This is a genomic window from Blastococcus aurantiacus (assembly GCF_900102425.1).
In the GTDB taxonomy this organism is placed as follows: Bacteria; Actinomycetota; Actinomycetes; order Mycobacteriales; family Geodermatophilaceae; genus Blastococcus; species Blastococcus aurantiacus.
Genome location: NZ_FNBT01000006.1, coordinates 1 through 57,214 on the forward strand (window position 1 = coordinate 1; position 57,214 = coordinate 57,214).

Below are 57,214 nucleotides of genomic sequence, written 5' to 3' on the forward strand. Positions count from 1 at the left end.
GAGATCTCCACGATCGTCGCCCAGATCTCCGACCGGCAGACCACCATCGCCAGCGCCGTGGAGGAGCAGACCGCCACGACCAACGAGATGAGCCGTTCGGTGCAGGAGGCCGCGGGCGGCACGACGCAGATCGCGGAGAACATCACCGGCGTCTCCACCGCCGCCGACTCGACCACCCAGGCGCTGACCCAGACCCGCACCGCCGTGGACGAGCTCTCCCGGATGGCCGCCGACCTGCGCACCACCGTCGGCCGCTTCACCTACTGATCCGCGGCACCCGTCCCCCTCGCGGGGACGGGTGCCGATAACGAACCGGACGGCCGTGGCCGGGCAGTGCGATTCACCTTGAGTCCCCGCCCTCCGCGCCGAGAACCCAACGGGGCGACTGCGCCCCGATGCGAAGCAGAGAGAAGGACACCCCGTGGACGGTCTGGACGACATCGTCGAGGAGTTCCTGGTCGAGAGCCACGAGAACCTCGACCAGCTGGACTCCGACCTGGTCGCGCTCGAGCAGGAGCCCAATTCCCGCGAGCGGCTCTCCAGCATCTTCCGGACCATCCACACGATCAAGGGCACCAGCGGCTTCCTGGCCTTCAACCGGCTGGAGGAGGTCACGCACGTCGGCGAGAACATGCTGTCGCGGCTGCGCGACGGCGAGCTGGCGCTGACGCCGCACCGCACCAACGTGCTGCTGCAGATGGTCGACACCGTCCGCGCGCTGCTCACCTCGATCGAGGCCAACGGCGGAGAGGGCACCGTCGACGTGTCCGCCGCCGTCGCCGCCGTCACCGCGGCGATGGAGGACTCCCCGGCCGCGGCGCCCGAGCCCGTGGCCGTCCCGGCTGCCGCCGAGGCCCCGGCGAAGGCTCCCGCCAAGGCCGCGGTCGCGAAGGCTCCGGCCAAGGCCGCGGTCGCCAAGGCTCCGGCCAAGGCCCCCGCCAAGGCTCCCGCCAAGCGCGCATCCCGCGCCAAGTCCGTCGCCGTCCCGGCGCCGGCACCCGTGCCCGCCGACGAGTTCATCGAGGACGTGACCCCCGCCGTGCCCGACATCCTGTCCGAGGAGCCGTCCGCGGCTGTCGAGGCCCCCGCCACCGGAGAGCAGCCCGAGGTCGACGCCCCGGCTGCCGAGGGTGCCGGCGGCCAGCCGCGCCGCGCCGTCGCCGACAGCACCATCCGCGTCGACGTCGACCTGCTCGACGAGCTCATGCTGCTCGTCGGTGAGCTGGTGCTCACCCGCAACCAGATCGTGCAGAACGTCGCCCGTCAGACCGACACGGACCTGATCCGCGCCTCCCAGCGGCTCAACCTCATCGCCAGCGAGCTGCAGGAGGGCGTCATGAAGACGCGCATGCAGCCGATCGACCACATCTGGTCCAAGCTGCCGCGCGTCGTCCGGGACCTGGGCCAGCAGCTGAAGAAGACCATCCGCCTGGACATGGAGGGCCGGGAGACCGAGCTCGACAAGACCCTGCTCGAGGCGGTCAAGGACCCGTTGACGCACCTCGTGCGCAACTCCGTCGACCACGGCATCGAGGCCCCCGATGCGCGCAAGAAGGCCGGCAAGCCGGCCGAGGGCGTGCTGACCCTGCGCGCGCGGCACGAGAGCGGCCAGGTCGTGGTCGAGGTCGCCGACGACGGCGCGGGCATCGACCCCGCCAAGCTGGGCGCCAAGGCGGTCGAGCGCGGGCTGATCACGCCCGACGCCCTGGCCCGGATGAGCCCGACCGACGTCCTCCAGCTGATCTTCCTGCCCGGCTTCTCCACCGCCGCGGCGGTCACCAACGTCTCCGGCCGCGGCGTCGGCATGGACGTGGTGAAGACCAACATCGAGTCCATCGGCGGCACGATCGAGGTCGAGTCCGACCCCGGCATCGGCACCGTCTGCCGGCTCCGTATCCCGCTGACCCTGGCCATCGTCCCGGCGCTGACCGTCGAGTGCGCCAGCGACCGCTACGCCATCCCGCAGATCAGCCTGCAGGAGCTGGTCAGCCTGGACGCGGAGAAGGCCGCCAACGCCGTCGAGGAGGTCGGCGGCGCGCAGGTCTACCGGCTGCGCGGCGAGCTGCTCCCCCTCGTCCGGCTCACCGATGTCCTCGGCCTGACCTCCGAGCGGCACGACGGGCACGTGGTCATCGCCGTGCTCCGCTCCGAGGGCCGTCGCTTCGGCCTGGTGGTCGACCGGGTCATCAACACCGAGGAGATCGTGGTCAAGGCCGTCGGCGGTCAGCTCAAGCAGATCGGGCTGTACTCCGGCGCCACCGTCCTCGGGGACGGCACCGTCGCGCTCATCCTGGACGTGCAGGCCCTCGCCCGCCGCGCACTGCGGACCGAGACCGCCGAGCGCCAGGAGTCGCGCGCCTCCGTGAGTTCCGCGGCGGCCGCCGAGACCGAGCGCCAGCGGATGCTGCTGGCCTCCATCGGCGGGGGACGCCGCGTGGCCATCCCCCTGGACACCGTCACCCGGCTCGAGCAGGTGCGCACCGACGCGGTGGAGAAGGTCGGCAACCGCGAGGTGGTCCAGTACCGCGGCGCCATCCTGCCGATCGTCCGGCTCGACCGGCACCTGGGCGCCTACGGCGAGACCGACCGCGAGGTCCTCGAGGTCATCGTCTACGCCGACCACGGCCGCAGCGTCGCGATCGTCGTCGAGGAGATCCTCGACATCGTCGACGGCGAGGCGGCGGTGCGCAGCGACATCGACGACCTGGGCCTGCTCGGCTCGGCCGTCCTGGGTGACCGGGTCACCGAGCTGCTCGACGTCCGCGCCGCCATCCTCGCCGCGGACCCGGCGTTCTACTCCGCCCCCGCCGCCAACGCCTCGACGCCCTCCGGCGTCCACGGCTCCTACCTGGAGGTCTGACGTGACCAGCGTGACCGACTACGCGGCCAGCGACGCGATGGCTTCGGCCACCAGCGGCCAGCTGGCCACCTTCCGCCTCGACGGCGACCTGTACGGCGTCGAGGTGGAGCACGTCCAGGAGGTGCTGCGCAGCCAGCAGCTCACCCGCGTGCCCCTGGCCCCGAGCGCGGTGGCCGGCCTGATCAACCTCCGCGGCCAGGTGGTCACCGCCATCGAGCTGCGCGAGCGGCTCGGCCGCCCGGCCCGCCCCGAGGGCACCGACGCCGTGGTCATCGTCGTCCGGTTGGACGGTGAGGCGGTGAGCCTGCTCGTGGACTCCATCGCCGACGTCGTCGACGTGGACGCCGCCGACTTCGAGGCGCCGCCGGACACCCTGGAGGGACAGTCCCGCGACCTCATCCGCGGCGCCTACAAGCTCGACGGCCAGCTCCTGCTGGCCCTGGACGTGCACAAGGCGGTCAGTGCCTGAAGAAGGACCCCGTTCCTCTCACCACTCGCACGCTCGCGGTGAGCCTCCGAACGGGCCCACGACCACGCTCCGTAGTGAGCCGATAGCACAGAACACCTGAACACGCGGCCGTCATCCCGGCAGGCTCCTGCCATGGGGTGACGGCCGCGTGGCGTTCCGGAGCCGGAGCCGCCAGCATGGGGAGTCCGATCCCCTGCCTCCGGAGGCTCTGCCGTGCCGTACACGCTGGTCAGTGCCGCCACGCTCGGGTTCGACCTCGTCCGGCTGCCCGCGGGGCGCGCCGTCGCAGGGGTCCTGCTGACGGCCCTGCAGTCCGACGACGCCGCGCTCGCCCGGTTGGCGGGCACCCATCCCGCCCGTGGCCTGGAGCGCGACGAGCGTCTCGTCCTGGCCGTCCGCTCCCGGCGGGCGCGCGAGATGGCCGTCGCCGTTCCGCACGTGCGCACCGCCGCTGCCGGCGCCCGGGCCGCCGGGGACCGCGCCGCCGTCCTGGTGGAGCAGCTCGAGCAGGGCACCATCGGGGACGCACCCACCCTCGAGCGCCTGGTGCGCGAGGACGTGCTCGGCGGCGAGCACCCGTCCGGCGGACTCCTCGGCCTCGATCTGCTGGCCGAGGCCGCGGACGTGCTGGCCGACGCCGCCATCGGCTACTGGGCCGCCGGCGTGCTCCCCCCGCTGGTGCGACGCGAGCTCACCGCCTCCTACGACGGCGTGGCCGACAGCACTCCCCCGGCCGGGCCGGAGAGCCTGGACCTCGGGGCCGCCGGTGCCGATCTCGCCGGTTTCCTCGACGGGCTGCGCGGGCTCGACGACGCCGGCCGGGCGCGCTGGCGCGCAGCGGTCGACGAGGGCCGGGCCGAACGGCGGCCCTGGGCCGCGGCCATGCACGAGGCCTCCTGGGCGGCGCACGTGTCGGGCCGCACCCGTGTCCTCGCCACCGCGCAGCTGCACGCCGTCCAGGCCTTCCTCGACGCCGGCTTCGACCGGCACGACGGAGCGGCCGGCGTCTGGAACGCCGTGGCCGGCTGCGTGCAGGGGATCGCCATGGGCGACCTGCTCGACGAGGGCGCACTGACCGTCCTCCGCGCGCCTCTCACCCGCTCCGCCTGACCGCCCGCCGGCGTCGCCGGCGGGGCGGCCCCACCGCCGCGGACGGCGGAACGTGCAGGTCGGAGGCGTGCCAGGAAATGGTACCTGGTCACCCTCTCCGCGGTGTCGACAAAGCACCGAAATGCTATTTCGACCGCCATTCCTGCGGTGACCCGGGAATTGCGTAACGGTTATCCCCGCCCCCTTCCTGAAACGGCTGGGGCAGCCGATGCTTCTGGTGCGGACGGGACGACGGGGAAGCCCCGGACACCGTTCCGCTGGACGCGACCGATCCCGCTCAAGAAGGCGTGAATCGGTGCCGATACTGCAGTGAACAGCCTGTCGGGCTGCATTCCGGCAGGAACCAGGAGGACGCACGTGAACCCGATCCGGGTGTTGGTGGTCGACGACTCGGTCGTCGTCCGCAAGATCGTGACCGACGTGCTGTCCGAGGACCGCGACATCGAGGTCGTGGGGACCGCCGTCAACGGCAAGGTGGCGCTGAGCAAGCTCGAGCAGCTCAAGCCCGACCTCATCACGATGGACATCGAGATGCCGGAGATGAACGGCATCGAGGCGGTCCGTGCGATCCGCACGAACCGCAACCGCGTCCCCATCATCATGTTCAGCACGCTCACCGAGCGCGGCGCCACGGCGACCCTGGACGCCCTCTCCTCCGGCGCGAACGACTACGTCACCAAGCCGGCCAACGTCGGCAGCGTCGCGCAGTCGATGGAGAGCGTCCGCGAGCAGCTCATCCCGAAGATCAAGGCGCTCACCGGCCGCCCGGTCACCACCGGCCCCGTCCGGTCGGTCGCACCGGTCGCCCCGCCGCGCCCCCCGGCGCCGCGCAGCGCCCCCGGCAAGAAGCCCGCGGTGCTCGTGATCGGCTCGTCGACCGGCGGCCCGGAGGCGCTGTCCAAGCTGCTGCCGCAGCTGCCGGCGTCGCTGCCGGTGCCGATCCTGCTGGTCCAGCACATGCCCCCGGTGTTCACCCGCCAGTTCGCCCAGCGCCTCGACCGGCTCTGCGCGCTGCGCGTGGTCGAGGCCACCGACGGTGTCCCGCTGCAGCCCGGCACCGTGCACCTGGCCCCCGGGGACCACCACCTCGTCGTGCGCCCCGGCCGGGGCACGCACACCACCGGCCTGCACCAGGGCCCGCCCGAGAACTTCTGCCGGCCGGCCGTCGACCCGCTCTTCCGCTCAGCCGTGACCGCCTACGACGGTGCGGTCCTCGGTGTGGTGCTCACCGGCATGGGTGCCGACGGCCGCAACGGGGCGGGCGAGATCCGCGCCGCCGGCGGCAGCGTGCTGGCCCAGGACCAGGCCACCTCGGTGGTGTGGGGCATGCCGGGCGCCGTCAGCCAGGCCGGCTTCGCCGACGAGATCCTCCCGCTCGACCGCGTGGCCGACGCCATCATGCGGCACCTCTCCGGTGTCGCGCCCACCCGCCTTCCGGCTGTCGCCGGTACGACCGCCCTCACCGGAGGCACGCGATGACCCTCACCACGACCAGCTTCGACTGGGTGCGCCAGCTGGTGCACCGCGAGAGCGCGATCGTGCTCCAGCCCGGCAAGGAGTACCTGGTGGAGGCGCGGCTCCTGCCGATCGCCCGCCAGGCCGGCCTCACCGACGTCTCCCAGTTCGTGGAGAGCGTGCGCACCCGGCCCAGCCCGGACAACACCCGGGCGATCGTCGAAGCCCTCACCACCAACGAGACGTCATGGTTCCGTGACGGCGATCCCTTCACGGCCCTCACCTCCACCGTGCTGCCGTCGCTGCTGGCCGCCCGCGGCCCGAGCGAGCGGCTGCAGATCTGGTCGGCTGCCTGCTCGAGCGGGCAGGAGGCGTACACGATCGGCATGCTGCTCGAGGACGCCCTGCCCAACGCCGCGTCCCGGGTCGCGATCACCGCCACCGACATCTCGCGGGAGATGGTCGAGCGCACCCGCGCCGGGCGCTTCAGCCAGCTCGAGGTCAACCGGGGTCTGCCCGCGCCGATGCTCGTGCGGCACTTCGTGCGGGCCGGCAACGAGTGGGAGGTCGCCCCGCAGCTGCGCCGGATGGTGACCGCCTCCGAGTGCAACCTCGCCGCTCCGCTGCCCCGCATGGGCCCGTTCGACGTGGTCTACCTGCGCAACGTCCTCATCTACTTCGACCTGCCCACGAAGCAGGCGATCCTCCGCCGGGTGCGCGACGTGATGCGCCCCGACGGCTGGCTCTTCCTCGGCGCGGCGGAGACCACGCTCGGGGTGGACGACTCCTGGGAGCGGGTCGTCGTCGGCCGCAGCTCCGCCTACCGCCCGCTGAAGGGGAAGTAATGCGTGCTCTGGTTATCGACGACTCCCGCGCCATGCGCCGGATCGTCACCGGAATCCTGGAGGGGCTCGGCTACGAGACCCAGCAGGCCGGCCACGGCCGTGAAGGCCTCGACGTCCTGGAGGGCGGCTGGGTGCCCGAGCTCGTCTGCGTGGACTGGAACATGCCGGTGATGGACGGGCTGCAGTTCGTCTCCGCCGTGCGTTCCAACCCCGCCTGGCGCGCGATGACGATCATGATGGTGACCTCGGAGAGCGAGCACACGCAGATCGTCCGCGCCCTGGCCGCCGGCGCCCACGAGTACGTCATCAAGCCGTTCACCGCCGACGCCATCCGCGACAAGCTCGCGCTGCTCGGTCTGCTCCCCCAGGAGGCCGTGCTGTGACGACCATCGACACCGGCGAGCGCCGCCGCGGCGCCGAGAGCCGCCCGGTCATCACCGAGCTGATCGACGGGGCCACCATCGAGTCGATCGCGCAGGACGCCTGGATCGCCCTGGTCGGCGAGGAGGAGGTGCTCGTCCCGCTGCCGGGGGAGCCCGTCACCGACCCGGTGTCCAGCTGGGTCGACGTCGTCGGCCCGTGGACCGGCAGCGTCGTCCTCACCACCGGGCGCCGCACCGCCGAGGAGCTCACCCGCGCACTGCTGCAGGAGCACTCCCCCGAGGTGCTCGAGGACGAGGACGTCGCCGACGCGTTCGGCGAGATCGCCAACGTGGTGGGCGGCAACGTCAAGGCCGCGCTGCCCGGCTCCTCCGGGTTGAGCCTGCCCGACGTGGGCGAGGCACCCGCTCCCCGCAACCCCGACGACGTCTGCCGCGTCGACCTGCTGTGGCGCGGCGAGACCGTCTCCATCTCCGTGCAGGGCGCGCTCCCGGCGCTCCCTGCCCACTGACCCCGCACCTACTGCCGGAAGAACGAGGTACAGCTGTGAAGATCCTGATCGCCGACGACAGCCGCGTCATGCGGCAGATCGTCATCCGCACCCTGCGCCAGGCGGGCTTCGACGACCACGAGATCGTCGAGGCCGAGGACGGCGCGGACGCGCTGGCCAAGGTGGGGTCGGAGAAGCCGGACCTGGTGCTGTCGGACTGGAACATGCCGAACATGACCGGCATCGAGTGCCTGCAGGCGCTCCGCTCGTCCGGGTCCAGCGTCCCGTTCGGGTTCGTGACCTCGGAGGGCTCGCCGGAGATGCGGGAGAAGGCGGCCAACGCCGGCGCGCTGTTCCTCATCGCCAAGCCGTTCAACGAGGACACGTTCCAGGAGGCGCTGAGCGGGGTGATCGCATGACCGCCGCCGGCACCGTGCCGCTGCCCGCGGCCAAGGACGTCCGCGACATGCTGACCGGCCTGGTGGGCAAGCCCGTGAACGTCACCCCGGGCGCCCCGGTCACGCCGGCTCCCGACCGCCCGGTCTCCGTAGCGGTGTACGTGGACCCGCACATGAACGTCAACGCCCTGTGCCTGATGGACCTGGGTGCGTCGGCCTACACCGGCGGTGCCCTGGCCCTGCTGCCTCCCGGCGGCTGCCAGGACGCCGTCGAGGAGGACGGCGAGCTGACCGGCATGCAGATCGAGGCGCTGCACGAGGTGGTCAACGTGCTCTCGGCGCTGTTCAACGCCGAGGGAGCGCCCCACTCCAAGCTGCACAAGCTCTACGCCCCGGGGGAGGATCTGCCCGGCGACCTGGCCGGCATGCTCGCCGCGTTCAACCGGGTCGACCTCGCGATCGAGATCCCCACCTACGGCAAGGGCGCGCTCAGCCTCGTCCTGCCGTAGAGCACCACCCGCAGACGCCCCGGGGCGGCGCCGGAACCCAGGTTCCCGCCGCCCCGGGCGCTGTGCGGGGTCAGGCGGACACCGGCTGGTGGGCGGCCAGCTCGCTCGGCAGGCAGGCCCACACGTGCTTGGTGCCCTCGTCGACGTACCAGCCGTGCGCCACCGACAGCCGCGCCACCAGGTGCAGTCCCATGCCGCCCTGAGCGGGATCACGGCCGACCGCCGGTGCCGGCATCGCCTCCGGGGCGCGGTCGCTCACGTCCAGCAGCCAGCCACCGGTCCCCGCGACCACGGTGGCGACCACCGGGGACTCGCCGTGCCGCAGCGCGTTCGAGGCCAGCTCGTCGAAGGCCATCACCAGCTGCTCGGCGGACTCGTCCTCGTCCGCGGGCGGGAAACCGGCGTGGCCGAGCCTGGCCCGCAGCCCGGCCCTGGCAGCGGGGAGCTCACCCAGCGCCCGGAGGTCCCAGCGCCACACCTCGCCGCGCCCGTCCGGCAGCGGTCTCATCGGCCATGACGGACGACGCCCCATGCCTCCCCCTCGATTGCCCTGTGCTGGACACCCCGCTGAGTGCCCCGAGCGCGGAAGGGGAAACCGCCGGCCCGGTGCGTCCGCCCACGGAGGCCGGGAAGGTGGCCACCACGGGTGAATTCCGGCCTCCCCCTGCTCTCGGTGTGCCGCCGGCCACGAGGCCATGCGGCACAGTGGGCCCGTGATCCCGGAGGAAGCGGCGCGCGTGCCGGCCGACCTGCTCGTGCAGGCCGTCGAGGGCATGCTGCGGCCGATGTTCGTCCTGGACGAGCAGTGGCGCTTCCGCTACGTCAACCCGGCCGGCGCCCAGGTGCTCGAGCGCACCGTCGCGGAGCTGGTCGGCCGGGACATCTGGGTCGAGTTCCCCGAGGCGATCGGCGGTCCGTTCGAGCGGCTCTACCGCGAGGTGCGCCGCACCGGCGGGAGCGGCTCCACGGAGGCCTGGTTCGGCCCCCTGCGCAGGTGGTTCCGGGCCGACGCGTTCCTGACCGGGGCCGGCTTGGTGGTCACCTACGACGACGTCACCGAGCAGCGGCGCGTGGCCGAGGAGCGCGCCGCCGCCGTCGACGCGCGCGAGGAGGCGGCCGCGGCCGCGGCCGCCTCCGCCTACGAGGCCGAGCTGGCCGGCCGGCACCTCATGCTCCTGGGCGACATCAACCTGGCGATGACCTCGACGTACGACACGGACGAGGCGGTGCAGCGCTTCGCGGAGCTGGTCGTGCCGCAGCTGGCCGACTGGTGCATCGTCAGCGTCGTCGACCCCGACGGGACGCGACGGGACGTCGGCCGCGCGCACCGCGACGCGGCGATGGTGCCGCACATGCACCGGTACGCCGACCTGCGCGTGGCCACCAACGACGCGACCGCGCCGGTGCCGGCGATGCTCCGCAACCCGCGGCCGGTCGTCATCCCCCGGCTCACCGACGAGATCGTCCGGTCGATGGTCCTGGTGGAGGAGGCCCGCGAGGCCCTGGCGCCGCTCGCGCCGTCCGCCGTCGCCGGGTTCCCGCTGGTCGCCCGTGGCGAGGTCATCGGTGGCTTCACCCTGGTGAACGGGGCCGACCGCGGCCCGCACACCGAGGCCGAGCTGCGGACGGCGGAGATCGCGTCCCGGCGGGCCGCGCTGGCGCTGGACAACGCCCGGCTCGTCGCCGCGCAGCAGCAGGTCGCCGAGCGGCTGCAGCTCAGCCTCCTCTCGCCCCCGGTGCAGCCGGACACCCTGGAGCTGGCGGTGCGCTATCGGCCGGCCACGCAGGGGATCGCCATCGGCGGTGACTGGTACGACGCCTTCCTGCAGCCCGACGGCGACACGGTGCTGGTCATCGGTGACGTCATGGGCCACGACATCGATGCCGCGGCCGCCATGGGCCAGGTCAAGACGCTGGTGCGGGGCATCGGCTACGACCGGGTGGACGCACCCGCCGAGCTGCTCCGCCGCGTCGACCACGCCGTGGTCGGCCTGGACGTGCCGGCGATGGCCACGGCGCTCGTGGCCCGGGTGGAGGTGGGGGTCGACACCGACGGCCGGCCCGCCCGCCGGCTGCGCTGGGCGACCGCGGGACACCCCGATCCGCTGCTCCTGCTGGAGGACGGCACGGTGCTCGACCTGACGGCGCCGGTTGGGCCGCCGGTGGGCATCGGCTGGCTGGGGCCCCGCACCGACGAGCTCTGCCCGCTGCCCGACGGCAGCACCCTGCTGCTGTTCACCGACGGGCTCTTCGAGCGGCGCCGGATGCTGCTGGACGAGGGGCGCGACCTGCTCCGCGACCTGGTCGGGCGGTCGGCCGGCCTGCCGTTGGACGCGCTGTGCACCCGCCTGCTGGCCGAGATGCTGGGCCCCGACGTCGAGGACGACGTCGCCGTCCTCGCCGTCCGGGTGCACCCGCTGGGCGCCGGACGCCCGGCCGCGGCCGGCCCCGAAGTGCTGCCGCCCGCGCTACCCGTGCCCTGAACGCCGGCACGGGGAATGCCGTTCATCAGTCGGGGTGGCGCAGCAGGTAGCGGCCGAAGTGCGGCACGGTGAACGCGATCTGCCCGCGCTCGGCGGAGTAGACGAGCCCCTTCTTGATCAGGGAGTCGCGGGCGGGGGAGAGGGACGCGGGCTTGCGCCCGAGGGAGACGGCGACCTCGGAGGTCGCGACGGCCGCGCCCTGCGGCCCGCCGAGCTCGGCCATCGCGTGCATGTACTCGCGCTCTGCGGGGGTGGCGCGGTCGTACCGGGAGCCGAAGAAGCCCACGGCCAGCTCGGTCTCGGCGACCGGCGCGGCCATGGCGACGTCCTCGGCGGTGATGGGGGAGGAGGCGGCGACGTCCCAGGTGACCTTGCCGTAGGCCTGCACGAAGTAGGGGTACCCGTCGGCGGCCTCGTAGAGCGCGTCCAGGGCGCCGGGGGCGAACTCCACCCCCTCCCGCTCGGCGGGGGCGATGAGCGCGCGGTCGGCGGCGTCGCGCTCCAGCCGGTCGATCCGCAGGTAGCGGAACAGCCGCTCGGAGTAGCTCTTCGACGCGGAGAGCACGGCGGGCAGGTGGGGGAGTCCCGCGCCGACGACGATCAGCGGCGCGCCCTGCTGGGAGAGCTCGTGGCAGGCGGCGCAGATGGCGGAGACGTCGTCGGGCTGCACGTCCTGCATCTCGTCGATGAACAGCGCGATCCCGCTGCCGATGTCGGCGGCCACCCCGGCGGCGTCGCTGAGCAGCTCGACCAGGTCGATCTCCATGTCGCCGGAGTCGGCCCGCCCGGTGGCCGCCGGGACGTCGATGCCCGGCTGCCAGCGGTCGCGGAGCTTCGCGTCGGCCGGCGCGACCCGCTGGGCGAACGCCTTCACCACGCCCAGCACCTCGGCCACCGACTCCTGGTCGCCGTGCCGCGGCCCCAGCTCGCGCAGCGCCATGTGCAGCGCGGAGGAGACCGGCCGGCGCAGCGACTGGTCCGGGCGGGCCTCGATCTTGCCGGTGCCCCAGCCCCGGGAGATGGCCGCCGAGCGCAGCTGGTTGAGCAGCACCGTCTTGCCGACGCCGCGCAGCCCGGTCAGCACCAGCGAGCGCTCGGGGCGCCCGTGCGCGATCCGCTCGAGCACGACGTCGAAGGCGGACAGCTCGGTGTCCCGGCCGGCCAGCTCGGGCGGGCGCTGACCGGCCCCGGGGGCGTAGGGGTTCCGCACCGGATCCATGTCGAGCACGGTATGCCGTCGTCTAGCCGCCGTCCTAGACATCGGTAGAACGGCCTAGCGCGTGTCGCGAGTGGCCAGCGGTAGGGCTGGGGCTGCCCCGACACCCAGGAGCGGACCTCGTCGGCCTGCCGCTCCAGCCGGGAGCGGAAGGGGCCGGCGAACGGGGCCTCGGTGGCGTCCAGCCGCACCGCGGATCCGTCCCGCAGGCGAAGAGTCACCGCGTGGCTGGTCGCTGCCGTCAGCCGTCCCACCTCGACCGAGGCGACGTGGCTGCGCTGCAGCCTGTGGTCCGACCATGGCGACGGCGAGCGCCAGGACCGGCGGCTCGTCGGAGCGCATGACGAAGACGAGGACGGCCGCGAAGAGGGCCGGGAACACCGCCGCCCACACGCGTGCCCACGCCGGCGCGCGCAGGAGCAGCCCGTGGTCGAGAGGGGTCACGGAAGGATCATGGCGCTGTCGTGGGTCGTCTGCCAGCGTCTAGCCGATGCGCTAGACACGGTCAGACGCCTCGATGTCCCCCAGTCGGGAGCGGCGGGGCGCTAGCGTCGGCGCCGTGATCAAGTTCGCGCTCAAGGTGGTCATCCTCGGAGCGGTCTTCTACGCGCTGACCTACTTCGACGTGCTTCCGGGCCTCGACATCGTCCCGAACCCCGACGGACCGCTGGGGGAGTACGGCACCTACCTGTGGATCGGACTCATCTTCGGCGTGGTCAACGCGATCGTGGGACCGGTCCTGCGGCTCCTGTCGTTGCCCTTCGTGGTGCTCACGCTGGGGTTGTTCCTGCTCGTGGTCAACGCCGCGCTGCTCGGCCTGACCGCCGCGATCACCGACCGGCTCACCATCGACGGCTTCGGCACCGCGGTCCTCGGTGGCCTGATCCTGGCGCTCGCCGGGTGGGCGGCCGACCAGGTGCTGGACCGCTGATCCCGCTCCCTGCCCGTCGCCGAGCCGGGGCCCTCCGGGCGCAGTAGCGTCGCGGCCATGCCGAGCACCACCGGCGTCGTCCCGGACACCCCGGCGCGCGCGCCGGACGGCGGCACCACGACCGGCTCCCTGACCGAGCTGGCCGCGCTGGAAGCCGCCCGCGACGAGAAGCGACGACTCCTGGAGGAGGCGGCACGCTCCGCGGTCGACGCCCTCGGGTCGGACGCCGACTACCCCGCGGGCTGCACCGCCGACGACGTCCCCGCGCTGCTGCGCCGGTACTACTGGAGCGAGCCGGCCGCCGAGGTGCTGGCCCGCGAGCCCCGCGAGCTGGCGGAGCTGGCGCTCGGCCACGTCGCCGCGGCCGGGACCCGCCCGACCGGCGGCGCGCTCGTCGACGTCGTCCGGTCGCGCGACGGCGTCGCCGTGGTCCGGCTGGTCACCGACGACATGCCCTACCTGGTCGACTCGGTCACCGCCGAGGTCGTACGGCAGGGCGTCGGCATCGCGCACGTCGTGCACCCCGTCCTGGTGGTGCGCCGCGACGTCCGCGGCCGGCTCCTCGCCTTCTGCGACAGCGCCGGGCCGGAGGGCTGCGGCGCGGACGCCCTCGCCGAGTCGTGGATGGCGGTCGTGCTCGACGGCCCGCTGGACGACGAGGCCGTCGCGGACCTCGTCGCCGGCCTGCGCACCGTGCTCGACGACGTCCGGGCCGTCCACGAGGACGGCCCGCGCCTGCGCGCCCGGCTGCTGGACCTCGCGGGCACGCTGGAGCAGCGGGCCGGCGACGTCGCACCGGCCCCGGGCGCCGATCCCGCCGACGACCCGGTCGAGGCGGCGGCGCTGCTGCGCTGGCTGGCCGACGGCAACGTCGTCCTGCTCGGCGCCCGTGACGTGGACCTGATCGCCGGCGAGGAGCCCGCGGGCTCCCGGCCCGTGCCCGGCAGCGGCCTGGGCGTGCTCCGCAGCGACACCGACCAGCGTGCCCCCTCGCCGCCCCCCGAGGCGGCGCAGGTGCCCGGCCGGCACCTGGTCACCGTGACCGAGGCCGACAGCCGCTCGTCGGTGCACCGCCGGGCCTGGCTCGACCTCGTCGTCCTCACCCTTCCCCGCGCCGACGGGAACGGGCACCGGCAGCACCGCTTCGTCGGGCTGTTCCCCTCGAGCGCCTACACCGCCAGCGTGCTGGACGTGCCGCTCGTGCGGCGGCGGGTCGCCGAGGTCATCGCCCGCTCCGGCGTCCCCGCCGACAGCCACACCGGCAAGGAGCTGCTCGAGGTCCTGGAGACCTATCCCCGGGACGAGCTGCTGCAGGTCGGCACCGACGAGCTGCTGCCGGTCGCCGACGCCGTCCTGCACCTGCAGGAGCGGCGCCAGACCCGGCTGTTCCTGCGCCAGGACCCGACCGGGCGGTTCTGGTCGGCCGTGGTCTACCTGCCGCGCGACCGGTACACGACCGAGGTGCGCACCCGCATGCAGCAGCTGCTGCTGGAGCGGCTGGGCGGCACGAGCATCGAGTACACCGCCCGGTCGACCGAGTCGGTGCTGGCGCGGTTGCACTTCGTCGTCCGACTGCCGGTGAGCCGCACGGGCCGGCCGGGGCCCACGGCGGTCGACGCCGAAGCGCTCCAGGCCGAGCTGGCGGCCGCCGCCCGTAGCTGGACCGACGACCTCGCCGACGCGCTGGTCGCCCGCCACGGCGCCGACGGCGAGCAGCTGTTCGCCCGCGTCGCGGACGCCTTCCCGGCCGCGTACCAGGACGACTTCCCGGCGGAGCGGGCCGTCGACGACCTCGCCCGGCTCGAGGGGCTGGCTCCCGGGCAGCTGGCGCTCCGGCTGTGGACGCCGCCGGGCGCCGGGCCCGGGGAGCGCCGGCTGACGGTCTACCGCGTGGGGGAGCGGCTGCTGCTGTCCGACGTGCTGCCGCTGCTGCAGCACATGGGCGTCTCGGTCGTCGACGAGCGGCCCTACGAGATCGACCGGATGGGTGGCGCACGGTCGTGGATCTACGACTTCGGCGTCGCCGTCCCCGCGGTGGACCTCCCGCTGCTCCGCTCGCTGCCCGAGCGGTTCACCGACGCCCTCGGCGCGGTGTGGCGCGGCGACGCCGAGGACGACGGCCTGGGTGCGCTGGTCATGCTGGCGGGGCTCAACTGGCGGCAGGTCGGCGTCGTCCGGGCCTACGTGCAGTGGCTGCGCCAGGCGGGGCTGCCGTTCAGCCAGGCCTACGTCGAGTCGACGCTGGCTGCCCATCCCGACGTCGTCTCGCGGCTGGTGGCCCTCTTCGAGGCGCGGTTCTCACCGCGCAGCACCGGTGACCGCGATGAGCGGCAGGCCGTGCTCACCGAGTCGCTGCGGAGGTCGATCGGCGAGGTCGAGTCGCTCGACGCCGACCGGGTGCTCTCCTCGCTCCTGGCCGCGATCACCGCCACCCAGCGCACGACGTACTACGCCATGTCCGCGCCGCCGCACCCCGTGCTGGCGCTCAAGCTCGACCCGGCGTCGGTGCCCGACCTCCCCGAGCCGCGCCCGGCCCGCGAGGTCTGGGTCAGCTCGCCGCGCGTGATGGGCATCCACCTGCGCTTCGGCGCCGTCGCCCGCGGCGGGCTGCGCTGGTCCGACCGCCGGGAGGACCTCCGCACCGAGGTCCTCGGCCTGGTCAAGGCGCAGATGGTCAAGAACACCGTCATCGTGCCGACCGGCGCCAAGGGCGGCTTCGTCGTCAAGCGGCCGCCCGCCGACCCCTCCCGCGAGGCCCAGCTCGCCGAGGGGCAGGCCTGCTACAAGATCTTCATCGGGGCGCTGCTCTCCCTCACCGACGATCTGGTCGACGGCGCCGTCGTCCCGGCCGGGCGCGTCGTGCGCCACGACGGCGACGACACCTACCTCGTGGTCGCCGCCGACAAGGGGACGGCGACCTTCTCCGACCTGGCCAACTCGATCTCGGTCGAGCGCGGCTACTGGCTGGGCGACGCGTTCGCCTCCGGCGGCTCGGTCGGCTACGACCACAAGGCCATGGGCATCACCGCCCGCGGTGCCTGGGAGTCGGTCACCCGGCACTTCCGCGAGCTCGACCTCGACGTGGCGCGGCAGGACTTCACCGTCGTCGGCGTCGGCGACATGTCCGGCGACGTGTTCGGCAACGGGATGCTGCTGTCCGAGCACATCCGGCTGGTCGCGGCCTTCGACCACCGGCACGTCTTCGTCGACCCGTCCCCTGACGCGGCGTCGTCCTTCGCCGAACGCCGGCGGCTGTTCGACCTGCCGCGCTCCTCGTGGGCGGACTACGACCCCGCGCTGATCAGCGCCGGGGGAGGGGTGTGGCCGCGGACGGCGAAGTCGGTGCCGGTCCCCGCCCAGATGCGGGAGGCGCTGGGCCTGGCCGAGGGGATCAGCGCGCTGAGCCCGGAGGAGCTGATCCGCGCAATCCTGCTGGCACCGGCCGACCTGCTGTTCAACGGCGGGATCGGCACCTACGTGAAGGCGGCAGGCGAGAGCGCCGCCGACGTGGGGGACAAGGCCAACGACGCGGTCCGGGTGGACGGCGGCCAGCTGCGGGTGCGGGTCGTCGGCGAGGGCGGCAACCTCGGGCTCACCCAGCGCGGCCGGATCGAGTACGCCCTGGCCGGCGGGCGGGTGAACACCGACGCCATCGACAACTCCGCGGGCGTCGACACCTCCGACCACGAGGTCAACATCAAGATCGCGCTGAACGCGGTGGTCGCCCGCGGGGCGCTGGACGCCGAGCACCGCGCCGCGCTGCTCGGCGAGATGACCGACGAGGTGGCCGCCGCCGTCCTCACGGACAACCACGCGCAGAACGCGACGCTGGCCGCCGAGACGGCCTCGGCGCGCAGCCTGCTCGATGCCCACCAGCGCTTCATGCGTGCCCTGGAGCGCTCCGGCCGGCTGCAGCGGGCGGTGGAGGCGCTGCCCGACGACCGGCAGCTGGCCGAGCGGCGCCGGGACGGCCAGGGGCTGACCGGACCCGAGCTCTCGGTGCTGCTCGCCTACGCCAAGCTGGACACCGACGCCGCCGTGCTGGGCTCGTCGCTGCCCGACGACCCGGCCCTGGACCGGCTGCTCGTCGACTACTTCCCCCGCGCCCTGCGCGAGCGCTTCCCCGAGGCGGTCGCCGCGCACCCGCTGCGCCGCGAGATCGTGGCGACCGCGCTGACCAACCGGGCGGTCAACGTCGCCGGGGTGACCGGGCTGTACCGGCTGTCGGAGGAGAGCGGCGTGCCCCCGGCGACGGTCGTGCGGGCGCACGCCGTCGCCCGCGCGGTCTTCGACGTCGACCGGATGTGGGACGCCGTCCGGCCGCTGGACAACCAGGTGACCGCCGCCGTCCAGGTGGAGCTGCGCGGCGAGGCGACCCGCCTGGCCGAGCGCGGCACGCGCTGGCTGCTGCGCCAGCGCGACGTGACCGTCGAACCACCCCTCCCGCTGGGGGCTGTGACGGAACGGTTCGGCCCCGCGGTCGCGGCCGTCCGCGCCGGGCTGCCCGGCTGGCTGCTGGGCGCGGAGGCAGACGCGTACACCGCGCGGGCCGGGCGACTGCGCGACGCCGGGGTGCCGGGAGAGCTGGCCGCCGAGGTCGCCGCCGCTCCGCTGATGCCCGCCGCGCTCGACCTCGCCGTCGTCGCCGAGCGGACCGGGGCGCCTGTGGAGCTGGCCGGTCGCGCTATGCAGTGCCTGTCCGAGCGGCTGGGCCTGGTGCCGCTGCGGGAGCTGATCACCGCGCTGCCGCGCGACCGGCGCTGGCCGTCGATGGCCCGCGCGTCGCTGCGGGACGACCTCGCCCTCGAGCAGGCCTCGCTCACCGAGGACGTGCTGGGACTGCGCAGCAGCGACGACGAGGACCCGCACGCGCTGGTCGCGACCTGGGCCGACAGCTGGGACGCAGCGCAGGGGCGGGCTGCCGCACAGCTCGCCGACATCGCCGGGGGCGACCGGCAGGAGCTGGCCGAGCTGCTGGTCGCCGTCCGCACCCTGCGTGGGTTGCGCCGGAGACGCGAGGCGCGCCGCGTGCCGCGCCCCGTCTGACGCCCTCTCGGACGGTCTAGCGCCGCCGCTAGAGAGTGATAGAGGGGGTCAGAGGGTGGTCCCGCGTGCGGACAGGGACCATGGGTGGTGATGAACACCGATCAGGACGGCCCCACCTTCGCCGAGCTAGGGCTCCGCCCTGAGCTCCTCCAGGCGCTCACCACCCTCGGCTACGAGGAGCCCACCCCCATCCAGCTCGAGGCCATCCCGCTGGTGATCGACGGGCGGGACCTGCTCGGCCAGGCGGCGACCGGCACCGGCAAGACCGCCGCCTTCTCGCTCCCGGTGCTGCAGCACCTCGAGGCGCACCGCAGCGGGCGGGCACCGGTCGCGCTCGTGCTGGTGCCGACCCGCGAGCTGGCGGTGCAGGTCTCCGAGGCGTTCCACCGCTACGGCAAGGACCTCGGCGCCCGCGTGCTGCCGGTGTACGGCGGCGCCCCGATCGTCCGGCAGCTCCGGTCGCTGGAGGCGGGGGTCGACGTCGTCGTCGCCACGCCCGGCCGGGCGCTGGACCTCCTGAACCGGGGGAGCCTGCGGCTCGACGAGGTGGCCACGGTCGTCCTCGACGAGGCCGACGAGATGCTCGACATGGGCTTCGCCGAGGACCTCGAGGCCATCCTCGACGCGACGCCCGAGCAGCGGCAGACGGTGCTCTTCTCCGCGACCATGCCGCGCCGCCTGGACGCGCTGGCCCGCCGCCACCTGCGCGACCCCGCCCGCATCACCATCGCGCGCGAGCAGGCCGCCGCCGGCTCGTCCCCGCGCGTGCGGCAGACCGCCTACGTCGTCCCACGGGCAGCCAAGCCGGCCGCCCTGGGCCGCATCCTCGACATCGAGGCGCCCACGGCCGCCATCGTCTTCTGCCGCACCCGGGAGGAGGTCGACACCCTCACCGAGACGCTCAACGGCCGCGGCTACCGCGCCGAGCCGCTGCACGGCGGGATGAGCCAGGAGCAGCGGGACAAGGTCATGGCCCGGCTCCGCTCGGGGACGGCGGACCTCCTGGTCGCCACCGACGTCGCCGCCCGCGGTCTGGACATCGAGCAGCTCACCCACGTCGTCAACTACGACGTCCCCTCGGCGCCGGAGTCCTACGTGCACCGCATCGGCCGGGTGGGCCGCGCCGGGCGCGAGGGGGTCGCCATCACCCTCGCCGAGCCGCGCGAGCACCGGCAGCTCAAGACCATCGAGAAGGTCGCCGGCGCGACGATCTCGGTGCAGACGGTGCCCACGGTGGCCGACCTGCGCGCCCGGCGGCTCGACCTGACCCGCGCGGCGCTGCGCGAGAGCCTGCTCGGTGACGAGCTGGACCGCTTCCGCGTCGTGGTCGAGACCCTGGCCGACGAGTTCGACCTCATGGAGGTGGCGCTGGCCGCGGTGAAGCTCGCGCACGAGGCGGCCGGGGGAGCCGACGACGACGAGGAGATCCCGCAGGTCGGCTTCCGCACCGACCGCGACGCCGGCCGCGGTCCTGCCGGTCCCCGTGGCGAGCGGCCGGCCCGCCGGACCCCGGGTGGGCCGACGGCGCGGTTGTTCGTCGGTCTGGGCCGCGAGGCGGGGATCCGCCCGGGCGACCTGGTCGGCGCGATCACCGGCGAGACCGGGCTGACCGGCCGCGACATCGGCGCGATCGAGATCCACCAGCGGTTCGCGTTGGTGGAGGTGCCCGAGCCCGCCGCGAACGAGGTCATCAGCTCGCTCAAGGCCACCATGATCAAGGGCCGCAAGGCGACCGTCCGCCGCGACAAGGCCTGAGCCGCAGGGGGGCCGGCACCGTCAGGTGCCGGCGGGGTCCGGCGGCACCGTCGGGGGCACGATGTTGGGCCCCGCCTCGGCCGGCCTGGGCCGGTCCTGGCGGTGCAGCCGGACGGCGACCAGCGCGACGTCGTCGTCCGGCCGGCCCTGGACCAGCCGCTCGATGAGCTCGTCGAGCAGCTCGTCCAGCGGCAGCCCGGAGAGCTCGGTGAGGGCGGTCCGCAGCCGGAGCAGGCCCTGGTCGAGATCGGCGTCGCGCCGTTCGACCAGGCCGTCGGTGTAGAGGAGCACGGTGGCACCGCGGTCGAGGGTGACCACCGACTCGTGCCGCGTCGTGGTCGGGTCCACGCCGAGCATGAGGTCGCCCACCCACGGGGCCAGCTCGGCGACGCTGCCGTCGGGGTTGATCACCAGCGGCGGCAGGTGCCCGGCGTTGGCCCAGCGCATCCGCGTGATCCCGCGCCCGACCTCCTCCGGGGTCTGCTCGAACCGGGCGACGGCGGCGGTGGCCAGCGTGCCCACGCGAAGGGTCGCCATCGACGCGTCCAGCCCGCGCAGCACCTCGACCGGCGGGGCGTCGCTGTAGGTGGCGATGCCGCGCAGCAGCGAGCGCAGCTGCCCCATCGCGGCCGCCGCCTCCGTGTCGTGGCCGACGACGTCGCCGATGACCAGCATCGTGGTGCCGCCAGGCTGCAGGAACGCGTCGTACCAGTCACCGCCGACGCGGGCCGCCTCGGCCGCCGGCAGGTAGCGGACGGCGATCTCCGCGTGGTCGGGTTCCGGCGGGTCGGTGAGCATGCTCCGCTGCAGCCCCTCGGCCAGCTGCTGCTGGGCGCTGAAGAGGCGGGCGTTGTCCAGGGCCAGGCCCGCCCGGTCGGCCACCTCCTGGGCGACCGTGACGTCGTCCGCGCTCGGGGCGTGACCGGGCGCGTAGAAGAGCGTCAGCAGGCCCACCGTCCGCCCGCGGGCGCGCAGCGGGAGGGCCACCTCCGTCTCGGGCGCGAGCAGGGCCAGCAGCTCCCGGGCCGGCCCCTCGGGCAGCACGGACAGGACGTCGTCGCCGCGGAAGGTCGCCGCCTCGCCGGTGTGCAGCGCGCGGGCCACCGGGGCGGTCATCGGCATCGCGTCGAGCCGGACCTCGCGGTAGCGCTCGAGGAGCGGGCGTGTGCTGGGATCGACGTGCCAACTACCGACGTCCCGCGGGGCCCCGTCGGCGCCGATGACGGTCATCACGCAGAAGTCGGCCAGCGCCGGGACGACGAGGCGGGGTAGCCGTGCGGTGGCGACGACGGTGTCCAGCGTGCCGGCCAGCTCGGCGCTGACCTGCGCCAGGATCGCCAGCTGGTAGGTCGAGCGCTCGGCCCGCTCCTGCGCCTTCCGGCGTTCGGTGACCTCCAGGAAGTAGACCGACAGCCCGTCGGGCGTCGGCCAGGCGCGCAGCTCGTACCAGCCGTCCAGCGGGGCGGGGTAGTACGCGTCGAAGGCCACCGGCTCGCCGGCGTCCACGGCCTTGCGGTAGCTCTCCTCGAAGACGCTCCCGATCGTGGCGGGGAAGACCTTCCAGAGGACCTTCCCCAGCAGCTCGTCGCGGCTCTGGCCGAGCAGCCGCTCCGCCTCGGCGTTCACGTGGGTGAACCGCCACTCCCGGTCCAGCGAGTAGAAGCCGGCGGGCATCGCCTCGAGCACGCGGGTGACCCGGGTCGAGGCCTCCCGCTCGCCGGTGGTGTCGTACGCCGCACCGATCAGGTGGTCGGTGCGCCCGTCGGGGCCGGGGAGATGGCGGCCGCGCGCGTGGATCCAGCGGGTCTCCCCGTCGGGCAGCACGATCCGGTACTCGACGTCGTACTCGCCCATGGTGTCGACGCTGGCCTGCAGCGCATCGGCGTGCCAGCGCTCGTCGTCGGGGTGCACCCGGGCGGTGAACGCGTCCAGCGACTGGTCGAACGTGGCCGGGTCGTAGCCGAACATCCGCTGCAGCTGCTCGTCCCACAGCAGCAGACCGGTGGCCGGCTCGAAGTCGAAGGTGCCGACCTCTCCGGCCTCCTTGGCCAGCTCCCAGCGCAGCCGCTCGGTCTCGTACTGGTGCTGCAGCGCGGTGAGTCGGCGGCGAAGGTCGGCGACCTGCCCGGCCGCATCGGGACGCGCCCCTGCCACCGAAGGATCGCCGTCCGCGGCGGTCGTCCGGTCGGGGGATGGATGCACGGAGAGCCCTTCTGCCCGGGTCCGCCCCGGGTCCGTCAGGCAAGGCCAGATTGTTCGAGCCGCACGCCGTCCGGAGAAGTTATGTCACGGCGGCGGCGCGGTGCAACCGACCCCTCCGGGTGTCGCCGTCAAACCGCAGGCACGACCAGCGTGAGGGCGGTGTCGCCGTCGTGTTCCACGTGCAACCCCGCCCGCCTCAGCAGTCGCCGCAGCCCCACGACGTCGTCCGGCTCCGCGGTGGTGGTGGCCAGCAGCCGGGCCAGCCGTCCCTTGTGGGCCTTGTTGAAGTGGCTGACGACCGCCCGCGTGCCGTCCGGCCGCTCGCTGAGCACCTGCACGGTGACCGCGCCGGGTACGGGCGCCAGCGCCGCGTACGAGCCGCTGCGGAGGTCGACGACCAGGCCGGGGAGCGCCGCGAGCACGGGGGAGAGCGCGGGTCGCCACACCGCCCGCAGCGTCGGCAGGCCGGGCAGCGCCGACCCGGCCGACAGACGGTAGGCGGGGATCCGGTCGGTCGCGGCGACCAGGCCGAACAGTGCGGACCCGACGGCGAGCCGCGCATCGGCCCGGGCCCGCCGGGCGCGGGTCAGCGAGCGCACGTCGAGCGCGTCGTAGAGCACACCGGTGTACCGCTCGATCGCCGGCAGGGTGGAAGCGGTCCAGAGGGCCGCGTTGCGGGCGATCTCGTCGTCCTGCTTCTCGGAGACGCCCAGCGCCGCGCGGGACGCCGGGACGTCGCCGGCGAGCTTCACCAGAGTCTCGACCAGCTCGGTGCGCACGCCGGTGAGCTCCGGAGCGGTCAGCGCGGCCAGGTCGAGCGGGTCGCGGTCCCCACCGGGGTGCTTGGTCTCCGACGGCGGCAGAAGGACGAGCACGGGAGGGAAGGCTACGTCCAGTAGAGGAGGTGGGCGCCGGGCAGCCGGGCGGCCACCGCGTCCTGGAACCAGCCGCGCAGCTCGGCCATCGTCTCCTTCGGGTAGACGTGCTTGACGGCGCCGAACTTGCCGCGCTTCGTCGTCCGCTGTCCCTCGTCCATCTCCAGCCGGCTGCGCGGGTACCACTCCGTCAGCGTCGCCTTGCTGCCCGGCGTGAAGCGATGGGTGATGCACTCCACGGTGAGGTCGGTGCCCGGCGGGAGGACGGCGGCGATGGCGTCCAGCAGGTCGCCGTACTCCTGCTGCCACCCGTCCACCGGCATGATGGGCGCGATGGTGACCCCGACCGGGTAGCCGGCGGCGGCCACCGCTCCGAGGGCGGCGAGGCGGCCGGGCACCGGGCTCGTGGCCGCCTCGAAGCGGCGGGCCACCGAGGCGGCGTTGACCGAGAAGCGCAGCCGGGTGCGGCCGCCGTGCGGCAGGTCGAGCAGCGAGGCGACGTCGTCGAACTTGGTGGTCGCCCGCAGCTGGACGGGGCCGGACCACTCGGCGGTGCCGAAGCGGGTGATCGCCCGCGCCAGCCCGCCGGTGAGGTGCTCCAGGGCGAGCGGGTCGGTGTAGCAGGAGGCCTCGAAGGTGGTGCCCTCGCCGCCGCGCTCGGCGGTGCCGGAGGTGACGGAGCCCCGGCCCACGTAGGCGTCGAGGCCGGTGAGGGCCTCGTCGAGGTCGGCATAGACCCGGGTGATCGGCGGCCCGGACAGCGAGCCGGCCAGGTAGCAGTACGAGCAATGCGCGGGGCAGCCTTGCGCCAGGTCGAACCGCCAGTCCGCCGACGGCGCGATGGGCTGCAGCCGGCGCAGCGACGCCGGGGGGACCACGAGCGCCATGGTGTTCTTCGCGAGCATGAACGCGGCACGGTCGCCGTCGCCCCGCAGGTTGGGCAGCCGGTCACCCTGCAGCAGCTCGACGTCCTCGACCCCGGCCTGCTCCAGCCGGCCCAGCACGTACTGCCCGTAGGGCCGCTCGGCGGCCGAGCGGGTGACCAGGACGCGCTTCGGTGTCCACAGGCGGGTGGGTGCGGGGGCGACGGCGGTGAGAGCGGCGGAGGGAGCGGCGACGGGAGGCATCACCTCGTACAACACCGGGCCGGCCCCGGGCGGTCCCGTCAGGGGGTGAGGTCGACCACCACGGGGGCGTGGTCGCTGGCACCCTTGCCCTTGCGCTCCTCGCGGTCGATGAACGCGCCGTCCACCCGGCCGGCGAAGGCGGGGGAGCCCAGCACGAAGTCGATCCGCATGCCCTCACGGCGCGGGAAGCGCAGCTGCGTGTAGTCCCAGTACGTGTAGACGCCGGGGCCCGGTGCCAGCGGCCGCACCACGTCGGCGAAGCCCGCGTCCACGACGCCCTGGAACGCGGCGCGCTCGGCCGGCGAGACGTGGGTGGAGTGCGTGAAGACCGACATGTCCCAGACGTCGTCGTCCTGGGGGGCGATGTTCCAGTCGCCGACCAGCGCGATGGGCGCCTCCGGCTCGGCGGCCAGCCAGCCACCGGCGGCGACCCGGAGGGCCTCCAGCCACTCGAGCTTGTACTGCAGGTGCGGATCGGCGAGCGTGCGGCCGTTGGGCACGTACAGGCTCCACACCCGGACGCCGCCGCACGTGGCGCCGAGGGCGCGCGCCTCCGGGGCCGGGTCCACACCCTCCTTCGACGACCACGACGGCATGCCCGGGAAGCCGGTCGTGACGTCGTCGAGCCCGACGCGGGACAGGATCGCGACGCCGTTCCACTGCGAGTGGCCCACGTGCGCGACCTCGTAGCCCAGGGGCGCGAAGACCATCTCCGGGAACTGGTCGTCCCGGCACTTGGTCTCCTGCAGCGCCAGCACGTCGACGCCGTGCCGCTCCAGGAAGGCGGCCACCCGGTCGGCCCGGGTGCGGATCGAGTTCACGTTCCAGGTCGCCAGCCGCATGGCTCCCGACCCTACGGAACGAGGACCCTCACACCTGGACGGGCGTCTCGCCCTTGGCCGCCATGCGGGCGCGCATTCGTTCGCGGCTCTCCACGAACTTCGTCGCCTGCGCGTCGAGGCCGGCCAGGAACTCCGCCAGCTGCTCCCGGGCCTGCTCGCCCTCCGGCCCGAGGTCGCTGCGGTCGAAGACCTTCCAGGTGCGCAGGATGGGCGCCACGACCTCGTCGTGGTGCAGCCGCAGGTCGTAGATGCCGGCCTTCGCGATGATCGTGGAGTTCTTGCGGAAGTTGGCCATGTTGGCCCCGGGCATCTCGAAGTGCATGACCTCGTGGGCCACGGCCTTCATCGTCTCGTCCGGATCGATGTCGAACGCCGCCGTCACCAGGTTCCGGTAGAAGATCATGTGCAGGTTCTCGTCGGTCGCGATGCGCGCCAACAGCTTGTCCGCGATCGGGTCGCCGGTGGCCCGGCCGGTGTTGCGGTGCGAGACCCGGGTCGCCAGCTCCTGGAAGGACACGTAGGCCACCGCCTCCAGGGGGCTCTTGTCCCCGGAGTCGTAGCCGGTGGTCATGTAGTCCATCCGCGCCCGCTCGAGCTCGACCGGGTCCACGCCGCGGGTGACGACGAGGTAGTCGCGCAGCGCGACGCCGTGCCGGCCCTCCTCGGCCGTCCAGCGGCCCACCCACTGGCCCCAGGCGCCGTCCCGGCCGAAGCGGGTCGCGATCTCCCGGTGGTAGCTGGGCAGGTTGTCCTCGGTGAGCAGGTTGACGAACATCGCGGCCTTGGCCGTCGCGTCCAGCCGCGACTGCTCGGGCGACCAGTCCTCGCCGCCCAGAAAGGCGAAGTTCCGCCCCTCGTCCCACGGCACGTAGTCGTGCGGGTGCCATTCCTTGGCCATCCGGATGTGCCGGTCCAGGTTCTGGGCCACCACCGGTTCCAGCTCGGTGAGGACGGCTGCCTGCGGGGACGTCTTCGCCATGGTGACCTCCAGGGTGGACTCGACCTACGCCGTCGTAACCTACGCGCCCGTAACCGCCGGGTCGCGTGCACGGTGAGTGCCCGTTCGGAGGCGTCCGCACGCACCCACCCTGGTCGTCGGCGTGTCGCCCGGACGGGGGTTCCCGGTGGGGGCGCCCCCGCAGCGCGACCCTGAACCGCCATCGGTGGGAGCATGGCGGGGTGACCTGGGCTCCGACCGCGCCGATCCGCCGGTGAGCGGCACGTCCGACGCGCCGGTCGAGCCGACTCCCGCGGCGCCCGGGTCCTCCTCCTCGCAGCGCTCGACCCGCCGGGCACCGCACCGCGCCGGGAGCTTCCGCAGTGCCCTCGGGTGGACGGTGCTCAACGCGCTCCTGCCCGGCACCGGCTTCCTGGCGACGGGGCGGCGCGTGCTCGGCGGCGTCGTCCTCGCGCTGTTCGTGGTCCTCGCGGCGACGGGCATCTGGCTGGCCACCGGCGGGCAGCGGTCAGCGCTCCGCGCGGCCGCGGACACCTCCTCGCTGCTGTGGATCGTCGTGGGCATCGGCGTCGGAACGGTGCTGTGGGCCGCGGTCGTGGTCGCCGGTCACCTGCTGCTGGTCCCCCGTGGCACCGGCCGCGGGCAACGCGCCGCGGGCGGCGTCGTGGTGGTGCTGCTGCTGGCGGCTGCCGTCCTCCCTGCTGCGTTGGCGGGCCGGTTCGCGCTCGAGGGGCGCGACCTCATCGCCGACGTCTTCCCCGACGACGGGCGTTCGGCGACGGTGGAGGACGACGACCCGGACCCGTTCGGCGACCAGGAGCGGGTCAACGTGCTGCTGCTCGGTGGGGACGGCGGCGAGGGACGCGAGGGCGTGCGCACCGACAGCGTCATCGTCGCGAGCATCGACACCGACACCGGTGACACGACGCTGTTCAGCCTGCCGCGCAACCTCGAGGACCTGCCCTTCCCCCCGAGCAGCCCGCTGGCCGAGCTCTACCCCGACGGCTTCGACGCCGGCAGCGAGAGCGAGAGCCTGCTCAACGCCGTCTACCGCAACGGCCCGGCCATGCACCCCGACGTCCTGGGGCCGACCGACAACCCCGGGGCCGACTTCCTCAAGCTCGGCGTGGGCGAGGCGCTCGGGCTGCGCCTGGACTACTACGTCCTCATCAACCTCGAGGGCTTCAGCCGGCTGGTCGACGCGCTCGGCGGCATCACGGTCAACGTCAACTACTGGGTGCCGATCGGCGGCGAGCCGACGCTGCGCATCCCGCCGGACGACTACATCGCCCCGGGGCCCGACCAGCGCCTGGACGGCTTCACTGCCCTGGAGTTCGCGCGCGGGCGCTACAACCTCACCGACTACGACCGCATGGACCGGCAGCGCTGCACGATCGACGCGATCGTCGACGCCGCCGACCCCATCACGATGCTGCGCAAGTACCAGGAGCTGGCCCGCACCACCCGGGACGTCGTCTTCACCGACATCCCGCGCTCGGCGCTGGACGACTTCGTCGACCTGGCGTTCCTGGTGAAGGACGCCGACATCCGCAGCGTCGTCTTCGACAACTCGGTGATCGACCCCGCTTACCCCGACTACGACCGGATCCGCGGCATCGTGTTCCTGGCGTTGAACCCGCCGGCGGAGACCGACGACACCGGGGACGAGGCCCCGGGCGGCACGGTTCCCGGGGACGACGCCGTCGCCGGAGGCCCGACGGACGCACCGGTGGGCGGCACGACCCCGCTGACGGACGAGGACCTGGCCGCGCTGGCCGCCCCGAGCGACGTGCGCGACGCCTGCGCCTACGACCGCGAGGCGGCCGCCCTCGCGCTCCTCGCGGGGAAGCCGCCGACAGCCGGCGACTGAGCCGCTCCCGCCGGACTCACATCGCGGCGATCTGGAGCAGGTTGCCGCAGGTGTCGTCGAGCACCGCGGTCGTGACCGGCCCCATCCGCGTGGGCGGCTGGGTGAAGCGGACGCCCAGGGCGGACAGCCGGTCGTACTCTGCCTGCACGTCGGTCACGCTGAAGGAGTTGTAGGGGATCCCGTCGGCGACGAGGCCCTGCTTGTAGGCCCGGGCCGCCGGGTGCTCGTCGGGCTCGAGGACCAGCTCGACGCCGTCGGGCTGCTCGGGGGAGACGACGGTCAGCCAGCGGTGCTCGCCCATCGGGACGTCGTTCTTCGCCGCGAAGCCCAGCACGTCGGTGTAGAACCGCAGCGCCTTCTCCTGGTCGTCGACGAACACGCTGGTCAGGGTGATGCGCACGGGTCCTCCTGGGGGTCGATGCGCCACCGGTCGGTGATGGCGCGCAGCGGTGCGGTGTCCAGGTCGTGGAACTTGTAGCGGCCCTCCCGCCGGGTCCGGACCAGGCCGGCGGCCTCGAGGACGTCGAGGTGCTGGGAGACGGCCTGCCGGCTGCTGGTCAGGCCGTGCCGCATGACCAGCCGGCTCACCAGCTCGAACAGCGTCTGGCCCGACCGCTCCTGCAGCTCGTCGAGGATCGCGCGCCTGGTCGGATCGGCGAGGGCCCGGAACACGTCGCCCACACCCGGAACCATAGGCAAGCAACTGCTTGCATGACAACCCCCGGGGCCCCGCTGGAAGCGGCGCGGGAGAATGACCGGCGTGCCCGCCGTCGACGTCCGCCCCGTGACCGTCGTCGACGACGGGCTCCGGGCCGAGCTGCTCGCCTGCTGGGTGGACGTCAGCAACGCCGGCGGCGCCGTCGGCTTCGTGCCGCCGGTGGTCGCCGGGGACGTCGCGCCGGTGCTGGAGCGCCTGCTGGAGGGCGTGACCTCCGGGCGGGACGTGCTGTGCGTGCTCACCGTGGACGGCGCGACGGCCGGCTTCGCGGCCCTGGTCGGGTCGTCGTCCCCGCTGCGCCGGCACTGGGGCACGGTCCTGCGGGTGCAGGTGCACCCGTCCCGCCAGGGCGCCGGGCTGGGCCGGGCCCTCATGGAGGGCGTACACCGCATCGCCGCGGACCGCGGCTGGGAGTTCGTCTACCTCACCGCCCGCGGGGGCACGGGGGTGGACGCGTTCTACCGCGGCCTGGGCTACACCGAGGTGGGGCGACTGCCCGGGGCGATCCGCGTCGCAGTCGGTGACGACCGGGACGAGATCCTGCTGGTCAAGAGGCTCTGATGCCCCGCACCTCGAGCCGGGCCCTGCTCTGGTAGACCGGGGGGCATGACCTCCGGCTCGCCCGACCGCTCCCCCCGGCGCTCGCCCGAACAGGACCGGGCGCGGCTGGTCGGCCTGTTCGTGCTCGGCGTCGCCGTCGTCCTGCTGCTGTCGTCGGTGACGTGGTTCAGCAGCGACCAGGCGGGCGTCGGGATCGCGCAGCTGCTCTGCGGTCTGGTGGTCGCGGGCGTCGGGGCCTTCCTCGTCCGCCGCGCGGACTCCCGCGGCTGAGTCTCAGCGCGCGCGGAGCCCCGCGCCGATCTCGACGGCGTGGTCGAGGAACTCCTGGACAACGCCGTCGTCGACCTGGCTCGCGTCGGTGAACTCGAGCGAGCGGACCTGGCGTCCGGTACCGGTCAGCCGTCCCGCTGGGTCGGGCAGCAGGACACCGCGCTCGAACACGAGCTGGACACGGTCGGCCATCGGGAAGATCGCGCACACGAAACCGGCCGCCGGGTCGCGGTAGTTGATCGAGTGCCAGCCGTCGCGGACCCGCTCGGTCAGGTCGGGCCGACCGTGCAGGACAGCCGCGCGCACGCGCCGCGCTGCCACCGCCACCTCAGGGGTGTGCTGGGCGAGCAGGGAGTCGACCTCGGCATCGTGCGGCACGGGCGCAGCATGCACCCGTCCACCGACGATCAGGGGTCCGAGCGCTCTCACCGTTGTGGTCAGACGTGACGGGGGCCACACTCGCCGCCGTGAAACTCGACAGGCAGGAACTGGTGCGCGTGCTGCGCACCGAGGGCGACAACGACACCGCCGACCGGGTCGAGGCGCAGCTGCCCGACCGGATCGACACGGAGCGGGACGCCGACGCGCTGGCCGGCGTCGGCCTCGACCGGACGCAGTTGATGGCCAAGCTGGCCGGCGGCGCGCTGGGCGGCACGATCGCCCCGTAGCGATCGCCGCCCGGCGGCTCAGCCGGTGAAGGGGCGCTCGCGCGCCAGCTCCTCCTTTGCCACCCCGCGGATGTGCACGGCGTCGGGGCCGTCGACGATCCGGAGGGTGCGGGCGCTGGCGTAGAAGCGCGCCAGGACGGTGTCGTCGCTGACGCCGGCCCCGCCGTGCACCTGGATGGCCCGGTCGATGACGGCGAGGGCCACCTTGGGCGCGGCCACCTTGATGGCCGAAATCTCGGTGCGGGCGCCCTTGGCCCCGTACCTGTCGATCAGGTCGGCGGTCTTGAGCACGTAGAGGCGCGCCTGGTCGATCTCGATGCGGGACAGCGCGATGGCCTCGCGGACGGTGCCCTGTTCGGCCAGCGGGCGGCCGAACGCCACCCGGCTCTTGCTCCGCTCGACCATCAGCGCCAGTGCCCGCTCGGCCATGCCGATGGCCCGCATGCAGTGGTGGATCCGGCCGGGGCCCAGCCGGGCCTGGGCGATCATGAAGCCGTCGCCCTCGCCGGAGAGGATGTTGCCCACCGGCACGCGGACGTCGGTGAACCGCAGCTCCGAGTGGCCGTGCTGGTCCTGGTACCCGAACACCGGCAGGTGGCGGACGATCTCCAGCCCGGGGGTGTCCCGGGGGACGAGAACCATCGACTGCTGGCGGTGCGGCGGGCCGTCCGGATCGGTCTTGCCCATGACGATGAAGATCTGGCAGCGCTCGTCGGCGGCGCCGGAGGTCCACCACTTGCGGCCGTTGATCACGTACTCGTCGCCGTCGCGCACGATCGAGGTCTGGATGTTGCGGGCGTCCGAGGACGCGACGTCGGGCTCGGTCATGGCGAAGCCCGACCGGATCTCGCCCTCGAGCAACGGGGCCAGCCAGCGCTGCTTGTGCTCCTCGGTGCCGAAGAGCATGAGCGTCTCCATGTTGCCCGTGTCGGGCGCGCCCACGTTCATGGCCTCGGGGGCGATGACCGGCGACCAGCCGGTGATCTCGGCGACCGAGGCGTACTCGAGGTTGGTCAGCCCGCCGACCTCGTGGTGGAAGAGGTTCCACAGGCCGCGCCTGCGGGCCTCGGCCTTGAGGTCCTCCAGGACCGGCGGATGCCCGTGGTCGCCGTGGCCGCGCTCGGCGCGCCACCGGTCGTACACGGGCTCGGCGGGGAAGACGTGCTCGCGCATGAAGTCCCAGGCGCGCGCGCAGACGTCCTCGGCCTTGGCGGAGAGGGCGAAGTCCATGCCCGGCACGGTAGACGCGGAAATGGCTCACGTCGCACCGGGCGTGACCCCGCAGATGCGAGCGGGCCGGGCCCCGGCGTCCTCGAGGGACGCCCGGACCCGGCCCGGTCTTGCGGGTTCGATCAGACGGTGCGGCGGGTGTCCACGTGGTCGCGGACCGGGCCCAGCGCGATGACCAGACCGACGATCGCGGTGAGGATGTGCAGCACGTTGTCGGCGGCGTTCAGGTTGAGGAAGTCCCAGTCCTTGCCGACGGCGATGAGGCCGTAGACGAACGCGGCGCCGTAGCCGACGGCCAGCAGCCAGCCGTAGGTACGGGCGCCCGCGAGCGTGCGGGACAGGGCCAGACCGGCGGCGCCGATCAGGATGTGCACGACGTTGTGCATCGGGTTGATCATGAAGCCGAGCAAGTTCTCGTCGGCGTGGTGCACGCCCGGGGCGGCCTCGTTGCCGAAGAAGTTGTCGAACCCGGTGATGAAGAAGCCGATGATGCCGATCAGCAGGTAGATGGCGCCGAAGGCCAGGCCGAGCAGCTCCGGCCAGGTCTTCCCGGCGCGTCCGGTCCCACTGCGGTCCGCGGATGCGGCCATTTGGTCCTCCTGAGAGTCGGTGCCGCCCGAGGGCGGCGGGAACCCTCCGGTACCCCGTCCCGACCTGCGGTAACGCAGGTCACCCGGTCGTGTGGCCGGATCGTGACCCGGCCCGGCTCACTCCCCGGTGCGGGACGTCGGTTTCGCACGGCGGACGACGAACGGGCCGATCGCCAGCAGGTCGACCGGAGCGGAGCCGAAGCACTCCAGCGCGTCCCGCGGGTCGTCCACCATCGGCCGGCCCGCGGTGTTGAGGCTGGTGTTGACGACGACCGGGATCCCGGTGCGCCGCTCGAAGGCCGAGATCATCCGGTGCACCAGGGGCTGCCTGTCGGGATCGATCGTCTGGATCCGCGCCGTCCCGTCGACGTGGGTGACCGTCGGGATGCGGTCGCGCCACTCCTCGGCGACGTCGTGCACGAAGAGCATGTACGGGGAGGGGATGGGGCCCCGGCTGAAGATCTCCGGGGCCTTCTCCAGCAGCACCATGGGCGCCACGGGACGGAACTGCTCGCGGCCCTTCACGTTGTTCATCCGCTCGAGGTTGGCCTCGTGGCCCGGGTGGGCGAGCAGCGAGCGGTGCCCCAGCGCGCGCGGGCCGTACTCGCTGCGGCCCTGGAACCAGGCGACGATGCCGTTGTCGGCGAGCACCTCCGCGACCGCCTCGGCGACGTCGTCGGGGCGCTCGTAGTCGATGGCGGCCGTCTGCAGCACCTGCTCGATCTCGTCGTCGCTCCAGCCGCGCCCGAGGGCCGCGCCCGGCATCGGCTGGGTGTCCTCGCCGAGCTCGCGGGCGACGTGGAGGGCGGCGCCCAGGGCGGTGCCGGCGTCGCCGGCGGCGGGCTGCACCCAGACCTGCTCGAACGGGCTCTCGGCCAGGATGCGGGTGTTGGCCACGCAGTTGAGCGCGGTGCCGCCGGCCAGGGTGAGCGTCTTCTCGCCGGTCTGCGCGTGCACCCAGCGGGCGAGGTCGACCAGCACCTCCTCCAGGCGCGTCTGGATGCTCGCGGCGAGGTCGGCGTGCGCCTCGGTCCACTGGTCGCCCTTGCCCAGCCGGGGGGCGAACTCGGTGAAGTCGATCTTCTCGGTGCGGAAGCCGCCGTCGTCCGTGGCGCGGATGAGCTCGGACAGCGCGCCGGTGAAGCGCGGCTTGCCGTAGGAGGCCATCGCCATGACCTTGAACTCGTCGGAGCTGCGCAGGAAGCCGAGGTGGTCGGTGAGCTCCTCGTACATGAGGCCGAGGGAGTGCGGGAGCGCCTGGCCGGCCAGGATCTCCAGCTGCCCGTCGACGTAGCGCCCGGCCAGGTGGCTGTGCGCCTCGCCGCGGCCGTCGAGCACGAGGACGGCGTTGTCGCGCCGGCCCGCGTGGTCCGGCGCGGCGAGCCCGGCCGACGCCGCGTGCGCGACGTGGTGCTTCACGAACCGGACCTTGGCCGGGTCGAGCCCCGGCAGCGCGTGCGCGAGGAAGTCCGGCGCCATCTCGGCGTACTTCTTCCGCATGGTGTCGCCGTCGTCGAACAGGCCGGTGTCCTCGGGCGTCGTCATCAGCCCGGGGTCGAAGGAGTAGGCGACCGCGTCGAGCTCCTCGGGACGGATGCCGGCCTCCGCGAGGCACCAGGCAGCGGACAGCTCGGGCAGCTCCCACGCGCTCCACGGCAGGGGGCGCTTGCCGTGCTTGCGCCGGCTGAACCGCTCCTCCTCCGCGGCGGCCACGACCTTCCCGTCGACGATCAGGGCCGCCGCCGGGTCGTGGTAGATCGCGTTGATGCCGAGGACCTTCACGTGCGCACTCCTTCTCCTGGGTCGCGGCCCGTCTGCTCCAGGCGCCGACCCGCCGTCGTGCTGATGATCAAGGCCGCGGACGACGTCCGCAGCTCGAAACGGCTCAGCCGCGGATCCGCAGCAGGTCGTTGGCGACGACGGCGGCCAGCGCGAGGGTCTTGTAGCCGACCTCGTCGAACAGCACGGTGATCCGGTCGTCCTCGACGCGCATGACCACGCCGTTGCCCCACTCGCTGTGCTCGACGGGTGTCTCCGCGGGGAACGGGACGTCGTAGTCGTCGGCCCCGGGGTGCTCGAGGGCGGCCCCGCTGGAGCAGTTGTCGCAGTTGCCGCACGGCTCGTCCAGCTGCTCCCCGAAATAGCCGAGCAGGAACTGGCGACGGCACTCGGTGGTCTCGGCGTAGCCCCGCATCATCTCGACGCGGCTCTGGTCGACCTTCTCCCGCTGCTCGGCCAGTTCGCGGGCGGCCGCAGCCGCCTCGCCGGGACTGGGTGCGCCCTCCGCGGGGTGCGCGGCGCCGTCCTCGTCGACGACGACGGCCTCGACCTGCTCGAGGAGGTTGAGGTCGCGGACCAGCGGGCTGGCGGCGCGGCCGGTCTCCTCGCGCAGGGTCTTGACGTCCACCCCGTCCTCGAGGCCGGCGGCGGGCGCGGCGGCCACCAGCCCGGCCACCTGCTGCAGCTCCTCCTCGGCCGGGGTGCCGGCGGCGAAGAAGCGGCGCAGCCCCAGGTCCTCCTGCCGGTAGACGAGCACTGCCAGCGCCGGTTCGCCGTCGCGGCCGGCCCGCCCGATCTCCTGGTAGTAGCTGTCCACCGAGTCGGCGGGCTCGGCGTGGATGACGAAGCGGGTACCCGGCTTGTCGATGCCCATGCCGAAGGCGGTGGTGGCGACGACGACGTCGAGCTCGTCGTCCATCCACGCCCGCTGGGTGTCCTCGCGGTCGCTCTTGCTGAGGCCCGCGTGGTAGTGACCGGCCCGCAGCCCGCGCCCCCGCAGCTCCGCGGCGATGCTCTCGGTGCCCTTGCGGGTGGCGCTGTAGACGATGCCCGGGCCGCGCCCCTCGCCGATCTCCGCCAGCACCCGGTCGAGCACTCCGAGCTCCTTGCCGCGGGCGTCGGCGTGGTGGTCGACCTCGAGGCGAATCTCGGGGCGGTCGAAGCCGGCGACCACGATGGCCGGGTCGGTCATGCCGAGCTGCTCGACGATCTCCGCGCGGACCGGCGGGGCGGCCGTGGCCGTGAGGGCCAGCACCGTGGGGGAGCCCAGCTGCTCGATCGCGTTGCCCAGCCGCAGGTAGTCGGGGCGGAAATCGTGTCCCCAGGCCGAGACGCAGTGCGCCTCGTCGACGACGAACAGCGCCGGGCGCGCGGCGGCCAGGGCGTCGACGACGTCGGGCTTGGCCAGCTGCTCGGGGGCGAGGAAGAGGAAGCGGACCGTTCCGTCACCCATGCCCTCGAGGGCCTCGCGCTGGTCGCCGGCGGAGAGCGTTGAGTTCAGCTGGGCGGCGCGCCCGGCCTCCTCCTCGAGCTCGGTGAGCCGCAGCACCTGGTCGCGCTGCAGGGCGATCAGCGGCGAGACCACCACGACGGGGCCGTCGAGCAGCTGCCCGGCGACCTGGTAGATGGCCGTCTTGCCGGCGCCGGAGGGCAGCACCGCGAGGGTGTCCCGGCCGCCGACCACCGCCTGCATGGCTTCTTCCTGCCCGGGGCGGAAGGTCTCGTAGCCGAGGACCTCGCGGGCGATCCGGCGGATGCGGCGGGTGCGGACGGACGCGGTCGCGCCTGCCGGGTTCTCGTCGGTGGGGTCGTCGTCGGGGAGGGTTTCGGCAGAGGCGCGCGGCACCGGCTTCCTCTCCCCTGGGCGAGAGATCGACAAACCGCGCCGGGCCTCACCCGGAACCGGTACGGCGAATTCACCGTTCCTGACCGGCGCGGATCAGGTCAGCGGCGAGCGGCGCGGGCCGACGTCGGCGCGTTCGGCAGCGGTCTGGCCGGCGTGCCAGCCGCCGGCGTCCACCGAGGCGCGGCTGCGGCTGGTCCGGAGCTTCGGGAACAGCTCGGCGACCGCGGCGTCGACGGCCTCCCGCCTCGACCGGAGCACCGGCCGCAGGTCCACCGCGCGCTCGGCCGCAGCCTCGGCGGTGGCGCGCCGGCGCGCGTCCTGCAACCGCTCGCCGATGCGGTGCGCGTAGCCGAGCAGGAACGCGCGGCGGAACGTCCGCGGCGACGCGTACCGCCCCGCGTGCTGCTCGGCGGCCGCCAGCCCCTGCGCGACCTGGAGCAGCAGCGAGGTGAACAGCAGCTCGACCGCGTCGAGGTCGGCCCGCCCGCCGACGACCGTGGCGATGCCCAGCCCCTGGTAGAAGACCAGCCGCACGTCGTTGGCCTCCGCGACCACCCCCAGGAGCTGCACCTTCGCCCGCACGTAGGGGTCCGCGACGTGTACCCGCCGGGTCTCGACGTCACCGGGGGACAGGTCGCCATGCAGGACCGCCGCATCGACCGCGTGCCGCGTCATCAGCTCCTGGGCCTTGGCGGTCAGTGCCTCGGCCTCCTCGGCGAACTCGGTGGACTCGGCCTTGGCCAGCAGTCCGCGGATGACCCGCAGCGCCCGGTCGTCGCCACCGGTGACCGGCCCGTCGGCACGCCGCCGGGCGGCGCCCCAGCGCGACGGCGGCGGCACGAGCAGCTCGATCCGTGCGGTGCTGCGCAACGTCCCGAGCAGCTGCAGCGCGATGCGCCACGACTCGGCCGGCGAGCGGCGCTCCGTCCGTTGCCAGGCGGCCACCACTGCGCCGTCCTCCGTCGGCGCCCCGCCGAGCGCGCCGAGCTCGCGCAGCTGGTCGACCCAGGTGTCCGGCGCCCGCTCGACGGCCGATGTCCGGCGGGTGTGCTCGGCGATCAGCGCGAGGGCGAGCGGCACCGACCCGGCGGTCGCCTTCCGGCGGGCCACGTGCGCAACGTCGGCCGGCTGCCAGCCGCGCTCCCACGTCCCGTCCAGCGCATCGAGCAGGGTCTGCGTGACCAGGCCGTCGGCGTCGAGGTCGACGCCGTGCGCCACCAGCGCGGTGGCTGTCTCTGCCGCGACCTCGGCGTCGGTGAGCAGGGCGGCCCGGTGCTGGAGGAGGTCCCGGAGCCAGGCGTCGTCGATCACGTCGGGCATGCTGCCCCCTCCTGCCGACGTCACCGGAGCCCGGCTGTGGACGGCGGGGCGTCGTCCACAGGCGGGGCTAGGGTCGGCCCGTGGCCGCCCCGTACCGCATCGCCGAGGCGGCGGCGCTGCTCGGCGTCAGCGACGACACGGTGCGCCGCTGGATCGACAGCGGGCGCCTGCCGGCCTCCCGCGACGGCGGCGGACCGGCCGTGGTCGACGGCGCCGACCTCGCCCGCGTCGCCACCGAGCTGCACGAGCCGCCGGCGCCGGGCACCACCCGCTCGTCCTCGGCGCGCAACCGGCTGACCGGCATCGTCACCCGGGTCGTGCGCGACACCGTGATGGCGCAGGTGGAGATCCAGGCCGGCCCTTTCCGCGTCGTCTCCCTCATGTCGCGGGAGGCCGCGGACGAGCTCGGGCTCGAGGTGGGCGTACGGGCCGTCGCGACGGTCAAGGCCACGCAGGTCAGCGTCGACGTCCCCTGATCCCGTGACGGATCCGTGTCTGCGGATCGGTGGAGCGGCTAGGGTTCCGCCCGTGCGGACGACGCGACTTGTGGTCGGTGCCGTGCTCGCGGTCAGCATGCTGGCCGGCTGCGGGTCCTCGGGCGACGACGTCGCCGGGGACGGCGGGGAGCTCGGCGGCACGCTCACCGTGTTCGCGGCCGCCTCGCTCACCGACGTCTTCACCGAGCTCGGGGACCGTCTGATGGGAGAGAACCCCTCGCTCGAGGTGAGGTTCACCTTCGCCGGCAGCTCGGCGCTGGCCACGCAGATCGTCCAGGGTGCGCCCGCGGACCTGTTCGCCTCGGCCAACTCCCAGCAGATGGCCGTGGTCACCGATGCCGGGCTCGAGGCCGCCGATCCCGAGGTGTTCACCGGGAACGTGCTGGAGATCGCCGTGCCGGCCGACAACCCCGGGGGCGTGACCGGCCTCGCGGACTTCGCCGACTCCGACCTCGTCCTCGCGGTCTGCGCGGCCGCCGTCCCGTGCGGCGCCGCGGCGGACCAGGTCTTCGAGGCAGCGGGCGTCACCCCGGTGCCCGACACCGAGGAGGAGGACGTCCGGGCCGCGCTCACCAAGGTGCAGCTCGGCGAGGTGGACGCCGCCCTGGTCTACGCGTCCGACGTGCGCAGCGCCGGCTCCGACGTCGAGGGCATCCCCTTTCCGGAGGCGGAGGAGGCGGTCAACGACTACCTGCTCTGCGTCCTCGAGGATGCGCCGAACCTCGCGGCGGCGCGGGCCTTCGCCGAGCTGGTCCTCTCCGACGAGGGGCAGCGGGCGCTGGTCGACGCAGGCTTCCGGCCGGCCTCGTGAGGCGCCCGGGCACCGCGCGGGTCCCCGTGCCGCTGGCCGTCCCGGCCGCGCTGGCCGTCGCCTTCCTCGTCCTGCCGCTGGTCGGGCTGCTGGTGCGTGCGCCGTGGTCGTCGCTGGGAGAGCAGCTCACCGCGCCGGGGGTCGGTCAGGCGCTGCGCCTCAGCCTGCTCTCGGCCACCGCCGCCACCGCCGTCTCCCTGGTGCTCGGCGTCCCGCTGGCCTGGGTGCTGGCGCGGTCCCGCATCCGCGGTCGCACCGTGCTGCGGGCGCTGGTCACCGTCCCGCTCGTGCTCCCGCCCGTCGTCGGCGGCGTCGCGCTGTTCCTCGTGCTCGGCCGGCAGGGCATCGTGGGCTCCTGGCTGGACGACGCCTTCGGCATCACCATCCCGTTCACGACGGCCGCCGTCGTCATCGCCCAGACCTTCGTCGCCATGCCGTTCCTCGTGGTCAGCGTCGAGGGCGCGCTGCGGGCCGCCGACGCCCGGTTCGAGGACGTCGCCGCGACGCTGGGCGCCGACCGGTGGACGACCTTCCGCCGAGTCACGCTGCCGATGGTGGCGCCGGGGGTCGCCGCCGGGGCGGTGCTCTGCTGGGCCCGGGCGCTGGGCGAGTTCGGGGCCACGATCACCTTCGCCGGCAATTTCCCGGGGACGACGCAGACGATGCCGACGGCCGTGTACCTGGCGCTGCAGAGCGAGCCCGAGGCCGCCGTCGTCCTCTCGCTGGTGCTGCTGGCGGTCTCGCTCGCCACGCTCCTGCTGCTGCGCGACCGCTGGCTGGGCCGGGCCACGCCGTGAGCCTCTCCGCGCAGGTGGCGGTGCAGCGCGGATCGCTGGCCCTCGACGTCGACGTCGACGTGGCCGACGGCGAGGTGCTCGCCGTCCTCGGGCCCAACGGCGCCGGGAAGTCGACCCTGCTGCGCGTGCTGGCCGGGCTGCTGCGGGCCGACGCGGGCCGGGTGACCGTCGACGGCGAGGTCTGGGACGGCGGGAACGCGTTCCTGCCACCGCACCGCCGCCGGCTGGGCATGGTGTTCCAGGACGCCCTGCTGTTCCCCCACCTCACCGTCGCGGACAACGTCGCCTTCGGGCTGCGCACCCGCGGCGAGCGGCGGACGGCGGCGCGCGCAGCCGCCGACGGCTGGCTGACCCGGGTCGGGCTGGACGGGCTGGGCGGACGGCGCCCGGCCGAGCTCTCCGGCGGTCAGGCGCAGCGCGCGGCGCTGGCCCGGGCGCTGGTGGGCGAGCCCGCGCTGCTGCTGCTCGACGAGCCCCTGTCGGCGCTGGACGCGCGCACCCGCCTCACCGTCCGGGCCGAGCTGCGCCGGCACCTGGCCGACTTCGGGGGCAGCGCGGTGCTGGTCACGCACGACCCGGTGGACGCGATGGCGCTGGCCGACAGCGTCGTCGTCGTCGAGGAGGGGCGCGTCGTGCAGGCCGGGACACCCACGGAGGTTGGGCGGCGCCCCCGCACCGACTACGTGGCCCGGCTGGTCGGTCTCTCCCTGCTCCCGGGCACCGGCGCGGGCCGGACGGTGCGGCTGGACGGCGGGGGAGAGGTGGCGGTCGCCGAGGAGGTCTCCGGGCCGGTGTTCGCGGCGGTGCGCCCGGAGTCGGTCGCGCTGTACCTGGCCCGCCCCGAGGGCAGCCCGCGCAACGTCTGGCCCTCGCGGCTGGCCGGCGCGGTGCCGCACGGGACGACCGTGCGCTGCGAGCTGATCGGCGCGGTGCCACTGGTCGCCGACGTGACCGCGACCGCCTTCGCCGAGCTGGGCCTGGCGCCCGGGGCGGAGGTGTGGGCGGCGGTGAAGGCCTCCGAGGTCGCCGTCTACGCCCGCTGACCCAGGGCCACGATGGCCATCCTGGCCCTGGGAGGGTGGGGGGATGACCTGCGCCGCCGTCGTCCTCGCCGCCGGGGGCGGCCGTCGCTACGGGATGCCCAAGGCGCTGGTCGAGTACGAGGGCAGCCTGCTGGTCGAGCGGGCGGTGCGGACGGCGCGGGCGGCGTGCGACGTCGTGCTGGTGGTCCTGGGCGCGCAGGCGGTGGACGTGTGGCGCACCGCCGACCTCACCGGAGCGACCGTGCTGGCCAACGAGGACTGGGAGACCGGCATGGCCTCCTCGCTGCGGACCGGGCTCGACGGCCTGCGTGGCTTCCCCGGAACCGTGGACGCGGCCCTGGTCACGCTCGTCGACATGCCGGGCATGACGCCCGCCGCGCTGACCGCCGTCGCCGCCCACGCCGCGCCGGACGCGCTCGCCGTGGCCACCTACGACGGCGTCCGCAGCCATCCGGTGCTGCTGGGCCGCGACCACTGGGCCGGGGTGGCCGGGAGCGCCGTCGGCGACGAGGGGGCCCGTCGCTACCTGGCGGAGCACTCCGCGACCGGGACGGTCGTCGAGGTCGACTGCACGGGCCTGGCCGATCCGGCCGATCTGGACGTGCCGCCGCCCGGGGTACCTTCGGCGCCGTGACCCCAGGGCACCGGATGGCCAGAGTCGTCGACGAGCCGCTGTCCGTCGCCGAGCACGAGGACGCCGTGGCGGACAAGGCCGCCGGCGCCGTCGTCAGCTTCGCCGGTGTCGTCCGCGACCACGACGGCGGCCGCTCGGTCACCGAGCTCGAGTACGTCGGCCATCCCACCGCGGAGCAGGTGCTGGCCGAGCTGGCCGAGGAGTTCGGCGCGCGCGAGGACGTGCACGCCGTCGCCGTCAGCCACCGGATCGGCCTGCTGGGCATCGGGGACGTCGCGCTGGCGTGCGCGGTCAGCTCGTCCCACCGGGGCGCGGCGTTCGCCGCCTGCGCCGACCTCGTCGACGAGGTGAAGAAGCGGCTGCCGATCTGGAAGCGGCAGGTCTTCACCGACGGCGAGGAGGAGTGGGTCGCCTGCCCGTGACCGGTGGGATGCTCAGGACGTGACCCACCTCACGTCGGAGCACGTCGCGCCCGAGCCGGCGGCCGACCTCTCCGGCCCGGACGCGCTCGCGGCGGCGCTCGAGGGCACCGGCTACCTGCCCGACGAGGGGCTGGCCACCGCCGCGTACCTGGCCCTGGCGATGCACCGTCCGCTGTTCCTGGAGGGCGAGGCCGGCGTCGGCAAGACCGCCTTGGCGCACGCGCTCGCCGAGGTCACCGGCCGGCCGATCTACCGGCTGCAGTGCTACGAGGGCCTGGAGGCCAGCCAGGCCCTCTACGACTGGGACTTCGGGCGCCAGCTGCTGCACCTGCGCGCCGCCGAGGCCGCGCACGCCGCCGACGACCCCGGCGCGCTGGAGGCCTCCCTCTACGACCGGCGCTTCCTGCTCGCCCGCCCGCTGCTGCAAGCGCTCGAGGACTCGCCCTCGGTGCTGCTGATCGACGAGATCGACCGGGCCGACGACGAGTTCGAGGCGTTCCTGCTCGAGGTCCTCTCCGACTTCACCATCTCCATCCCGGAGCTCGGGACGGTGCGCGCGACGACGCCGCCCCTGGTGGTCCTCACCTCCAACCGCACCCGCGAGGTGCACGACGCCCTCAAGCGGCGCTGCCTGTACCACTGGCTGGAGCACCCCGGCTTCGACCGCGAGGTGGCGATCCTGCGCCGGCGGCTGCCCGAGGTGACCGAACGGCTGGCCCGCGAGGTGGCCCGGGCGACGGCCCGCCTGCGCACCCTGGACCTGCTCAAGCCCCCGGGGATCGCCGAGGCGATGGACTGGGCGGCCGCGCTGCACACCCTGGGCGCCCGCGAGCTGGACCCCGACACCGCCGCCCGCACGCTCGGCGCGGTGCTCAAGTACCGCGAGGACACCGAGCGGGTGCGGCAGCAGGTGGAGGCGGTGCTCGCCGATGGCTGAAGAAGGACCCCGTCCCCCTCACCCCTCGCAGGCTCGGGCCGAGCCTCTGGACGGGGCCGTTCCAGCACCTCACGATGTGGTGGACACCATGCTGGGGTTCGCCCGCACCCTGCGGGCGGCCGGGGTGGCGGCGTCCCCCGACCGCGTCGAGGCGATGCTCGCCGCGGTGGGCGCGCTCGACGTGCTCGACGCGGGCGACGTCTACTGGGCCGGCCGGCTCACCCTCTGCTCCTCCCCCGACGACCTGGACCGCTACGACGCCGCCTTCTCCGCCTGGTTCGGCGGCCAGCGACCCCGCGCCCCGCGCAGCGCACCGCCTGCGCGCCGGGTGGTCTCCGCCATGGCCCCGCTCGACGCCGGCTCCGGCGACGGAGCGGAGCCCGGCGCCCAGGAGCTCGCCGTCCGGGCCAGCGCCGCGGAGGTGCTGCGGCACCGCGACGTGGCGGAGCTCGGCCCGGCGGAGCTGGAGCACCTGCGCCGGCTGTTCGCCGTGCTGCGGCCGGCCGCGCCGATGCGTCCCTCGCGGCGCCGGCGGCCGAGCCCGGCCGGCCCCGTCCACCCCGGGCGCACCGTGCGCCGCGCCCTGCGCGACGGCGGGGAGGTGACCCGGCTGCTGCACCGGCGCGCCGCCCCGCGTGCCCGCCGCGTCGTCCTCCTGGTCGACGTGTCCGGCTCGATGAGCCCCTACGCCGACGCGCTGCTGCGCTTCGCCCACGTGGCGGTGCGCTCCCGACCGACGTCGACCGAGGTGTTCACCGTGGGCACCCGGCTGACCCGGGTCACCCGCGAGCTGCGGCTGCGCGACCCCGAGCGGGCGCTGGCCGCCGGCGGCTCCGCGATCCCGGACTGGTCGGGCGGCACGCGGCTCGGCGAGGTGCTCAAGGCATTCCTGGACCGCTGGGGCCAGCGCGGCACGGCCCGTGGCGCCGTCGTCGTCGTGTGCAGCGACGGCTGGGAGCGGGGCGGCACCGAGGTGCTCGCGGAGCAGATGGCGCGGCTGCGGCGGCTGGCGCACGCCGTGGTGTGGGTGAATCCGCACAAGGGCCGGCCCGGCTACGAACCGCTGGCCGCGGGCATGCGGGCGGCGCTGCCCTCGGTCGACCACTTCGTCGCCGGGCACAGCATGGCCGCGTTCGAGGAGCTGACAGGGGTGATCCAGCGTGCGTGATGTTCTCGATGAACTGGTGGGCTGGTGGCAGGCGGGGGAGACCGTCGGCATGGGGACGGTGGTGGCCACCTGGCGCTCCGCTCCCCGGCCGGCCGGCGCCGCCATGCTCGTCGGCCCGGACGGCACGGCGGTCGGCAGCGTCTCCGGCGGCTGCGTCGAGGGCGCGGTCTACGAGGAGGCCCAGGACGCCGTCGGCACCGGCGAGCCGGCGCTGCGGCGCTACGGGGTCAGCGACGACGACGCGTTCGCCGTCGGGCTGACCTGCGGCGGGATCCTCGACGTCTTCGTCGAGACGGTCTCGCGGGAGTCGTTCCCCGAGCTGGGCGAGGTCAAGCAGTCGGTCGACCGGCACGAACCGGTCGCCGTCGTCACCTGCGTCGCCGGCCCCGACGACCGGCTCGGCCGGCGCCTGGTGGTCTGGCCGGACCGCGCCTCGGGCACCCTCGGCACGCAGCGCCTGGACGACGCCGTCGCCGCGGACGCCCGCGGCATGCTCGCCGCCGGCCGCACCGGGATGCTGCACGTCGGCCACGACGGCGAGCGGCGCGGCGACGAGCTGGAGCTCTTCGTCAACGCCTTCGCTCCGCGGGCGCGGATGGTGGTCTTCGGCGCGATCGACTTCGCCGCGGCCGTCGCGCGGGTCGGGTCCTTCCTCGGCTACCGGGTCACGGTGTGCGACGCGCGCCCGGTGTTCGCCACGCCGCGGCGCTTCCCCGAGGCCGACGAGGTGGTCGTGGAGTGGCCGCACCGGTACCTGCAGGCCGAGGTGGACGCCGGGCGGATCGACGAGCGCACCGTGCTGTGCGTGCTCACCCACGACCCGAAGTTCGACGTCCCGCTGCTGGAGGTCGCGCTGCGGCTGCCGGTGGCCTACGTCGGCGCGATGGGTTCCCGGCGCACGCACGAGGAACGCATGGCGCGGCTCGCCGAGGCAGGCCTGACCGGGCCGGAGCTCGCCCGGTTGTCCTCGCCGATCGGGCTGGACCTGGGCGCCCGCACGCCGGAGGAGACCGCCGTGTCCATCGCCGCGGAGATCATCGCCGGACGCTGGGGCGGCTCGGGGGAGCGGCTGGCGGGCACCGAGGGGCCGATCCACCGCACCGCCGAACGCTGACCCGCGACCGCCGCGCAGGTAAGTGTGGCCTAAGTCACTTTTCTTGCGTAAGACTCCGCTGCAGGTGACCGAGCCCAGGTGGCCAGAGCGGAGGATCCGTGACCCAGATTTCGGTGCGCGTGGACGGGGCGTCCTACACGGACGACGTCGAACCCAGGACCCTCCTGGTCCACTACCTCAGGGAACATCTCGGCAAGGTGGGCACCGTCGTCGGCTGCGACACGAGCAACTGCGGGGCCTGCACGGTGCACCTGGACGGCGAGGCGGTGAAGAGCTGCACGGTGCTGGCGGTCCAGGCCGACGGCAGCGAGGTCACCACCATCGAGGGCATCTCGGGAGGGGACGGAGCGCAGGACGGCTCGCTGCATCCCATGCAAAAGGCGTTCCACGAGATGCACGGCCTGCAGTGCGGCTACTGCACACCGGGGATGATCATGGCGTCGATCGACCTCGTGGCCGACAACCCGGACCCCAGCGAGCACGAGGTGCGCGAGGGCATCGAGGGCAACCTCTGCCGCTGCACCGGCTACCAGAACATCGTCCGCGCCGTGCAGCAGGCGGCTGCCGAGATGCGCGGCAGCGCCCCCGCCGCCCCGGACACGCTCGGAGCGCAGGCATGACCGCGGTGGAGGACCGGCCGGCGGTCGAGGCCCCGGCCAAGGAGGTCGGGCAGGCCCGCAAGCGCAAGGAGGACGCCCGCCTCATCACCGGGAGGACCACCTGGACCGACAACATGGTGCTTCCCGGGATGCTGCACCTCGCCGTGGTCCGCAGCCCGGTCGCGCACGCGAAGCTCGGCGCGATCGACGTCGAGGCGGCCCGCTCGGCGCCGAACGTCGTCGCCGTGTTCACCGGCCGCGACCTCGCCGAGGAGCAGGGCTCGATCCCCTGCGCCTGGCCGGTGACGCCGGAGATGGTCAACCCCGGGCACCCGTCGGTCGCCGTGGACGAGGTCAACCACGTGGGCGAGGCGGTCGCCGTCATCGTGGCCCGCAGCAAGGCCGCCGCCCAGGACGCCGTCGAGCTCGTCGACGTCGACTACGACCCGCTGCCCGTCGTCCTCGACATGGAGCAGGCGCTCGCCGACGGCGCCGCCCTCACCCACGACCACGTGGCGTCCAACGAGAGCTTCCGCTGGATCTTCGACGCCGGCGACGCAGGCACCGGTCAGAACACCGACGAGGCGTTCGCGAACGCCGACGTGGTGGTGAGACGGCGGTTCGTCCAGCAGCGGCTAATCCCGGCGTTCATGGAGCCGCGCTCCACCGTCGTCCAGCCCCAGGGCGACAACTACACGATGTGGTCCTCCACCCAGGTGCCGCACATCCTGCGGATCATGCTGGCGATGACCACCGGGGTCCCGGAGCACAAGCTGCGCGTCATCGCCCCGGACGTCGGCGGCGGGTTCGGCGGCAAGCTGCAGGTCACGCCCGAGGAGGTCATCACCCTGCTGGTGGCCAAGCGGCTCGGCAAGCCGGTCAAGTGGACCGAGACCCGCAGCGAGTCGCTGATGAGCGGCCACCACGGCCGCGACCAGATCCAGTACGTGGACATCGCGGCCGACCGCGAGGGGAACGTCCTGGGCCTGAAGGTCCACATCCTCGCGGACATGGGCGCCTACCTGCGGCTGGTCACGCCGGGCGTGCCCATCCTGGGCGCCTTCATGTTCCCGGCGATCTACAAGTTCCCCGCCTACCGGTTCGACTGCCAGGGCGTCTTCACCAACAAGACGCCCACCGACGCCTACCGGGGCGCCGGCCGGCCCGAGGCGACCTTCGCCATCGAGCGGATCATGGACGAGCTGGCCGTCGAGCTGGGCATGGACCCGCTCGAGCTGCGCCGGAAGAACTGGATCGGGGCCGAGGAGTTCCCGTTCACCACGGTGGCCGGGCTCGAGTACGACAGCGGCGACTACGACGAGGCGACCCGGCAGGCGCTGGAGCTGCTCGGCTACGACGAGCTGCGCGAGGAGCAGCGCCGGCGTCGTGAGTCGAACGACCCGGTGCAGCTCGGCATCGGCTTCTCGACCTTCACCGAGATGTGCGGCCTGGCGCCCTCCCGGGTGCTCGGCTCGCTCTCCTACGGCGCCGGCGGCTGGGAGCACGCCTCGATCCGGATGCTCCCCACCGGCAAGGTCGAGGTGGTCACCGGCTCCACCCCGCACGGGCAGGGCCACGAGACGGCGTGGAGCCAGCTGGTCGCCGACGAGCTCGGCGTCCCCTTCGAGGACGTCGAGGTGCTGCACGGCGACACGGCCATCTCCCCGCGTGGCCTGGACACCTACGGCTCCCGGTCGCTCGTGGTCGGCGGCGCCGCGGTGGTCAACGCGGCGCAGAAGGTCGTGGCCAAGGCCCGCACCGTCGCCGCGCACCTCCTGGAGGCCAGCGAGGAGGACCTGCAGTTCGAGGGCGGGACGTTCTCCGTGCGGGGCACCCCGGGCACGGGCGTGTCCATCCAGGAGCTGGCGCTGGCGACCTTCGCGGCGCACAACTTCCCCGAGGGCGTGGAGCCCTCGCTGGACGCCGACGCCACCTTCGACCCGGTCAACTTCTCCTTCCCCCACGGCACGCACGTCTGCGCCATGGAGGTGGACACCCAGACCGGCATGGTGAAGATCCGCAAGTACGCGTGCGTCGACGACGTCGGGAAGATCGTCAACCCGCTCATCGTCGAGGGCCAGGTGCACGGCGGCCTCGCCCAGGGCATCGCGCAGGCGCTGTACGAGGAGGCCGTCTACGACGTCGACGGCAACCTCACCACCGGCACGTTCGTCGACTACCTCGTCCCCTCGGCCGCCGACCTGCCGCACTTCGACACCGCCAACACGGTGCACGAGGCGCCGGGCAACCCGATCGGGGCCAAGGGGGTCGGCGAGGCCGGCTGCATCGCCTCGACGCCGGCCGTCGTCAACGCCGCGCTCGACGCCGTCCGCCACCTCGGGGTGTCGGACATCCTCATGCCGCTCACCCCGGAACGCGTGTGGCGGGCCCTCCATCACGGCGGGGACGGCGGGGACCGCGCGACAGCGGGCACCAACGCCTATGGCGGCGCGCAGACCGAGACCACCGCCGGCGTCTCCACGCCGGAGTCGCGCCTGGGAGGCGACCGATGATCCCCGCGCCCTTCGACTACGTCCGACCGGCCACGGTGGACGAGGCGCTCCGGGCGCTCGCCGACGGCGGCGAGGACGCCAAGATCCTCGCCGGCGGGCAGTCGCTGATCCCGGTGATGCGGCTGCGCCTGGCCGCGCCGTCCGTGGTCGTCGACCTGACCCGCGTGGCGGAGTTGCGCGGCGTCCGGGAGGACGGCGACGCGCTCGTGATCGGCGCGATGACCACCCACTCCGACGTCGTCAGCGACCCGCTGATCGCGCAGCACGCGCCGCTGATCGCCCAGGCGACCGAGACCGTCGCCGACCGCCAGGTGCGCCACCGGGGGACCTTCGGCGGAGCGCTCGCGCACGCCGACCCGGCCGGTGACCTGCCGGCGGTCGCGCTCGCCCTGGACGCGGAGTTCGTCATCGCCGGGCCGGCAGGCCGCCGCACCGTGCCGGCGCGGGAGTTCTTCGTGGACTACCTGACGACCGCGCTGGCCGAGGACGAGATCCTGGTCGAGATCCGGGTCCCGAAGCTGGCCGGCCAGTGGGGGATGCACTACGAGAAGTTCAACCGGGTGGCGCAGGCCTGGTCGATCGTCGCCGTGGCGGCGGCGGTGCGACGGGAGGACGGGCACATCGCCGAGGCGCGGATCGGGCTGACCAACATGGGCCCCACCCCGCTGCGGGCGACCGCGACCGAGCAGGCGCTGGCCGGCGTGGCCGCCGGTGCCGACGCGATCGCCGGGGCGGCCGCGCACGCGGCCGAGGGCACCGCGCCCAGCGACGACCTGAACGCCAAGGCGGACTACCGCGAGCACCTGGCCCGGGTCCTCACCCGCCGGGCGGTCGCGGCGGCCGCCGGCCTCCCGGCGTAGGGGTTTCACGTGCAACTCGAGAACTCCTTCACCGTCCCCGTGCCCGTCGACGAGGCGTGGCGCGTGCTGCTCGACATCGAGCGCATCGCGCCGTGCATGCCGGGCGCCGCCCTCGACTCGGTCACCGGCGACGACTTCACCGGCCGGGTGAAGGTCAAGCTCGGGGTGATCACGCTGACCTACCAAGGCAAGGCGTCGTTCGTCGAGAAGGACGAGGCGGCGCACCGCGCGGTCATCGACGCCCGGGGCCGGGACCAGCGGGGCAACGGCACGGCGTCGGCCGTCGTCACCGCGACGCTCGCGGCCGAGGGCGAGCGCACGCGGGTCGACGTCCTCACCGACCTGAACATCACCGGCCGGCCGGCCCAGTTCGGCCGGGGCGTGATGACCGACGTCGGCAACAAGCTGCTCGGCCAGTTCGCCGACCGGCTGGCCGCCCAGCTCGGCGCCGGCGACCAGCAGGCCGCGACGTCCCCGGCCGCGGCGACCGTCCCGGCACCTGCGGTGTCCCCGGAAGGCGCGGTGTCCCCGGAAGGCGCGGTGTCCCCGGAAGGCGCGCTGTCCCCGGAGGTCGCGCCGGTCGCGGCGGCGGTGGCGTCGGTGCCGTCCGTTCCGCGCCCCCTGCAGCAGCCGACCACCGAGCCCGAGCCGATCAACCTGCTCGAGGTCGCCGGCGGGGCCGCCGCGAGCCGGTACGCGGGCCCGGCCGCGGGCCTCGGTCTCCTGCTCCTGGTCTTCCTACTGGGCCGCCGCCGTCGCTGATCCGGCGCACCGACGGCCGTTTCGGCCGTGGGTACTTGAGCGGACACGACCCGGCGTGGCATAACTGATCCGCGACGGCTCTCGTGCGTCGCGCTTCTCCGGGCGTCCGCGCGGCGGGCGGACGACCGGAGGGGGCACGGGCATGACGCTGCCGGACGGCGACCACGTCCTGGCCTCGATGCCCGTCGGCTTCATGGCCATCAGCGCCGAATGGATCATCACGCACGTCAACCCCGCGGCCGAGCGCACGTTGTTCATCGACGCGGCCGGCCTGGTGGGGCGCGACTTCTGGGACGCCTACCCCGAGAACCTGCACAACGAGTTCGGGCGCGCCTACCGCACCGCCATGGACGACCGCGTCACCACCACCGTCGAGGCCTTCTACCCCGAACCGCTCGACCGCTGGTACAGCGCGGAGGCCGTGCCGGTCGAGGACGGAGTGCACCTGTACTTCACCGACATCACGGAGCGGCAGACGGCGCAGGACCGGCTGGCGGTGCTCGAGAGCATCGGCGCCGAGCTCGGGGCCACCCTCGACCTGGACTCCGCCGTCGCCCGCATCCCGCGGCTCGTCGTGCCCCGGCTGGCCGACGGGTGCCTGCTCACCGTCATCGATCCCGACGGCCGCCCCCGGGACGTCGGCTCCTGGCACGTAGACCCGGAGCCGCGGCGGCTGATCGAGCGGTACGCGGAGGTGCGCCTGGCCGACCTGCCCCCGGACGCGCCTCTCCTGCGGGCGCTGCGGGACGGCGAGACCATCTCCTTCTCCGGCGCCCAGGCGCTGGCGTCGCTGCCCGAGGGCGAGGCCCGCCGGATCTTCCTCGGCGTGGGTGTCGGTCACGCCGTGACGCTGCCGCTCCGGGGACACGGGCGGGTGGTCGGCGCCCTGACGCTGCTCATGCGCCGGCCGCAACCGCCGAGCGAGGCGGACCTGAGCACCGCCCGCCAGGTGGCCGACCGCATCGGGCTGGTGCTCGACAACGCCCGGCTCTTCGACGAGCAGCGTCAGCTGGCCGAGGGCCTGCAGCGGAGCCTGCTCACCGCGCCGCTGCAGCCCGACTACGCCGAGATCGTCGTCCGCTACACGCCGGCCGCCGAGGCGGCGCGCGTCGGCGGCGACTGGTACGACGCCTTCGTCCAGCCGTGCGGGGCCACGATGCTGGTCATCGGGGACGTCGCCGGGCACGACACCGAGGCCGCCGCGATGATGGGGCAGCTCCGCGCGCTGCTGCGCGGCATCGCCACCTTCAGCGACGGGCCGCCCGCGGCGGTGCTCAGTGGTCTGGACGGTGCGATGAGCCAGCTGCAGGTGGGCACCTACGCCACCGCGGCGATCGCCCGCTTCGAGCAGGACGGGGTGCCCGACGACCTGACCCGCATGCGCTGGTCCAATGCCGGGCACCTGCCGCTGCTGGTGATCCACCCCGACGGGACCCTCCGCGAGCTCGGCGAGTGGCAGGGCGACCTGCTCCTCGGCGTGGACCCGGACGCCGTGCGCCAGGAGTCCGTCGTCGACCTGGCCGCCGGTACGACGGTCCTCATGTTCACCGACGGCCTCATCGAGCGCCGGTCCAGCGACCTGGACGTCGGCATGGAGCGGCTCCGCCAGGCCGCCGTGGAGCTGGCCGACCGGCCGCTGGGCGAGCTGTGCGACGAGATCATCGAGCGGCTGGTGAGCGGCCGGCCCGAGGACGACGTCGCCCTCGTGGCCATCCGGCTGTTCCGCCGTCCGGGACGCCGGGACTAGCGCCCGGCACCAGGGCCACGGCCGGCGCCGGAGCCGGCTCCGAACGGCCTGCTCGTTGGTACCGTCTGGCCCGTGACGGCCGGCGGGGCGGCGCTGGTCGCCTGGATCCGCTCCGACGAGCGGCTGGGCGCGGCGAGCGAGGGACCCCGCCACCTGCTGGACCGACGCGGCTGGCGGACGCTCCGGTGCGACCCCACGGGCCTCCTCGTGGCCACCGCGTTCGCCCTGCTCGCGATGACACCGTCGATCCTCCCGCGCGACTGGGCCTTCCAGGGAGTGGTCAGCGGGATCTCCGCCGCGGCCGGGTACGGCGTCGGGACGGCCCTGGCCTGGGTGGTGCGCCGCACGCCGGTCCAAGCCCAGGCCGCCCACTGGGTTCGGCGGGTGGTGCCGGCAGCGGTGCGCCGCTGCGCCTGGGCGGGGCTGCTGGTCGCGGTGCCCGTGGCGCTCCTCGTCGGGCTGGTCGTCGCCGCGGACTGGCAGCACGACGTCCGCCCGCTGGTCGGCCTCCCCGAGCAGCACAGCGCGGGCACGTTGCGGTCCGCGCCGCTGATCGTCGTCCTGGCCGCGCTGATCGTGGCGCTCTTCCGGGCTCTGCGACTGCTCGCCCGGAAGCTCGCCGAGCTGTTGCGGCGCCGGTTCCCCGTGCCCGCCTGGGTGGCGCAGGGCATCGCCGCCGTGGTGGTGGCGCTGGTGACCGTGGGGCTGCTCGACGGGGTGGTGCTGCGCTGGGCGCTCTCGGCGGCGGACACCAGCTTCAGCGTGGCCAACGAGCAGACCCCGGATGGCGTCGAGCAGCCGCGGTCGCCCACCCGATCGGGATCGCCGTCGTCCCTGTCCGCGTGGGACACCCTGGGCACCTACGGACAGGAGTTCGTCGCCGGCGGCCCCTCGTCCGACGAGATCGCCACGGCGGCCGGGCTCTCGGCCGATGCCGTGCCCGAGCCCATCCGGGTGTACGTGGGCATCGAGGGGCGGGACACCCCGGCGGCGCGCGCGGAACTCGCCGTCGCCGAGCTCGAGCGCACGGGAGCGGCCGAGCGCGACGTGGTCTGCGTGATCGTCACGACCGGTACCGGCTGGATCGACTCCGCCGCGCCACGGGCGCTGGAGCTCATGTACGGCGGGCACACCGCCGTCGTCGGCACCCAGTACTCCTACCTGCCCAGCTGGCTGTCCTTCCTCTTCGATCGCGACCGGGTCGTGCAGGAGGGCCGCGCGCTGATCGATGCGGTGGCCGACTGGGTCGACGCGATGCCGGTGGCCGACCGGCCGCGGCTGCTCGTCTACGGCACCAGCCTCGGCACCATGGGCGGGGAGTCGGCCTTCGACGGGCTCGCGGACATCCGGGCACGCACCGACGGCGTCCTCTGGACGGGACCGCCGCAGGGCAACGAGCTGCGCCGCACGCTGATCGAGCGGCGGGACCCCGGCACCCGCGAGGTGGCCCCGGTGTACGCCGACGGTCTGGTGGTGCGGTTCGGCAACTCCCCGGAGGACCTGCTCGAGCCCGACAACGACTGGCTCCAGCCGCGCACCGCCTACCTGATGCACCCCTCCGATCCGGTGGTGTGGTGGTCCTGGGACCTGCTCTTCCGTCGGCCCGACTGGCTCGAGGAACCGCGCGGGGAGGGAGTGTCCCCGGCCATGTCCTGGTACCCGGTCATCACCTTCTGGCAGGTGTCGGCCGACCTGACCAACGCGGCCTCGCCCCCGATGGGGTACGGGCACAACTACGGCGCCCAGCTGGTCGACGCCTGGGCCATCGTCGCCCCGCCGTCAGGATGGACGGCCGCCGACACCGAGCGGGCGCGCGCCGTCTTCCTCGACTGACCCGGCCAGCGCCTCAGCGCAGGGCGTCGGCGGCCGCTCCGGCGACCTCGCCCAGGCTGTTGGTGCCCAGGTGCAGCCCGATCGGCGCCAGCAGGCTGCCGCTGCGCAACCGCAGCCAGGTGAAGACCACCCCGCCGGCACCGGTCAGCAGCACCGTGCCGACGGCGGTGGACTCCGCGGCGCCGTTGATGTGCCACAGCCCGAAGACGCCGGCGGTGACCAGCGTGGCGGCGCGATCGGACAGCTGACGCCGGGCCAGCGCCAGGAGGACGCCGCGGTACGCGAGCTCCTCCGCGAGGACACTGCCCAGAGGGATGACCACCAGCGCACGGACGGCCAGCTCGCCGGGCGTCAGGCCCTCGGAGGACTCGGCCAGCGCATCGCGCACGGCGGGGATCGCCAGCGCCACGGCGTAGCCCACCGCCATGGCGGCCAGCGCCGCCCCACCCCAGCGAGCCCCCGAGCGCCACGTCCGGTGGTCGAGGCCCAGTTCCCGGAGGCTCAGCCCGCAGCCGCGCACCACGAACAGCAGGAGCGCCGCCGCGGCGCCGTTGATCGCCGCGCGGGTGCCCGGACCGGAGCCGAACAGCGGGACCGCGACGTTGCTCCACGCCAGCAACGCCCCGGAGGTGGCGACCAGGGGCAGCCAGCGGCGCACCACGTCAGCGGGCGCCGGCGAGCCCGTCGTCGTCGTCCCGCTGCTCCGCGCGCTCGAGTGCCTCTTCCTCGGCCTGGGCCTCCATGACGTGGGCCTCGCCGGCGACCGTGGCCGCGGCGTCCCCGTGGGACTCGCCGTACACCTGCTCGGCGCGGCCCAGCAGTTCCTCGGCCTTCGCCTTGGCCTTGTCGAAGATGCTCATGCGCTCATCCTCTCCCAGTCACCCGCCGGCGAACGGGGGGAGCACGTCCACCACCGCTCCGGGGGACAACGGCATGGCGCGGTCGCGGGTCTGCGTCCCGTCGACCAGGAACGAGCAGGCGGTCAGGACCCGGGCCATCCGCTCCCCGTGCGCGTCGACGATCTGGCCGACCAGCTGGTCGAGCGAGCCGGCCTCGCGGGTCTCGGTGTCGGTCCCGGAGGCGGCGCGGGCGCCGGCGAAGTACCGCACGGTCACCGGCATCTCAGCCCCCGATGGCCGACATGGGCCGGGTCGGCTGCAGGAACGACGGGTCGTCGATGCCGTGCCCGGGGAGCTTGCCCAGGGTGGCGATCCGCCAGCGGTCGGCGATCTCCTGATCGGTGGCCCCCGCGCGCAGCGGCGTCCGCAGGTCGGACTCCTCCCGCGCGAAGAGGCAGTTGCGGATCTGCCCGTCGGCGGTGAGCCGGGTGCGGTCGCAGCTGCCGCAGAACGACCGGGTGACCGACGCGATGACGCCGACGGTTGCCGGGCCGCCGTCGACCAGCCAGCGCTCGGCCGGCGCCGACCCGCGGGCCTCGGTGTCGGGCGTGAGGGCGTGCGAGGCGGACAGCCGCTCGAGGATGTCCTCCGCGGTGACCATCTCGCCGCGGGTCCAGGCGTGGTGGGCGTCCAGGGGCATCTGCTCGATGAACCGCAGCTGGTAGCCGTGCTCCAGGCAGAAGTCGAGGAGGGGGACGGCATCCTCCTCGTTCATGCCGCGCAGCAGGACGGCGTTGACCTTGACCGGCGTCAGCCCGGCGCGGTGCGCGGCGGCGAGGCCGGCGAGGACGTCGTCGAACCGGTCACGGTGGGTCAGAGAAGCGAACCGGTCGCGGTCGACGGTGTCCAGGCTGACGTTGATCCGGTCCAGTCCGGCCGCGGCCAGCGCGGGGGCGACGCGGGCCAGGCCGATGGCATTGGTGGTGAGGCTGACCTCGGGGCGCGGCGTCAGGGCGGTGGCGCCGGCGACGATGCCGACCAGCCCGGGGCGCAGCAGCGGCTCCCCGCCGGTGAACCGGACCTCCTCGATGCCGAGGTGCTCGACGCCGATGCGGACCAGGCGGACGATCTCCTCGTCGGTGAGCACCTCGACCTTGGGCAGCCAGTCCAGGCCCTCGGGCGGCATGCAGTAGGTGCACCGGAGGTTGCAGCGGTCGGTCAGCGACACCCGCAGGTCGGTGGCCACGCGGCCGTGCCGGTCGACCAGCCCCCCGGCCCCCGGAGCCGGGGTCGACACGGCGTGCCGGACCACCGGGTCGGGCAGTTCGGCGCCGGTCATGGCCCGAATGTAGCCGCGCAACGGGAAAAGCGATGCCGGCGACGGTCCCGGCGCAGCTAGGCTCGCGGCGCCACCCGAGAGACCGGCGGAGCACTCGTCCCGCACTCGCCCGTGGCCAGGAAGCGCGAGAACACCGTGTCACCCCGCACCCTCTTCGGTCCCTACCTCCGCCTGTTCGCCGTCCCGGGCTCGGCTTCCTTCTCGCTCGCCGGCTGGGTGGGCCGGTTGCCGGCCCCGATGCTCGGACTGGGCGCCGTCCTGCTCGTGGAGGGCGAGACCGGCAGCTACGGCCTGGCCGGCGCCGTCTCCGGCGCCCTGGCCCTGACCTACGCGATCGCCGGACCGCAGTGGGCGCGCGCCATGGACCGCCGCGGTCAGGGCCCCGTCCTGCGGATCGCGATGGTCGCCCTCGCCCTGTCCGGCGTCGCCTTCGTCGCGGCCGTCAGCGCCGGTGCCCCGCGGTGGAGCTGGTTCCTGCTCGCCGCGCTCACCGGCGCCGCGGCCCCGAACATCGGCTCGATGGTGCGGGCGCGCTGGTCGGCGCTGCTCGACCGCGACGGCCGGCAGACCGCCTTCGCCTTCGAGGCGGTCGCCGACGAGGTGGTCTTCGTGCTCGGGCCGCCGCTGGTGACCCTGCTCGCGACGCTGCTGGCCCCGCCGGTCGGCTTCCTGACCGGCATCGTCTTCGGCGTGGTGGGTGGGCTCTGGCTGGCCGCCCAGCGGGACACCGAGCCGCCGCTGCATCCCGTCGACGCCACCGCACCCCGCCGTCGCCGGTCGGTGGTCACGCCCGCGCTCCTGGTGGTCACCGTCACCTACCTCGCCGTGGGCGGGCTCTTCGGCGCCATCGACGTCGTGGTCATCGGGTTCGCCGAGGAGGAGGGCGCCCAGGCGCTCGCCGGCCTGGTGCTGGCCGTCTTCGCCGGCGGGAGCCTCGTCGCCGGGCTGGTCTACGGCCTGGCGCGGCTGCCGAGCACGCTGGCTGCCCGCTTCGTGGGGACGGCGGTCGCCTTCGGCCTGGCGGGCCAGTTGCTGTGGGGCGTGACGTCCCTGCCGGTGCTCATCGGCTGCGGCTTCCTGGCCGGGCTCACGATCGCGCCGGTGCTCGTGTCGGGCACGTCGCTGGTGGAGTCCCGGGTCGCACCGGGTGTGCTCACCGAGTCCCTGGCGTGGACGATCACGGGTCTCACCGTCGGCGTCACCGCCGGCTCGGCGATCGCCGGTGCGGCGGTCGACGCCTGGGGCGCGGAGCAGGCGTTCGCCGTCCCGGCCGTGGCCGCCGCCGTCGCGGGCCTGCTCTCGCTGCTCGGTGCGCCGCTGCTGCGCTCCCGCGTGCCGGACGGGCCCCCGGTGCGGGGCGAGCGGGTTGACACGGGCGCGCAGGGGTAGGTCGCGGAACGGGCCGTCACGCGCCATCCGGCAGCGCGCAGCCGACACGGCCCCTCCCGATCATCGAAAGGAACCCTTGTGGCTTCTGCTGTGCCAACCATCGACCTGAACAACGGCGTCCAGATCCCCCAGCTCGGGTTCGGCGTCTACCAGGTCCCCCCGGAGGAGACCGCCGAGACGGTCGCCACCGCGCTCGAGGTCGGCTACCGGCACATCGACACCGCCGAGATGTACCGCAACGAGAAGGGCGTCGGCGAGGCCATCGCCCGCTCGGGCATCGACCGCGGCGAGATCTTCGTGACCAGCAAGCTGAACAACGGCTTCCACCGCCGCGACGACGCCCTGCGCGCCTTCGACCAGACCCTGGCCGACCTGGGCACCGACTACCTGGACCTGTTCCTCATCCACTGGCCGCTGCCGGGCATCGACGTCGACTACGTCGAGACCTGGAAGGCGATGGAGGAGATCTACGCCGGCGGCCGCTGCAAGGCCATCGGCGTCTCCAACTTCAACGCCCACCACCTGCGCAAGCTGTTCTCCGAGACCCAGGTCCGGCCGGCGGTGAACCAGATCGAGGTGCACCCGTACCTGGCCCAGGACGAGCTGCGCGCCTTCGACGCCGAGCACGAGATCGTGACCGAGGCCTGGTCCCCCATCGCCCAGGGCAAGGTGCTGGACGACCCGGCCATCACCGGGATCGCGGAGCGGCTGGAGCGCACCCCGGCGCAGGTCGTCCTCCGCTGGCACGTCCAGCGCGGCGACGTCGTCTTTCCGAAGTCCTCCTCCCGGCAGCGGATGGAGGAGAACTTCGCGCTGTTCGACTTCGAGCTGACGACGTCGGACATGGCGGCGCTGACCGGCCTGGACCGCGGCGAGCGCACCGGCCCCGACCCGGACACCTTCAACTACATCCCGTAGCAGCCCTCCCGAACGGGCCCGTCCACACGAGTGGGCGGGCCCGTTCGCGTGTCGGGACGACGGTGCTTGGCTCAGGCATACCGGGTATGCATACTCCGTATATGTCCATCCGACACGGTCTCCTGGCGCTCCTGGAGCGCGGTCCCAGCCACGGCTACCAGCTCCGCGCCGAGTTCGACGCCGCGACC

54 protein-coding genes and 1 pseudogene (1 of these 55 cut by a window edge) are annotated in these 57,214 nt (G+C 74.0%); 36 read left to right on the forward strand and 19 right to left on the reverse strand.

Going from position 1 to position 57,214, the window contains the following annotated elements:
• From BLS70_RS13000 to BLS70_RS13045, 10 genes and pseudogenes are all read left to right on the forward strand, one after another.
• Positions 1-267, forward strand: a pseudogene (locus BLS70_RS13000) (methyl-accepting chemotaxis protein); the annotation flags it as partial.
• A 154-nt stretch (positions 268-421) separates the two neighbouring features.
• The gene (locus BLS70_RS13005; RefSeq protein WP_091768539.1) at positions 422-2,860 is read left to right on the forward strand and encodes a chemotaxis protein CheA; all 2,439 of its coding nucleotides are present in this window, start codon (positions 422-424) and stop codon (positions 2,858-2,860) included.
• A 1-nt stretch (position 2,861) separates the two neighbouring features.
• The gene (locus BLS70_RS13010) at positions 2,862-3,329 is read left to right on the forward strand and encodes a chemotaxis protein CheW (protein WP_255362452.1); all 468 of its coding nucleotides are present in this window, start codon (positions 2,862-2,864) and stop codon (positions 3,327-3,329) included.
• 213 nt (positions 3,330-3,542) lie between these two features.
• Entirely contained in the window at positions 3,543-4,439 is an 897-nt protein-coding gene (locus tag BLS70_RS13015; RefSeq protein WP_091768542.1) for a hypothetical protein, read from the forward strand.
• 357 nt (positions 4,440-4,796) lie between these two features.
• Positions 4,797-5,918: a protein-glutamate methylesterase/protein-glutamine glutaminase gene (locus BLS70_RS13020; protein WP_091768545.1), complete on the forward strand. Its 1,122-nt coding sequence runs from the start codon at positions 4,797-4,799 to the stop codon at positions 5,916-5,918.
• Entirely contained in the window at positions 5,915-6,739 is an 825-nt protein-coding gene (locus tag BLS70_RS13025; RefSeq protein WP_091768548.1) for a CheR family methyltransferase, read from the forward strand. The genes BLS70_RS13020 and BLS70_RS13025 overlap by 4 nt, the downstream gene beginning before the upstream one ends.
• Entirely contained in the window at positions 6,739-7,122 is a 384-nt protein-coding gene (locus BLS70_RS13030; protein WP_091768551.1) for a response regulator, read from the forward strand. The genes BLS70_RS13025 and BLS70_RS13030 overlap by 1 nt, the downstream gene beginning before the upstream one ends.
• The gene (locus BLS70_RS13035; protein ID WP_091768554.1) at positions 7,119-7,631 is read left to right on the forward strand and encodes a chemotaxis protein CheX; all 513 of its coding nucleotides are present in this window, start codon (positions 7,119-7,121) and stop codon (positions 7,629-7,631) included. The genes BLS70_RS13030 and BLS70_RS13035 overlap by 4 nt, the downstream gene beginning before the upstream one ends.
• A 35-nt stretch (positions 7,632-7,666) precedes the next feature.
• Positions 7,667-8,029 carry a response regulator gene (locus BLS70_RS13040; protein ID WP_091768557.1) on the forward strand — a complete coding sequence of 121 codons (363 nt, stop codon included), beginning with the start codon at positions 7,667-7,669 and terminating at the stop codon, positions 8,027-8,029.
• Positions 8,026-8,517 carry a hypothetical protein gene (locus BLS70_RS13045; RefSeq protein ID WP_091768560.1) on the forward strand — a complete coding sequence of 164 codons (492 nt, stop codon included), beginning with the start codon at positions 8,026-8,028 and terminating at the stop codon, positions 8,515-8,517. Before BLS70_RS13040 ends, BLS70_RS13045 begins: the two co-directional genes overlap by 4 nt.
• Positions 8,518-8,587: 70 nt before the next feature.
• On the opposite strand, the gene BLS70_RS13050 is transcribed toward BLS70_RS13045, so the two are convergent.
• Positions 8,588-9,025 (reverse strand): ATP-binding protein, encoded by a 438-nt coding sequence (locus tag BLS70_RS13050; RefSeq protein ID WP_255362453.1) that lies wholly within the window; start codon positions 9,023-9,025, stop codon positions 8,588-8,590.
• Between the two features lie 205 nt (positions 9,026-9,230).
• Between BLS70_RS13050 and BLS70_RS13055 the strand changes: the two genes are divergently transcribed.
• Positions 9,231-11,000 carry a SpoIIE family protein phosphatase gene (locus BLS70_RS13055; protein WP_176946401.1) on the forward strand — a complete coding sequence of 590 codons (1,770 nt, stop codon included), beginning with the start codon at positions 9,231-9,233 and terminating at the stop codon, positions 10,998-11,000.
• A 25-nt stretch (positions 11,001-11,025) separates the two neighbouring features.
• On the opposite strand, the gene BLS70_RS13060 is transcribed toward BLS70_RS13055, so the two are convergent.
• Positions 11,026-12,219 carry an ATP-binding protein gene (locus BLS70_RS13060; RefSeq protein WP_091769274.1) on the reverse strand — a complete coding sequence of 398 codons (1,194 nt, stop codon included), beginning with the start codon at positions 12,217-12,219 and terminating at the stop codon, positions 11,026-11,028.
• A 556-nt stretch (positions 12,220-12,775) separates the two neighbouring features.
• On the opposite strand from BLS70_RS13060, the gene BLS70_RS13070 reads away from it, so the two are divergent.
• The 3 genes from BLS70_RS13070 (at position 12,776) to BLS70_RS13080 (ending at position 19,948) form a co-directional block, all read left to right on the forward strand.
• Entirely contained in the window at positions 12,776-13,147 is a 372-nt protein-coding gene (locus BLS70_RS13070) for a phage holin family protein (RefSeq protein ID WP_091768572.1), read from the forward strand.
• A gap of 57 nt (positions 13,148-13,204) precedes the next feature.
• Complete coding sequence (locus BLS70_RS13075) at positions 13,205-18,193, forward strand: NAD-glutamate dehydrogenase (RefSeq protein ID WP_176946403.1); 4,989 nt, start codon at positions 13,205-13,207, stop codon at positions 18,191-18,193.
• 90 nt (positions 18,194-18,283) lie between these two features.
• Positions 18,284-19,948 (forward strand): DEAD/DEAH box helicase, encoded by a 1,665-nt coding sequence (locus tag BLS70_RS13080; protein ID WP_091769280.1) that lies wholly within the window; start codon positions 18,284-18,286, stop codon positions 19,946-19,948.
• Between the two features lie 21 nt (positions 19,949-19,969).
• Here the strand turns inward: BLS70_RS13080 and BLS70_RS13085 are convergent, their stop codons facing one another.
• From BLS70_RS13085 to BLS70_RS13105, 5 genes are all read right to left on the reverse strand, one after another.
• Positions 19,970-22,102 (reverse strand): SpoIIE family protein phosphatase, encoded by a 2,133-nt coding sequence (locus BLS70_RS13085; RefSeq protein ID WP_255362454.1) that lies wholly within the window; start codon positions 22,100-22,102, stop codon positions 19,970-19,972.
• Positions 22,103-22,278: 176 nt separating this feature from the next.
• Positions 22,279-23,025 (reverse strand): peroxide stress protein YaaA, encoded by a 747-nt coding sequence (gene yaaA, locus BLS70_RS13090; RefSeq protein WP_091768578.1) that lies wholly within the window; start codon positions 23,023-23,025, stop codon positions 22,279-22,281.
• A gap of 11 nt (positions 23,026-23,036) precedes the next feature.
• On the reverse strand, positions 23,037-24,152 hold the full coding sequence (locus BLS70_RS13095; RefSeq protein WP_091769284.1) for an SPL family radical SAM protein: 1,116 nt from the start codon (positions 24,150-24,152) through the stop codon (positions 23,037-23,039).
• Positions 24,153-24,190: 38 nt separating this feature from the next.
• The gene (locus BLS70_RS13100; RefSeq protein WP_091768581.1) at positions 24,191-24,994 is read right to left on the reverse strand and encodes an exodeoxyribonuclease III; all 804 of its coding nucleotides are present in this window, start codon (positions 24,992-24,994) and stop codon (positions 24,191-24,193) included.
• Between the two features lie 28 nt (positions 24,995-25,022).
• On the reverse strand, positions 25,023-25,973 hold the full coding sequence (locus tag BLS70_RS13105) for an acyl-ACP desaturase (RefSeq protein ID WP_091768584.1): 951 nt from the start codon (positions 25,971-25,973) through the stop codon (positions 25,023-25,025).
• Positions 25,974-26,205: 232 nt separating this feature from the next.
• On the opposite strand from BLS70_RS13105, the gene BLS70_RS13110 reads away from it, so the two are divergent.
• A complete protein-coding gene (locus BLS70_RS13110; RefSeq protein WP_091768587.1) occupies positions 26,206-27,822 on the forward strand; it encodes an LCP family protein in 1,617 nt (538 codons plus the stop codon).
• A gap of 16 nt (positions 27,823-27,838) precedes the next feature.
• Here the strand turns inward: BLS70_RS13110 and BLS70_RS13115 are convergent, their stop codons facing one another.
• Both BLS70_RS13115 and BLS70_RS13120 read right to left on the reverse strand, forming a co-directional pair.
• A complete protein-coding gene (locus BLS70_RS13115; RefSeq protein ID WP_091768590.1) occupies positions 27,839-28,222 on the reverse strand; it encodes a VOC family protein in 384 nt (127 codons plus the stop codon).
• Positions 28,207-28,503: an ArsR/SmtB family transcription factor gene (locus BLS70_RS13120; protein ID WP_218122408.1), complete on the reverse strand. Its 297-nt coding sequence runs from the start codon at positions 28,501-28,503 to the stop codon at positions 28,207-28,209. The genes BLS70_RS13115 and BLS70_RS13120 overlap by 16 nt, the downstream gene beginning before the upstream one ends.
• A gap of 70 nt (positions 28,504-28,573) precedes the next feature.
• Between BLS70_RS13120 and BLS70_RS13125 the strand changes: the two genes are divergently transcribed.
• Both BLS70_RS13125 and BLS70_RS13130 read left to right on the forward strand, forming a co-directional pair.
• Entirely contained in the window at positions 28,574-29,101 is a 528-nt protein-coding gene (locus BLS70_RS13125) for a GNAT family N-acetyltransferase (protein WP_176946404.1), read from the forward strand.
• A gap of 45 nt (positions 29,102-29,146) precedes the next feature.
• Entirely contained in the window at positions 29,147-29,371 is a 225-nt protein-coding gene (locus BLS70_RS13130) for a hypothetical protein (protein WP_091768597.1), read from the forward strand.
• 3 nt (positions 29,372-29,374) lie between these two features.
• On the opposite strand, the gene BLS70_RS13135 is transcribed toward BLS70_RS13130, so the two are convergent.
• Positions 29,375-29,749: a DUF1801 domain-containing protein gene (locus BLS70_RS13135; RefSeq protein ID WP_176946405.1), complete on the reverse strand. Its 375-nt coding sequence runs from the start codon at positions 29,747-29,749 to the stop codon at positions 29,375-29,377.
• Positions 29,750-29,838: 89 nt separating this feature from the next.
• Here BLS70_RS13135 and BLS70_RS13140 point away from each other — a divergent pair, with 89 nt between their 5' ends.
• Positions 29,839-30,039, forward strand: coding sequence for a hypothetical protein (locus BLS70_RS13140; protein ID WP_091768603.1), 201 nt, complete (start codon positions 29,839-29,841; stop codon positions 30,037-30,039).
• Positions 30,040-30,057: 18 nt separating this feature from the next.
• Here the strand turns inward: BLS70_RS13140 and BLS70_RS13145 are convergent, their stop codons facing one another.
• The 5 genes from BLS70_RS13145 to BLS70_RS13165 all read right to left on the reverse strand — a co-directional run bounded on the left by BLS70_RS13145 (position 30,058) and on the right by BLS70_RS13165 (position 36,804).
• Entirely contained in the window at positions 30,058-31,269 is a 1,212-nt protein-coding gene (locus BLS70_RS13145; RefSeq protein WP_091768606.1) for an acyl-CoA dehydrogenase family protein, read from the reverse strand.
• 122 nt (positions 31,270-31,391) lie between these two features.
• Positions 31,392-31,859 carry a DUF4383 domain-containing protein gene (locus tag BLS70_RS13150; protein WP_091768609.1) on the reverse strand — a complete coding sequence of 156 codons (468 nt, stop codon included), beginning with the start codon at positions 31,857-31,859 and terminating at the stop codon, positions 31,392-31,394.
• Positions 31,860-31,976: 117 nt separating this feature from the next.
• Positions 31,977-33,641, reverse strand: coding sequence for a carbamoyltransferase family protein (locus BLS70_RS13155; protein WP_091768612.1), 1,665 nt, complete (start codon positions 33,639-33,641; stop codon positions 31,977-31,979).
• Between the two features lie 103 nt (positions 33,642-33,744).
• Complete coding sequence (locus BLS70_RS13160) at positions 33,745-35,484, reverse strand: RecQ family ATP-dependent DNA helicase (protein WP_091768615.1); 1,740 nt, start codon at positions 35,482-35,484, stop codon at positions 33,745-33,747.
• Positions 35,485-35,577: 93 nt separating this feature from the next.
• Positions 35,578-36,804 (reverse strand): DUF2786 domain-containing protein, encoded by a 1,227-nt coding sequence (locus tag BLS70_RS13165; RefSeq protein ID WP_091768618.1) that lies wholly within the window; start codon positions 36,802-36,804, stop codon positions 35,578-35,580.
• A gap of 80 nt (positions 36,805-36,884) precedes the next feature.
• Between BLS70_RS13165 and BLS70_RS13170 the strand changes: the two genes are divergently transcribed.
• The 15 genes from BLS70_RS13170 to BLS70_RS13240 all read left to right on the forward strand — a co-directional run bounded on the left by BLS70_RS13170 (position 36,885) and on the right by BLS70_RS13240 (position 52,541).
• A complete protein-coding gene (locus tag BLS70_RS13170; RefSeq protein WP_091768621.1) occupies positions 36,885-37,280 on the forward strand; it encodes a TOBE domain-containing protein in 396 nt (131 codons plus the stop codon).
• Positions 37,281-37,332: 52 nt separating this feature from the next.
• Positions 37,333-38,112 carry a molybdate ABC transporter substrate-binding protein gene (gene modA / locus BLS70_RS13175; RefSeq protein ID WP_255362456.1) on the forward strand — a complete coding sequence of 260 codons (780 nt, stop codon included), beginning with the start codon at positions 37,333-37,335 and terminating at the stop codon, positions 38,110-38,112.
• Entirely contained in the window at positions 38,109-38,909 is an 801-nt protein-coding gene (locus tag BLS70_RS13180; protein WP_176946406.1) for an ABC transporter permease, read from the forward strand. The genes modA and BLS70_RS13180 overlap by 4 nt, the downstream gene beginning before the upstream one ends.
• A complete protein-coding gene (locus BLS70_RS13185) occupies positions 38,906-39,952 on the forward strand; it encodes an ABC transporter ATP-binding protein (protein WP_091768624.1) in 1,047 nt (348 codons plus the stop codon). The genes BLS70_RS13180 and BLS70_RS13185 overlap by 4 nt, the downstream gene beginning before the upstream one ends.
• Before the next feature lie 43 nt (positions 39,953-39,995).
• Positions 39,996-40,586: a nucleotidyltransferase family protein gene (locus BLS70_RS13190; protein ID WP_091768626.1), complete on the forward strand. Its 591-nt coding sequence runs from the start codon at positions 39,996-39,998 to the stop codon at positions 40,584-40,586.
• Positions 40,583-41,008, forward strand: coding sequence for a molybdenum cofactor biosynthesis protein MoaE (locus tag BLS70_RS13195; protein ID WP_218122409.1), 426 nt, complete (start codon positions 40,583-40,585; stop codon positions 41,006-41,008). Before BLS70_RS13190 ends, BLS70_RS13195 begins: the two co-directional genes overlap by 4 nt.
• 19 nt (positions 41,009-41,027) lie before the next feature.
• A complete protein-coding gene (locus BLS70_RS13200) occupies positions 41,028-41,945 on the forward strand; it encodes an AAA family ATPase (protein WP_091768630.1) in 918 nt (305 codons plus the stop codon).
• Positions 41,946-42,033: 88 nt separating this feature from the next.
• On the forward strand, positions 42,034-43,113 hold the full coding sequence (locus tag BLS70_RS13205) for a vWA domain-containing protein (RefSeq protein WP_218122425.1): 1,080 nt from the start codon (positions 42,034-42,036) through the stop codon (positions 43,111-43,113).
• Complete coding sequence (locus tag BLS70_RS13210; RefSeq protein ID WP_091768635.1) at positions 43,106-44,227, forward strand: XdhC family protein; 1,122 nt, start codon at positions 43,106-43,108, stop codon at positions 44,225-44,227. The genes BLS70_RS13205 and BLS70_RS13210 overlap by 8 nt, the downstream gene beginning before the upstream one ends.
• A 98-nt stretch (positions 44,228-44,325) precedes the next feature.
• Complete coding sequence (locus BLS70_RS13215) at positions 44,326-44,847, forward strand: (2Fe-2S)-binding protein (RefSeq protein ID WP_091768638.1); 522 nt, start codon at positions 44,326-44,328, stop codon at positions 44,845-44,847.
• Positions 44,844-47,339, forward strand: coding sequence for a xanthine dehydrogenase family protein molybdopterin-binding subunit (locus BLS70_RS13220; RefSeq protein ID WP_091768641.1), 2,496 nt, complete (start codon positions 44,844-44,846; stop codon positions 47,337-47,339). Before BLS70_RS13215 ends, BLS70_RS13220 begins: the two co-directional genes overlap by 4 nt.
• A complete protein-coding gene (locus BLS70_RS13225) occupies positions 47,336-48,199 on the forward strand; it encodes an FAD binding domain-containing protein (RefSeq protein WP_091768645.1) in 864 nt (287 codons plus the stop codon). Before BLS70_RS13220 ends, BLS70_RS13225 begins: the two co-directional genes overlap by 4 nt.
• A gap of 9 nt (positions 48,200-48,208) precedes the next feature.
• Positions 48,209-48,961, forward strand: coding sequence for an SRPBCC family protein (locus BLS70_RS13230; protein ID WP_091768648.1), 753 nt, complete (start codon positions 48,209-48,211; stop codon positions 48,959-48,961).
• A gap of 142 nt (positions 48,962-49,103) precedes the next feature.
• Positions 49,104-50,708 (forward strand): SpoIIE family protein phosphatase, encoded by a 1,605-nt coding sequence (locus BLS70_RS13235; RefSeq protein ID WP_091768651.1) that lies wholly within the window; start codon positions 49,104-49,106, stop codon positions 50,706-50,708.
• Between the two features lie 72 nt (positions 50,709-50,780).
• On the forward strand, positions 50,781-52,541 hold the full coding sequence (locus BLS70_RS13240; RefSeq protein WP_091768654.1) for an alpha/beta hydrolase: 1,761 nt from the start codon (positions 50,781-50,783) through the stop codon (positions 52,539-52,541).
• A gap of 13 nt (positions 52,542-52,554) precedes the next feature.
• Here the strand turns inward: BLS70_RS13240 and BLS70_RS13245 are convergent, their stop codons facing one another.
• The 4 genes from BLS70_RS13245 to moaA are packed head-to-tail and all read right to left on the reverse strand — an operon-like array spanning position 52,555 to position 54,719.
• Entirely contained in the window at positions 52,555-53,199 is a 645-nt protein-coding gene (locus BLS70_RS13245; protein ID WP_218122410.1) for a CPBP family intramembrane glutamic endopeptidase, read from the reverse strand.
• 4 nt (positions 53,200-53,203) lie between these two features.
• Positions 53,204-53,401: a hypothetical protein gene (locus BLS70_RS13250; protein ID WP_091768657.1), complete on the reverse strand. Its 198-nt coding sequence runs from the start codon at positions 53,399-53,401 to the stop codon at positions 53,204-53,206.
• A gap of 18 nt (positions 53,402-53,419) precedes the next feature.
• A complete protein-coding gene (locus tag BLS70_RS13255) occupies positions 53,420-53,662 on the reverse strand; it encodes a MoaD/ThiS family protein (protein WP_091768660.1) in 243 nt (80 codons plus the stop codon).
• A 1-nt stretch (position 53,663) separates the two neighbouring features.
• A complete protein-coding gene (gene moaA, locus BLS70_RS13260; RefSeq protein ID WP_218122411.1) occupies positions 53,664-54,719 on the reverse strand; it encodes a GTP 3',8-cyclase MoaA in 1,056 nt (351 codons plus the stop codon).
• A gap of 135 nt (positions 54,720-54,854) precedes the next feature.
• Here moaA and BLS70_RS13265 point away from each other — a divergent pair, with 135 nt between their 5' ends.
• The 3 genes from BLS70_RS13265 to BLS70_RS13275 form a co-directional block, all read left to right on the forward strand.
• Positions 54,855-56,108, forward strand: a complete 1,254-nt coding sequence (locus tag BLS70_RS13265; RefSeq protein WP_091769300.1) for an MFS transporter — start codon at positions 54,855-54,857, stop codon at positions 56,106-56,108.
• Positions 56,109-56,198: 90 nt separating this feature from the next.
• Complete coding sequence (locus BLS70_RS13270; RefSeq protein WP_176946407.1) at positions 56,199-57,026, forward strand: aldo/keto reductase; 828 nt, start codon at positions 56,199-56,201, stop codon at positions 57,024-57,026.
• Positions 57,027-57,127: 101 nt separating this feature from the next.
• Positions 57,128-57,214, forward strand: partial view of a PadR family transcriptional regulator gene (locus tag BLS70_RS13275; protein ID WP_091768668.1) — the start only. Its footprint extends 492 nt past the window's final position; only the first 87 of its 579 coding nucleotides appear in the window; its start codon is at positions 57,128-57,130; the stop codon falls past the right edge of the window.

Excerpts from the sequence above, each read along its gene's own strand:
- BLS70_RS13145 (WP_091768606.1), bottom strand. The coding sequence starts at position 31,269 with ATGGACTTCGCCCTCTCCGCCAAGGCCGAGGACGTCTGCGCGCGCGCC.
- BLS70_RS13125 (WP_176946404.1), top strand. The coding sequence starts at position 28,574 with ATGACCGGCGTGCCCGCCGTCGACGTCCGCCCCGTGACCGTCGTCGAC.
- BLS70_RS13130 (WP_091768597.1), top strand. The coding sequence starts at position 29,147 with ATGACCTCCGGCTCGCCCGACCGCTCCCCCCGGCGCTCGCCCGAACAG.
- BLS70_RS13205 (WP_218122425.1), top strand. The coding sequence starts at position 42,034 with ATGCTGGGGTTCGCCCGCACCCTGCGGGCGGCCGGGGTGGCGGCGTCC.
- BLS70_RS13100 (WP_091768581.1), bottom strand. The coding sequence starts at position 24,994 with ATGCGGCTGGCGACCTGGAACGTGAACTCGATCCGCACCCGGGCCGAC.
- BLS70_RS13030 (WP_091768551.1), top strand. The coding sequence starts at position 6,739 with ATGCGTGCTCTGGTTATCGACGACTCCCGCGCCATGCGCCGGATCGTC.
- BLS70_RS13220 (WP_091768641.1), top strand. The coding sequence starts at position 44,844 with ATGACCGCGGTGGAGGACCGGCCGGCGGTCGAGGCCCCGGCCAAGGAG.
- BLS70_RS13225 (WP_091768645.1), top strand. The coding sequence starts at position 47,336 with ATGATCCCCGCGCCCTTCGACTACGTCCGACCGGCCACGGTGGACGAG.
- BLS70_RS13060 (WP_091769274.1), bottom strand. The coding sequence starts at position 12,219 with ATGGATCCGGTGCGGAACCCCTACGCCCCCGGGGCCGGTCAGCGCCCG.
- BLS70_RS13235 (WP_091768651.1), top strand. The coding sequence starts at position 49,104 with ATGACGCTGCCGGACGGCGACCACGTCCTGGCCTCGATGCCCGTCGGC.
- BLS70_RS13250 (WP_091768657.1), bottom strand. The coding sequence starts at position 53,401 with ATGAGCATCTTCGACAAGGCCAAGGCGAAGGCCGAGGAACTGCTGGGC.
- BLS70_RS13045 (WP_091768560.1), top strand. The coding sequence starts at position 8,026 with ATGACCGCCGCCGGCACCGTGCCGCTGCCCGCGGCCAAGGACGTCCGC.
- BLS70_RS13105 (WP_091768584.1), bottom strand. The coding sequence starts at position 25,973 with ATGGCGAAGACGTCCCCGCAGGCAGCCGTCCTCACCGAGCTGGAACCG.
- BLS70_RS13150 (WP_091768609.1), bottom strand. The coding sequence starts at position 31,859 with ATGGCCGCATCCGCGGACCGCAGTGGGACCGGACGCGCCGGGAAGACC.
- BLS70_RS13165 (WP_091768618.1), bottom strand. The coding sequence starts at position 36,804 with ATGCCCGACGTGATCGACGACGCCTGGCTCCGGGACCTCCTCCAGCAC.
- BLS70_RS13255 (WP_091768660.1), bottom strand. The coding sequence starts at position 53,662 with ATGCCGGTGACCGTGCGGTACTTCGCCGGCGCCCGCGCCGCCTCCGGG.
- BLS70_RS13190 (WP_091768626.1), top strand. The coding sequence starts at position 39,996 with ATGACCTGCGCCGCCGTCGTCCTCGCCGCCGGGGGCGGCCGTCGCTAC.
- moaA (WP_218122411.1), bottom strand. The coding sequence starts at position 54,719 with ATGACCGGCGCCGAACTGCCCGACCCGGTGGTCCGGCACGCCGTGTCG.
- BLS70_RS13075 (WP_176946403.1), top strand. The coding sequence starts at position 13,205 with ATGCCGAGCACCACCGGCGTCGTCCCGGACACCCCGGCGCGCGCGCCG.
- BLS70_RS13080 (WP_091769280.1), top strand. The coding sequence starts at position 18,284 with ATGAACACCGATCAGGACGGCCCCACCTTCGCCGAGCTAGGGCTCCGC.
- BLS70_RS13050 (WP_255362453.1), bottom strand. The coding sequence starts at position 9,025 with ATGAGACCGCTGCCGGACGGGCGCGGCGAGGTGTGGCGCTGGGACCTC.
- BLS70_RS13095 (WP_091769284.1), bottom strand. The coding sequence starts at position 24,152 with ATGCCTCCCGTCGCCGCTCCCTCCGCCGCTCTCACCGCCGTCGCCCCC.
- BLS70_RS13025 (WP_091768548.1), top strand. The coding sequence starts at position 5,915 with ATGACCCTCACCACGACCAGCTTCGACTGGGTGCGCCAGCTGGTGCAC.